Genomic DNA, 56,464 nt, shown 5'->3' with positions numbered 1-56,464 from the left:
CGGGTGACAACCCGCCTCACCACCGGGCCGGCCCCCACCCCCAAGCCACCGGCCCCCGCCCCCACTCCAACCCCCACCCCCACCCACCAGCCCTTCCCCGGCGCCGCCTGGTTCAGGACGACCCCGGCGTCACCCATCGTCACCGCGATGGGCAAGCGCCTGGTCGCCGTCGGCTGCTCCGCCTACGCCCAGGGCCCCGGCCCGCAGTGGACCGAGGCCGACCGCGCGTCCTACGCCACATGGCAGCGCAAGCTCGGCTACACCGGCGCCGACGCCGACGGCTGGCCCGGCGCCACCTCCTGGGCCGCGCTGAAAGTCCCGTACAGCTCCTGAGCCCCGTTCCCCGAGGATCTCTCGACGTTCCCCCGAGGCGCCCATGACAGACCCCGATCCGAACGACCCCCTGACCATCGCCCTCGAACTGGAACGCCTGCGCGGCACCCTGGAGGCCGGGTTCGCCCGCGTCGACGGCCAGCTCGCCCTGCTCGTGCAGCGCAGCGACCAGAGCGACAGACAGCTCGCCGACCATGAACAGCGGCTGGACGCCCTGGAGCGCGCCCGCTGGCCGGTCACCAGCATCGCCGCGCTGGCCGCCGCCACGGCCGTCGTCCTCGGCGCCTGGGAACTGGCGGCCCGCTGACCCACGGCCCGCCGAACACGCCGAAGGGCGGCCACCCGGAAAGGGTGACCGCCCTCCAACTCAGCTCAAAGGAACCGACTACTGGAACCGACTACTGGTTGTAGGGCCCGTAGTCGTAGTCCTCCAGCGGTACAGCCTGACCCGACCCCGTACCGAACGGCGAGTAGTCGATGTCGTCGTAGCCCACGGCCGAGTACATCGCGGCCTTGGCCTCCTCGGTCGGCTCCACCCGGATGTTGCGGTAGCGGGACAGACCCGTACCCGCCGGGATGAGCTTGCCGATGATGACGTTCTCCTTGAGGCCGATCAGCGAGTCGGACTTGGCGTTGATCGCCGCGTCCGTGAGCACTCGCGTCGTCTCCTGGAAGGACGCCGCCGACAGCCACGACTCGGTCGCCAGCGAGGCCTTGGTGATACCCATCAGCTGCGGACGACCGGAGGCCGGGTGACCGCCCTCCTGGACCACACGACGGTTCTCGGTCTCGAACTTCGAGCGCTCGACCAGCTCACCGGGCAGCAGCTCGGCGTCGCCGGACTCGATGATCGTCACCCGGCGCAGCATCTGCCGGATGATGATCTCGATGTGCTTGTCGTGGATCGACACACCCTGCGAGTTGTAGACCTTCTGGACCTCGCCGACCAGGTGGACCTGCACGGCCCGCTGGCCGAGGATGCGCAGCACGTCGTGCGGGTTGGTGGCACCCGCGGTGAGCTTCTGGCCCACCTCGACGTGGTCGCCCTCGCCGACCTCCAGGCGCGCGCGCTTGGAGATCGGGAACGCCGTCTCGTCCGAGCCGTCGTCCGGGGTGATGACGAGCTTCTTGGTCTTCTCGGTCTCCTCGATCCGCACCCGGCCGGCCGCCTCGGAGATCGGGGCGACACCCTTCGGCGTACGGGCCTCGAACAGCTCGACGACACGCGGCAGACCCTGCGTGATGTCGTCACCGGCCACACCACCGGTGTGGAAGGTACGCATCGTCAGCTGGGTGCCGGGCTCACCGATGGACTGGGCGGCGATGATGCCGACCGCCTCACCGATGTCGACCAGCTTGCCGGTGGCCAGCGAGCGGCCGTAGCACATGGCGCAGGTGCCGACGGCGGACTCGCAGGTCAGCACCGAGCGGGTCTTGACCTCGGCGATGCCGTGCTTGACGACCTCGTCGATCAGCACATCGCCGAGGTCGGTACCGGCCGGGGCCAGCACCTTGCCGTCCACCACGATGTCCTCGGCGAGGCAGCGCGCGTACACGGACGTCTCGACGTTCTCCGCCTTGATCAGCGAGCCGTCGGACTGACGCTCGGCGATCTCCAGACGCAGACCGCGGTCGGTACCGCAGTCCTCCTCACGGATGATCACGTCCTGCGAGACATCCACCAGACGACGGGTCAGGTAACCCGAGTCGGCGGTACGCAGGGCGGTGTCGGCCAGACCCTTACGGGCACCGTGGGTGGAGATGAAGTACTCCAGCACGGACAGGCCCTCACGGAAGGACGCCTTGATCGGACGCGGGATCGTCTCGTTCTTGGCGTTCGACACCAGGCCACGCATACCCGCGATCTGACGCATCTGCATCATGTTTCCACGGGCACCCGAGTGGACCATCATGAAGATCGGGTTGGTCCTCGGGAAGTTGGCGTTCATCGCCTCGGCGACCTCGTTGGTCGCCTTGTTCCAGATGGTGATGAGCTCCTGGGTGCGCTCGTCCTTGGTGATCAGACCGCGCTCGTACTGCTTCTGGACCTTCTCGTCCTGAAGCTCGTACCCGGCGACGATGTCCTTCTTCGCCTCGGGGACGACGACGTCCGAGATCGCGACGGTCACACCGGATCGGGTGGCCCAGAAGAAGCCGGACGCCTTCAGGTTGTCGAGCGTCGCCGCCACGATGACCTTGGGGTAGCGCTCGGCCAGGTCGTTGACGATCTGGGAGAGCTGCTTCTTGCCCACCTCGTAGTCCACGAAGGGGTAGTCCTCGGGCAGCAGCTCGTTGAAGAGCGCGCGGCCCAGCGTGGTCTTCAGGGTGAAGGTGTCACCCTGCTGCCACTCCGGCTCGCCCTCCTCGCGCACCGGCGGCTCCCAGCCCCGCGGCGGGATGGTGCCCACCGGGAAGCGGATGTCGACCGGCGCCTGGAGCGACAGCTCCCCGGCGTCGAACGCCATGATCGCCTCGGCGCTGGAGGAGAACACCCGGTCGGTGCCCTTGACCCCGCGGCCATCGCCGTCGGTGGTGAGGAAGTACAGACCGAGGACCATGTCCTGGGTCGGCATCGTCACCGGACGGCCGTCGGCGGGCTTGAGGATGTTGTTCGAGGACAGCATCAGGATGCGCGCCTCGGCCTGCGCCTCCGCGGACAGCGGAAGGTGTACGGCCATCTGGTCACCGTCGAAGTCCGCGTTGAACGCGGTGCACACGAGCGGGTGGATCTGGATGGCCTTGCCCTCGACCAGCTGCGGCTCGAAGGCCTGGATGCCCAGGCGGTGCAGGGTGGGCGCACGGTTCAGCAGCACCGGGTGCTCGGCGATGACCTCTTCGAGGACGTCGTACACCACGGTCCGGCCGCGCTCGACCATGCGCTTGGCGCTCTTGATGTTCTGCGCGTGGTTCAGGTCGACCAGGCGCTTCATGACGAACGGCTTGAACAGCTCCAGCGCCATCGCCTTGGGCAGACCGCACTGGTGCAGCTTGAGCTGCGGGCCGACGACGATCACGGAACGCGCGGAGTAGTCCACACGCTTGCCGAGCAGGTTCTGCCGGAAGCGGCCCTGCTTGCCCTTGAGCATGTCGGACAGCGACTTCAGCGGACGGTTACCCGGTCCGGTCACCGGACGACCACGACGACCGTTGTCGAAGAGGGCGTCGACGGCCTCCTGGAGCATGCGCTTCTCGTTGTTGACGATGATCTCGGGCGCGCCGAGGTCGAGAAGCCGCTTCAGGCGGTTGTTCCGGTTGATCACCCGGCGGTACAGGTCGTTCAGGTCGGAGGTCGCGAAGCGGCCACCGTCCAGCTGCACCATCGGACGCAGGTCCGGCGGGATGACCGGGACGCAGTCCAGGACCATGCCCTTGGGGCTGTTGGACGTCTGGAGGAACGCGGAGACGACCTTCAGCCGCTTCAGGGCGCGGGTCTTCTTCTGGCCCTTGCCGGTGCGGATGATCTCGCGGAGGCGCTCGGCCTCCTCGTCCAGGTCGAAGGACTCCAGACGCTTCTGGAGCGCGGCGGCGCCCATCGAACCGTCGAAGTACGTGCCGAAGCGGTCACGCAGCTCGCGGTAGAGCAGCTCGTCGCCCTCCAGGTCCTGGACCTTGAGGTTCTTGAAGCGGGACCAGACCTCGTCCAGACGGTCGATCTCGCGCTGCGCACGGTCGCGCAGCTGCTTCATCTCACGCTCGGCGCCCTCACGGACCTTGCGGCGCACATCCGCCTTGGCGCCCTCGGCCTCCAGCTCGCCGAGGTCGGTCTCCAGCTTCTTGGCGCGGCCTTCGAGGTCGGCGTCACGGCGCTGCTCGATCTGCTGGCGCTCGACGGAGACATGCGCCTCCAGCGAGGGCAGATCGCGCGTACGGCGCTCCTCGTCGACGAACGTGATCATGTACGCCGCGAAGTAGATGACCTTCTCCAGGTCCTTCGGGGCGAGGTCGAGCAGGTAGCCAAGGCGCGACGGGACGCCCTTGAAGTACCAGATGTGGGTGACGGGCGCGGCCAGTTCGATGTGGCCCATCCGCTCACGGCGCACCTTGGCGCGGGTGACTTCGACACCGCAGCGCTCACAGATGATGCCCTTGAAGCGGACACGCTTGTACTTGCCGCAGTAGCACTCCCAGTCCCGGGTGGGGCCGAAGATCTTCTCGCAGAAGAGGCCGTCCTTCTCGGGCTTGAGCGTGCGGTAGTTGATGGTCTCCGGCTTCTTGACCTCGCCGTGGCTCCACTGACGGATGTCGTCAGCGGTGGCCAGACCGATCCGGAGCTCGTCGAAGAAGTTGACGTCGAGCACTATGCGTCAATCCCTCTCAGGGTTGTAAGTCTGTGGTCTGATTCGGGGGCCTGGGGGTCGGCGGGGGCCTCAGCTGAGCTGGGCCCCTGCCGGACTCCCGTCAGACCTCTTCGACGCTGCTCGGCTCGCGCCGGGACAGGTCGATGCCGAGCTCTTCCGCCGCGCGGAAGACGTCCTCGTCGGTGTCGCGCATCTCGATGGACATGCCGTCCGAGGACAGCACCTCCACGTTGAGGCACAGGGACTGCATCTCCTTGATGAGCACCTTGAAGGACTCGGGGATGCCGGGCTCGGGAATGTTCTCGCCCTTGACGATGGCCTCGTAGACCTTCACGCGGCCGGTGACGTCATCGGACTTGATGGTCAGCAGCTCCTGGAGGGCGTAGGCGGCGCCGTACGCCTCCAGTGCCCACACCTCCATCTCGCCGAACCGCTGGCCACCGAACTGGGCCTTACCACCCAGCGGCTGCTGGGTGATCATCGAGTACGGACCGGTCGACCGGGCGTGCAGCTTGTCGTCGACCAGGTGGTGGAGCTTGAGGATGTACATGTAGCCGACCGAGACCGGCTCCGGGAACGGCTCACCGCTGCGCCCGTCGAACATGTGCGCCTTGCCGGACGGGAGGACCATGCGGTCGCCGTCGCGGTTCGGGATGGTGTGCTGGAGCAGACCGGACAGCTCGTCCTCGCGGGCGCCGTCGAACACCGGGGTGGCGACGTTGGTGCCGGGGACGACCTGATCGGCGCCGATGGTCTGGAGCCGCTGGGCCCAGTCGTCGGCGAGTCCGGAGACGTCCCAGCCGCGGCTGGCGAGCCAGCCGAGGTGGATCTCCAGCACCTGTCCCGGGTTCATCCGGGACGGGACGCCGAGCGGGTTGAGGATGATGTCGACCGGGGTGCCGTCCTCCAGGAACGGCATGTCCTCGATCGGCAGGATCTTGGAGATGACACCCTTGTTGCCGTGCCGGCCGGCGAGCTTGTCACCGTCGGTGATCTTCCGCTTCTGCGCCACGTACACGCGCACCAGCTGGTTGACACCGGGGGGCAGCTCGTCGCCCTCCTCGCGGTCGAAGACGCGGACGCCGATGACCTTGCCGGTCTCGCCGTGCGGCACCTTCAGCGAGGTGTCCCGGACCTCACGGGCCTTCTCACCGAAGATCGCGCGCAGCAGGCGCTCCTCGGGGGTCAGCTCGGTCTCGCCCTTGGGCGTCACCTTGCCGACCAGGATGTCACCGGCGATGACCTCGGCGCCGATGCGGATGATGCCGCGCTCGTCGAGGTCGGCGAGGACCTCCTCGGAGACGTTCGGGATGTCCCGGGTGATCTCCTCGGGGCCCAGCTTGGTGTCACGGGCGTCGACCTCGTGCTCCTCGATGTGGATCGAGGAGAGGACGTCGTCCTGCACGAGGCGCTGCGACAGGATGATCGCGTCCTCGTAGTTGTGGCCCTCCCACGGCATGAACGCGACCAGCAGGTTCTTGCCGAGCGCCATCTCGCCGTTCTGGGTGGCCGGACCGTCGGCGAGGACCTGGCCCTCGATGACCCGGTCGCCCTCATTGACGATGACCTTCTGGTTGACCGAGGTGCCCTGGTTGGAGCGGGCGAACTTGGCCAGGCGGTACGTGATGTACGTGCCGTCGTCGTTGGCGGTGGTGATGTAGTCGGCGGAGACCTCCTGGACCGCGCCGGCCTTCTCCGCCTTGACCACGTCACCGGCGTCGACGGCGGAGCGGTACTCCATGCCGGTGCCGACGAGCGGGGACTCGGAGCGGATCAGCGGCACGGCCTGACGCATCATGTTCGCGCCCATGAGGGCACGGTTGGCGTCGTCGTGCTCCAGGAAGGGGATCATGGCGGTCGCGACCGACACCATCTGGCGCGGCGAGACGTCCATGTAGTCCACGTCGTCGCCGGGCACGTAGTCGACCTCGCCGCCGCGGCGGCGGACCAGCACCCGGTTCTCCTCGAACCGGAAGTCGTCCGACAGCGGGGCGTTGGCCTGCGCGATGACGAAGCGGTCTTCCTCGTCGGCGGTCAGGTAGTCCACCTCGTCGGTGACCCGGCCCTCGACGACCTTGCGGTACGGCGTCTCGATGAAGCCGAACGGGTTGATCCGGCCGTACGAGGCGAGCGAGCCGATCAGACCGATGTTCGGGCCTTCCGGCGTCTCGATCGGACACATCCGGCCGTAGTGCGAGGGGTGCACGTCACGGACCTCGAAGCCGGCCCGCTCACGGGAGAGACCACCCGGGCCCAGGGCGTTCAGACGACGCTTGTGCGTCAGCCCCGACAGCGGGTTGTTCTGGTCCATGAACTGGGACAGCTGGCTGGTGCCGAAGAACTCCTTGATGGAGGCGACGACCGGCCGGATGTTGATCAGCGTCTGCGGCGTGATCGCCTCGACGTCCTGGGTGGTCATGCGCTCGCGCACGACCCGCTCCATCCGCGCCAGACCCGTACGGACCTGGTTCTGGATCAGCTCGCCGACGTTACGGATACGGCGGTTGCCGAAGTGGTCGATGTCGTCGGTCTCGACCATGATCGAGCGGCCGGAGTCGCCGACCGTCTCGGTCTCACCGGCGTGCAGCTTCACCAGGTACTTGATCGTGGCGAGGATGTCCTCGACGGTCAGCACACCGGCTTCGAGGCCGGTCTCCGTGCCCAGCTTCTTGTTGACCTTGTAGCGGCCGACCTTGGCGAGGTCGTAGCGCTTGGGGTTGAAGTACAGGTTCTCAAGCAGCGTCTGCGCGGCCTCGCGCGTGGGGGGCTCGCCCGGACGCAGCTTGCGGTAGATGTCGAGCAGCGCGTCGTCCTGGCCCTGGGTGTGGTCCTTCTCCAGGGTGGCGCGCATCGACTCGTACTGGCCGAACTCCTCGAGGATCTGCTCGGTGGTCCAGCCGAGCGCCTTGAGCAGGACGGTGACGGACTGCTTGCGCTTGCGGTCGATGCGCACACCGACCATGTCGCGCTTGTCGATCTCCATCTCCAGCCAGGCACCCCGGGACGGGATGATCTTGGCGGAGAAGATGTCCTTGTCGGAGGTCTTGTCGATGGAGGAGTCGAAGTAGACGCCCGGCGAGCGGACCAGCTGCGAGACCACGACACGCTCGGTGCCGTTGATGACGAAGGTGCCCTTGTTCGTCATGAGCGGGAAGTCGCCCATGAAGACAGTCTGGGACTTGATCTCACCGGTCTCGTTGTTGGTGAATTCGGCGGTGACGAAGAGCGGAGCGGCGTAGGTGAAGTCACGCTCCTTGCACTCGTCGATGGAGTTCTTCGGCGGCTCGAAGCGGTGGTCCCGGAAGGTCAGGGACATCGACCCGGAGAAGTCCTCGATCGGGGAGATCTCCTCGAAGATCTCCTCCAGACCGGACTTGGTGGGGACGTCCTGACCGTTCTCCAGAGCCTCCTCGACCCGACTCTGCCAGGCGGTGTTACCGAGCAGCCAGTCAAAGCTCTCGGTCTGGAGCGCAAGCAGGTTCGGAACCTCGAGAGGCTCCTTGATCTTTGCAAAAGAGATGCGCAGCGGGGCGGTGCTGGCACCGTTGTTCGTATTCGCGGTCGAGGCGTTGCGCGAGGCGGCCAAGAGGGGGTCCTTCCGAGGGCTCGGACTCACTACGCGCGTACCGGCCCCTCACCGATACACAGAGACAGGTTCCCATGATCGGGCCGAAAGGCCAGGTCAGGGACGGTCCGGTCGTCGGTGCTCAAGCGAGGGCATGCCCCTGGTGACGGGCAGGGGACAGCTAACAGGCAGCGCAAAGGGTCAGTGTAGCCACTTGGCACACTGATGTCCAGTCCGGGTTATTCCGAACCCTCTTTGCCCTCGTTGTACTCAACCCCTGCGACAAGGCGACACCCTCAACGCACGTTCATCCTGCCCTCTTCGTCGCCGATCCATGCCTCGGATGCCCGGATCCTTGTGACGACGCGTCCTGAGAATTGCGCGCTGCGTGCGGTTCGTCAAGGCCCCCCGCGCCCGACCAGGGCTCCCAGGGACACGACGAAGATCACCTTACCCCCCGCCGTCACGCGGACAAGGCAACCGCGGTGGGACCCTCCGGGAATGCCGAAGAGCGACCACCCGGATGGATGATCGCTCTTCGGTGCGCCCGCGTTACAACCCTCTCGGGCCGTGCCGCACGGGCTTGCGACTGCTTACTTGACCTCGACCGAGGCGCCGGCGCCCGCGAGGGACTCCTTGGCCTTCTCGGCGGCCTCCTTGGTGACCTTCTCCAGGACGGCCTTCGGCGCACCGTCGACCAGGTCCTTGGCCTCCTTCAGGCCCAGCGAGGTCAGCTCACGCACGACCTTGATGACCTGGATCTTCTTCTCACCGGCGCCGGTGAGGATGACGTCGAACTCGTCCTGCTCCTCGACGGCCTCGGCCGGGGCGGCCGGACCGGCCGGACCCGCGACGGCGACCGCGGCGGCGGCGGTGACGTCGAACTTCTCCTCGAACGCCTTCACGAACTCGGAAAGCTGGATGAGGGTCATCGTCTCGAACTCGGCGAGCAGTTCTTCCTGGGTGAGAGCCACGATGGCTTCCTTCCACTCATTCGGCAGGTGCCGGGATGTACATGTCTGGCGGGCGTACGTTCGGCCCGCTACGACCACCGCGTCAGGCGGCGGTCATGATGCGAGCCGAATTACTCGGCACCGCCCTGCTCGTCCTGCTTGGCGCGCAGCGCGTCCACGGTGCGGACGAGCTTCGACGGCAGCGCCTGGAAGACCGAGGCAGCCTGGGACTGCTTCGACTTGAAGGCACCGGCCAGCTTGGAGAGCAGAACCTCGCGGGACTCGAGGTCCGCAAGCTTCTTGATCTCGTCGGCGCTCAGCGCCTTGCCGTCAAGGACACCGCCCTTGATGACGAGATTCGGGTTGTCCTTGGCGAAGTCACGGAGACCCTTCGCCGACGTCACCGGGTCACCGGTGACGAAGGCGACAGCCGTCGGACCGTTGAACAGGTCGTCCAGCGTCGTGATCCCGGCCTCGTTGGCCGCAATCTTGGTCAGCGTGTTCTTCACCACGGCGTACTGGGCGTTCTCACCGAGCGACCGGCGCAGCGTCTTGAGCTGCGCCACGGTGAGACCGCGGTACTCGGTCAGCACAGCAGCGTTCGAGTTGCGGAACTGCTCCGTCAACTCGGCGACCGCGGCAGCCTTGTCGGGCCTCGCCATAGAGTCTCGGCCTCCTTCCGGGGTGTTCGACCGCGCGGACCCGAAGGAGGACTGGGGAAAACGAAACGCCCCGGCGCAGGCGCACGGGGCGGACTCGACCGGAGGTACATACGAGGTGCGTATGCGCTCCGGGAGTTCTTCCACGATCACCTGCGCGGGCCGTCCGCAATTCAGCGGATCCTTCGGCCACCGCACCCTCATTCGAGCGCACGGCAACAACCAGCGGTCTTTGGCTTCTCGTGAAGCGTACGCGACCCGATCCCCACCGAGCAAATCCGCTCGTACGGGGATCAGGGCACCCGCGCGGACCGGGCCGCGGTCAGCCCGTCTGCCTCAGGTCGTTCATCGTCTCGGCCAGGTCCCGGAACTCCCGCCCGGCCCCGCAGCATGCCTCAGGAACCGCTCCCGTACCGCTCCAGCAGTTCCTGAAAGCCCTGGGTGTCCGCGGCGGGCGGCTTCTGCACGGAGACCTCGGTGCCGTAGTCGTCGTAATACGCGGTCTGGGTCAGCTCGCCGGCGGCGGCCTCGCCCTTCTCCACCTTCTTGACCACCAGGTCCCGCTCGTCGACCCAGATGTCGACGCTCTGCGTGGACACCCCGGCCCGCTCCAGCCCCTCGCGCAGTTCGGTGTCGTCCAGGTCGGAGACCTGGGACGTGGCCGCGTAGTGCGTGGTGTCCACCCCGCGCACCCGCTCCGCGCCGATCTCGCTCACCTCGCCCGCGGCGAGCAGGAACGTCACCGACCGATCCGGCGCTGCACTGCGGAGCTGCTCACTGACGTACGCCCCGGAGGCCCCGCCCAGCTCGTCCAGCTCGCCCCAGGGATAGCGCACCCAGTGCTTGCCGCCGGCCTGCGCGGCGAACTCGTCGCCCATGCGCGCGTAGTAGGCGTCCGGCAGATAGCGGGCCTCCATGGACGTGGTGCCCAGCTCCCGCATGGTGTCGGCCAGGGTGCCGCCGGTGTAGGTGATGGTCAGGGTGCCGGTCAGCCCGTCGTCCCAGGCGAGGGCGCCCTCGGAGGTCAGCCGGATGGAGCTGCCGACGGTCGTCGCGGCCTCCACGCGCGTGGAGCGGGCCTTCGCGGTGGCGGCCGCGGCGGCCCGCAGCTCGGCGCGGTCGGCGGCGCGATGGGAGGGGTGGTGGCTCGCGTCGGGTGGCGGGTCGGGGGTGGCGCCGGACGTGCACCCGGCCAGAGCGAGCAGCGCGGCCACGGCCCCGGCGATCACCCGTTTCATCCGTGCCCCCCGAGTCGGTCCTGTCCTCGCACGTTAGCTCAGGCCACTGACGGACGGGCAGGAAAGATCCGCCCCGACGGCCATCCCTCGAACGCACGACGGACCCCGCGCCGGGAAGGCTGCGGGGCCCGTCGTGCACTGCTGACGCACGATCACCGTCGGATCAGACGGCGGCCGGGTCCTCCTCGGTGAGGAGGTTGCGGGTGCGGTTGGGGTCGACCGGGACGCCGGGGCCCATCGTGGTGGTGATGGAGGCCTTCTTGATGTAGCGGCCCTTGGCGGCGGACGGCTTCAGACGGAGGATCTCGTCCAGCGCGGCGCCGTAGTTCTCCACCAGCTTGGTGTCGTCGAAGGACGCCTTGCCGATGATGAAGTGCAGGTTCGAGTGCTTGTCGACGCGGAACTCGATCTTGCCGCCCTTGATCTCGGTGACGGCCTTGACGACGTCCGGGGTGACGGTGCCGGTCTTGGGGTTCGGCATCAGACCACGGGGGCCGAGGACACGGCCGAGGCGGCCGACCTTGCCCATGAGGTCCGGGGTGGCGACGACGGCGTCGAAGTCCAGCCGCCCCTTCGACACCTCGTCGATCAGTTCGTCGGAGCCGACGATGTCGGCGCCCGCGGCACGCGCGGCCTCGGCACGGTCGCCGGTCGCGAAGACCAGGACCCGGGCGGTCTTACCGGTGCCGTGCGGGAGGTTCACGGTGCCACGGACCATCTGGTCGGCCTTGCGCGGGTCGACACCCAGACGGAAGGCGACCTCGACGGTGCCGTCGAACTTGGTCGTGGAGGTCTCCTTGGCGAGACGGACGGCTTCGAGCGGGGCGTAGAGCTTCTCCCGGTCGATCTTGGCGTCCGCAGCGCGGAGAGACTTGCTGCGCTTGCTCACTACTGCTCCTGGGTTCTCTTAGGAGTCGTGGTCCGGGCCGAGCCGGCCCTGCCACTTCTGCTGCCTGGGATGGTGGGGGTCAGCCCTCGACCGTGATGCCCATGGAACGGGCGGTGCCGGCGATGATCTTCGCCGCGGCGTCCAGGTCGTTGGCGTTGAGGTCGGGCATCTTCGTCGTGGCGATCTCACGGACCTGGTCGCGGGTGATCTTCGCGACCTTGGTCTTGTGCGGCTCGCCGGAGCCCTTCTCCACGCCCGCGGCCTTGAGGATCATCTTGGCGGCCGGCGGGGTCTTGGTGATGAAGGTGAACGAACGGTCCTCGTAGACCGTGATCTCCACCGGGATGACCCAGCCGCGCTGCGACTCGGTCGCGGCGTTGTAGGCCTTGCAGAACTCCATGATGTTCACGCCGTGCTGGCCCAGCGCGGGGCCGACCGGCGGAGCCGGGTTCGCGGCACCGGCCTGGATCTGGAGCTTGATCAGCCCCGTGATCTTCTTCTTCTTCTTGGGAGGCATTGCTCTCTCCGGGTCCTAGTGAGAGGTTCGAGCCCCATCCGTTCGGCAGATCGTCACGATCAGCCGGATGGAGGCATACCGCCCCACGATAACGGGTAACCCGCCAGGTCCCCAAAACGAGCCCCGGGCCCCGGCCGGACCCTCGGGGCCCGCACCGACAGAACAGCCCCCGCCCGGCGGGAATCCCGCCGTACAGGGGCTGTTTCTCAGCTCTGGGTGGCCGCGTGGTGGCCGTCAGTTCTTCTGGATCTGGTCGAACGACAGCTCGACCGGCGTCTCCCGCCCGAAGATCTCCACCAGGCCCTTGACCTTCTTGGAGTCGGCGTTGATCTCGTTGATCGTGGCCTGGAGGGTGGCGAAGGGGCCGTCGGTGACGGTGACCGAGTCGCCGACCTCGAAGTCCAGCACCTGGACCTCGACCTTGCGCTGCGGCATGGGCTTGCCCTCGGCCTCGGCGGCCTCACGGGCGGCCTTCTCCTCGGCCTCCGGGGCGAGCATCTTGACGATCTCGTCCAGGGTCAGCGGGTACGGGTCGTAGGCGTTGCCCACGAAGCCGGTGACGCCGGGGGTGTTGCGGACGACACCCCAGGACTCATTGGTCAGGTCCATGCGGACCAGGACATAGCCCGGGAGCTTGTTCTGCTTGATGGTCTTGCGGTCGCCGTTCTTGATCTGGACGACCTCTTCCTGCGGCACCTCGGCCTGGAAGATGTAGTCCTCGACGTTCAGCGAGACGGCGCGCTGCTCCAGGTTGGTCTTCACGCGGTTCTCGTAACCGGCGTAGGTGTGGATCACGTACCACTCGCCGGGCAGCACCCGCAGCTCCTCGCGGAGCTTGGTGACCGGGTCCAGCTCGGGCTCCGGCTCACCGGCGGCTTCCGCGTCGGCCTCGTCCTCGGCGTCCTCGGATGCCTCGTCGGCGTCCTCGGCCCCGTCGGCGTCGTCCGCCTCGACGGTGTCCTCGTCCTCGGCGCGGACGGCGGCCTCCTCGGCCGGCTCGCCCGCCTCGGCGTCGGCAGCCTCGGCCTCGTCCAGCTCCTCGTCCGCGCCCTCAACGATGTCGAGCTCGTCCTCCACGGACTCGTCCGGTTCGCGGGACTCGTTCAGGTTGGCGTCAGACACGGTGGCTTCTTCCTGGATACATGGGGGTGGAACACGCGAAAGGGGCGCCGGTCAGGGCGCCCTTCGCTTTCAACTCAGCCGAAGACGTACTTCGCTGCGTGGTCAAGGCCATAGTCAATCAGAGTAACGAGGCCGATCATGATCACAACGAAGATGATCACCACGGTGGTGTACGTGGTCAGCTGATTACGCGTCGGCCAGACGACCTTGCGAAGCTCGGCGACGACCTGGCGGTAGAACAGCGCGAACCGCTTGAAGGGGCCCTTCTTCGCACGCTTGCCGCCCTTACGAGTCTTCTTCTTCGACTCCGGCGTCTCATCCTGGGCATCAGGCGTGTCGATGGAGCCCACGGCGTCCGTCATTCATCCTCACCTGGTCCCGGGTCGTGGCCGTGCCGCGCCCGGTCCGAGCCGCACGGCGGTGCAATGCTGTAGATACCTGCGCACACATCCTGGTGATGCGTGAAGCAGGGCCGGAGGGACTCGAACCCCCAACCGCTGGTTTTGGAGACCAGTGCTCTACCAATTGAGCTACGACCCTTTGCGTGCCCCCCAACGTACCGCATCCGCCCGGGTGCTCGGTGTGCACCGGGTGAGCGCGGCCCGCTGAAAGCCAACGAGGTGAGAGTGTACGTGTTCCGGGGCCGGGCGTCGAACAGAATGCGCCCGTGGGAGCGCTGTCCGTACGGGTTCGGGCGCAGATCACCGGAAGATCACCTGGCCATGCGGCGGTTCCGGACGGATGTTCTGGGGCCGGACCGATCCTGTTCAGTAGATGAAACCCGCGTGCCGGGCAGGTTTCGGGTCTGAAACCATGGGACCCATGAGCGCTGCAACCCCTCCCACCGAGCGCCGGGTCTCGGCCCGCGTCGGGGCGATCTCCGAGTCCGCCACCCTCGCCGTGGACGCCAAGGCGAAGGCCCTGAAGGCCGCCGGGCGTCCCGTCATCGGCTTCGGCGCGGGTGAGCCCGACTTCCCGACGCCGCACTACATCGTCGAGGCCGCCGTCGAGGCGTGCAAGAACCCCAAGTACCACCGCTACACCCCGGCCGGCGGCCTGCCCGAGCTGAAGGCCGCCCTCGCCGCGAAGACGCTGCGCGACTCCGGTTACGAGCCCGACGTGTCGGAGATCCTCGTCACCAACGGCGGCAAGCAGGCGATCTACGAGGCGTTCGCCGCGATCCTCGACCCGGGCGACGAGGTCATCGTCCCGGCGCCGTACTGGACCACCTACCCGGAGTCCATCCGGCTGGCCGGCGGTGTCCCGGTCCCGGTCGTCGCCGACGAGACGACCGGCTACCGGGTCAGCGTCGAGCAGCTGGAGGCGGCCCGCACGGACCGCACGAAGGTCGTTCTGTTCGTCTCCCCCTCCAACCCGACCGGCGCCGTCTACTCCCGCGAGGACACCGAGGCCATCGGCCACTGGGCGCTGGAGCACGGCCTGTGGGTGCTGACCGACGAGATCTACGAGCACCTGGTCTACGGCGGTGCCACGGCCCCGTCGCTGCCGGCCCTGGTGCCCGCCCTGCGCGACAAGTGCATCGTCGTCAACGGCGTGGCCAAGACCTACGCCATGACCGGCTGGCGGGTGGGCTGGATCATCGGCCCCAAGGACGTCGTCAAGGCCGCGACCAACCTCCAGTCGCACGCCACGTCCAATGTCGCCAACGTCTCCCAGGCCGCCGCGCTGGCCGCCGTCTCCGGTGACCTCACGGCCGTCGAGGAGATGCGCGAGGCGTTCGACCGGCGCCGCAGGACGATCGTGCGGATGCTCAACGAGATCGACGGCGTGCTCTGCCCCGAGCCCGAGGGCGCGTTCTACGCGTACCCGTCGGTGAAGCCGCTGATCGGCAAGGAGATCCGCGGCAAGCGCCCGCAGGACACGGTCGAGCTGGCCGCGCTCATCCTGGAGGAGGTCGAGGTCGCGGTGGTCCCGGGCGAGGCGTTCGGCACGCCGGGCTATCTGCGGCTGTCGTACGCGCTCGGTGACGAGGACCTGGTCGAGGGCGTCAGCCGGATCCAGAAGCTGCTGGCGGAGGCACGCGACTGACCCGCACATATGTATGGACGGGCCGTTTCCCCTCGGGGAGGCGGCCCGTTTTTTCGTGCGAGCAAGACCACGAACGGGGAAAGCGGTACCGACACGCGCGGGCGGTGCGGCAGGATCCTGGAATGGAACGTGTACGTGATGTCTCCGCTCTTCCGAAGGCCCATCTGCATCTGCACTTCACCGGCTCGATGCGCCCGGCGACCCTGCTGGAACTGGCCGACAAACACGGGGTGCGGCTGCCCGACGTGCTGACCGAGTCCCTGGTCAGCGGCGAACCGCCGAAGCTGCGGGCCACGGACGAACGGGGCTGGTTCCGCTTCCAGCGGCTCTACGACGCCGCGCGCTCCTGCCTGCGGGACCCGGAGGACATCCAGCGGCTGGTGCGCGAGGCCGCCGAGGAGGACCTCAAGGACGGTTCGGGCTGGCTGGAGATCCAGGTCGACCCGACGTCGTACGCGCCGCGGCTGGGTGGGCTGATCCCGGCGCTGGAGATCATCCTGGACGCGGTGGAGACAGCGGGCCGGGAGACCGGGCTCGGGATGCGGGTGCTGGTGGCGGCGAACCGGATGAAGCATCCGCTGGACGCGCGCACGCTCGCCCGCCTCGCGGTGCGGTACGCGGACCGGGGCGTGGTCGGGTTCGGGCTGTCCAACGACGAGCGCCGCGGCATGGCGCGCGACTTCGACCGGGCGTTCCACATCGCGCGCGAGGGCGGGCTGCTGTCGGCGCCGCACGGCGGCGAGCTGACCGGTCCGGCGTCGGTGCGCGACTGCCTGGACGATCTGCACGCGGACCGGCTGGGGCACGGGGTGCGCGCGGCGGAGGACGCGCAGCTGGTCAAGCGGCTCGCGGACCGGCAGATCACCTGCGAGGTGTGCCCGACGTCCAATGTGGCGCTCGGGGTGTACGAGAAGCCGGAGGACGTCCCGCTGCGCGCCCTCTTCGAGGCCGGTGTCCCGCTGGCGCTGGGCGCCGACGACCCGCTGCTCTTCGGCTCGCGGCTGGCCGCCCAGTACGACGTGGCCCGCGAGTACCACGGCTTCTCGGACGCCGAGCTGGCGGAGCTGGCCCGGCAGTCGATCCGGGCGTCGGCGGCACCGGAGACGGAGAAGAGGGAGCTGCTGACGGGGGTCGACAAGTGGCTGACGACCGGCTGACTGCGGGGCGGGCCGTGACCGGCTGAAGGCTGGTCGCCCGGTGTCTGACTGGCGGCTGGGTGGGTGGTGACCGTGGTGGTGACCGGCTTGGTGGAGACCGTGGTGGTGACCGGCTTGCCGTGACCGCGGCCGCCTACTGGCCGCCCCGGTGACCGGCCGGGCCGACGGCCGGCTGCCCGGTGACGGGCTGACGACGTGCCGGGCGGCAACCGGCTGGGTGGTGACGGCCGACGGCCGGTGCGGGAGCGGGCGGCGGGCGGGCCGTCAGGCCGCTATCGCGGCGACCAGGGTGCGGGAGATCCGCCGGGCGAAGTCGTCGACCGGGGGCCGTACGCCGTCCTGGGTCGCGTCGTAGGCGAACGCGCGCTGGGCGCAGGCGCCGAGCAGCAGGGAGGCGGCGGCGAAGGTGTCCGCGTCGGGACGCAGCCGGCCCGCCGCGCGCTCGGCGCGCAGATAGCTCTCCAGGTCCCGGATGACGAGGTGCGGCCCGAGGCCCATCTCGCGCATCGCCGTGTCGTGCCGCCGCTTGAGCTGGGTCTCGGCGTACAGGGACCCGGCGATCGGGAAGCTCTGCTCGTAGAACAGCGACGCCTGCCGGGCGATCTCGGTCAGGTTCTCCTCCAGCGAGCCCCCGCCCGGCTCGGCGGCGAGGGCGCTCAGCAGGGGCGTCAGGGGTGGCAGCCGCTCGGTGAGCACCTTGATGAACAGCTCTTCCTTGTTGGCGAAGTATTTGTACAGCGCCGCCTCGGAACACCCGGCCGCCCTGGCGATCTCCTTGGTCGTGGCGCGGGCCAGCCCCACCGAGAGCATCAGCTCATGGGCGGCGTCGAGGATGCGGGCGCGGGCCGGTCTCTGCTGCATGACACCCAAGGGTCGCACCCCCTCCGGCCGCCGCGCTCTCGGCACTCACCGGGCTCACCGGGTTCACTGGGGCTCTCCGCACTTGACGGGTGGGTGAGCGCCTACCCACTCTGGAGCGGACAAGGGGTGAGTGTTCACTCACCCGCTCAGTCGCTCCACGGGAGTACGGAGTACGTCATGAAACTCACCGTTTTCGGCGCGACCGGCGGCGTCGGCCGCGAGATCGTCCGCCAGGCACTGGCATCGGGCCACCAGGTCACCGCGGTGGTACGGGATCCCGCGCGGCTGCCGGTGACCGGTACGGGCCTGGAGGTGTTCCGCGCGGACCTCGGCGATCCCCAGGCACTGCGGGACGCGGTCGCCGGGCGCGACGCCGTGCTGTCCGGGCTCGGCGCCCGCAGCCGCAAGGACGCCGGGATCACGAGCCGTCTGACCCGTGCGGTGCTGCGCGCGATGGAGACGGAGGGGGTCCGGCGGCTGGTGGTGGTCAGCGCCGCGCCGGTCGGTCCGAAGGCGGAGGGGGAGGGGCCGCTGGACCGGGCGGTGCTCGGCATCGTCTCCGCCGTCCTGAAGGACGTGTACGCCGACCTGCGGGAGACGGAGGCGGAGCTGGCCCGCAGCGCCACGGACTGGACGGTCGTACGACCGCCCCGCCTCCAGGACAAGCCGCTGACCGGCGTCTACCGCACGGTCGTCGGCGGTTTCCCGCGCAAGGGCCGCTTCCTGGGCCGCGCCGACGTGGCACACGCGATGCTGGCGGCGTTGACGGACGCGCGGACGGTGAAGCAAGGGGTGGGGGTGGCGTACTGACCTGCTCCTCTGCCGGGCCACCGCGCCCCCTACAGGCTGACGCCGACCGTCACCGGCTCATTGACCAGCGTGATCCCGAAGGCGTCCCGCACTCCGGCGACGACCTCGCGGGCGAGGGCGAGGAGGTCCTCGGTGGTGGCCTCGCCCCGGTTGGTGAGGGCGAGGGTGTGCTTGGTGGAGATCCGGGCCGGGCCGCTGCCGTAGCCCTTGGTGAAGCCGGCCTTGTCGATCAGCCAGGCCGCGGAGGTCTTGGTACGGCCCTCCCCCGCCGCATAGGCGGGCGGTGCCGCGCCGTCGCCGAGCCGCTCCCGCACGCGCGCGTGGAACACCGCGAAGTCGGCGTCGGTGAGGATCGGGTTGGTGAAGAACGAACCGGCCGACCAGGTGTCATGGTCCTCGGCGTCCAGGACCATGCCTTTCCCGGCCCGCTGCTTCAGCACGGTCTCGCGCGCGTCGGCGAGCGGCACGCGCTCCCCCGCCTCGACGCCCAGCGCGCGGGCGGTCTCGGCGTACTTCAGCGGCGCGGACAGCCCGCCCGCGTCCTCCAGCGCGAAGCGGACACGCAGGACGACATAGCGCTCGGGGTCGTCCTTGAAGCGGCTGTGCCGGTAGGAGAAGGCGCACTCGGCGTTGGTGAGCGTGACCGTCTCGCCCGCGCGGCGGTCGTAGGCGAGCACCTCGGTGATGGTGGTGGAGACCTCCTGGCCGTACGCCCCCACGTTCTGGATCGGGGTCGCGCCCGCCGAGCCCGGGATGCCGGCCAGGCACTCGATCCCGGCGAGCCCGGCGTCCACCGCGCGGGCGACGGCGTCGGTCCACACCTCACCGGCGGCCACTTCCAGCCGCGTGCCCGACAGGTCGAACCCGCGGGTGGCGATGCGCAGGGCGGTGCCGTCGAAGCCCTTGTCCGAGACGACCAGGTTGGATCCGCCGCCGATCAGCAGCAGCGGCGTACCGCAGGCGTCGGCCGCGCGGACCGTGTCGATCACCTCGGCGTCCGTCGTCGCGGTGACCAGCCGGGTCGCGGGGCCGCCCAGCCGGAAGGTGGTCAGCGGGGCGAGCGGGGCGTCGTGGAGTTCCTGCACGCGCCCAAGACTACGAGACGGCACTGACAACGCCGTGCCAGGACAGCGGCGTACGGGAAATGCGGTCCTTCACGCGCGCGTGGAGGACCGCGCGAAGCTGTCGTACGGCCCTCCACTTCGGCGTGTCGCCTACGACGATGACGATGACCCTGGTGACGAGGACGCCTGGGATGCGGACGCCTGGGCCGACGACAGCTGCCGTCGGGCCTCCTCCCAGGTCACCGGCAGCCGGTCGGCCGGGGTCGTCCAGGTGGCGAACGCGGCGTCACGCATCCGGGGCGCGAGGCCCCGGGCGGTCGGCGCGTGCGGGCCGGAACGGGCGAACTCCTTGAGGGCCTGGGGCGACTCCCACGCGGACAGCGTCCAGAAGGTCCGCCGGACAATCTGCGCCTTGAGGGTGGCCCCGTAGGCGCCGGGCGCATGGCTCACCTGCCGCCACACCTGAGGCGTACGGGCGAAGAAGCACAGGGCGCCCCACAGGGTGCGGGTCTCGAAACGGGACGCGAAGACGTACACGTCGGACGCGGGAGGCGGGGGGTTGGGAACGGTCCAGGGAAGGGTGGGCATGACGGGCTCCTCTCGGGTGAAGCCGGTGGGTGGGGTGCGGTGGAGGGGCGATGCGGGTGGGTCGGACCGGTCACCCGGATCCGGCGGGTCGGACAGGTCACCCGGATCCGGCGGATCCGGCGGGTCAGACGGGTCAGCGGGCCGGAGGGTCAGCGGGAGACGGTGTCGGCGAGCCGGTCGGCCGGTACGCGCGCGGGAGCCGTGTCGGCACCACCCGGGCGCGCGGCGGCGGCCCGCCGGGAGGGGATCGCCAGGGCGGCGGCGCCCGCGAGTGCGACCAGCGCCGCGCCGACGACAAGGGCGGGCCGGAGCCCGTCGACAAAGCTCTGGGCACTCTCGTAGCCGCCCTGGGCCGCGAAGATCGACGACATGATGGCGATGCCGAGCGCGCCACCGACCTCGCGCAGCGCGTTGTTGGCGCCGGAGGCGATGCCCTGCTCCTTGGTGACGACGCTCGCCATGACGAGGGCGGAGGCCGGCGCGAAGAAGAGGGCCATGCCGATGCCGCTGAGGATCAGTCCGGGCAACTGGCCGGCATAGGAGGCGTCGGCGGTCACCACGGTCGCGAGGTAGCCGAGCCCGGCCGCCTGGAAGAAGAGCCCCGCGGCGACGACGGGCCGCCCGCCGATCCGGTCGGACAGGATGCCGGCGAGGGGCGCGAGAAGCATCGGCATGGCGGTCCAGGGCAGCATCCTGAGGCCCGCCTCGGTGGGCGAGTAGCCGAGCACGCCCTGCATGTACTGGCTGAGCAGGAAGATCGACCCGAACATGCCCAGGAACATCAGCATGCTCGCCGCGTTGATCCCGGCGAACGCGCGCGACCGGAACAGCCGCATGGGCAGCATCGGCGCGGCGGCGCGGCTGCCGTGCAGCACGAACCCGGCGAGCAGCGCACCGCCGCCGAACAGCCCGAGCAGCACGGGGGTGCCGGTCCAGCCTTCGGCGGGCCCGCGCACCAGCCCGAACACGATTCCGAAGAGCCCGCCGCTGGCGAGCAGGGTGCCGCGGATGTCGAGCGGGGCACCGGTGCCGTACGACTCGGCGAGCCGCAGCCGGGCCAGCGGCAGCAGGGCGATGCCCAGCGGAACGTTCAGCCAGAAGATCCACTGCCAGGACACGTGTTCGGTGAGCGTGCCGCCGATGAGCGGCCCGGAGGCGACGGCGAGCCCGTTCACGGCTCCCCATATGCCGTACGCCATTCCCCGCTTCTCGGCCGGAACGGCCGCCGTGAGCAGGGTCAGCGTCAGCGGCATCATGACGGCCGCGCCCACGCCCTGCACCGCGCGGGCGGCGATCAGGGCGTCGATGCCGGGCGCGAGCGCCGCGGCGGCGGACGCGACGGTGAACAGGGCGAGCCCGCCCATGAACATCCGCCGCCGCCCGAACCGGTCCCCCAGCGCCGCGCCGAACATCAGCAGGACAGCGAACGTGAGCGTGTAGGCGCTCACCGTCCATTCCAGATCGTGCAGCGCGCCCCCGAGGTCCTCGCGGATCGAGGGCAGCGCGGTGGTGACGACGAGGTTGTCCAGGGCCGCCATGAACCCCGCGACACCGGTGATGGCCAGCGCCCAGCCCATGCCCCCACGACGTACGCCCGGCGCGGCGCGCCCTTGTGTCTGATAGCCCTTGGCGTTGTGCTGTGACATCGCTCCCCCAGTGAGAGGACGGATCTCTTGCTGATTGATTAGTGATCAATAACTAAATTCAGAGGTCAGGAGGGTGGGAAATGGAGAAAGCCGACCCCGCCGAAGGCGGCTAGTCAATTAATTATCGCTAACTACCTTCATCGATCATGGAACGACCGACGGCAGAGCAAGGCCCTCATGCCTCATGTTCCCGCCCGCGCGGGCGGGACCCTCAGATCTCCAGGCGGCCGGCATCCCGCGCGGACGGATACAACCCCGCCCAGACCCGGTGCTCGGGCGGGAACCCCATCGCGACCAGCGAGTTGATGAGCATGCCGTGCGCCATGAAATTCGTCGTCTCGTGGACGTCCGCGCCGAGCGGAAGATGCACGGTGTCCCACAGCCGCATCCAGCCGGCCCGCACCGCGTCACCCAGCTCATGGTCACCGGCCTGTTCGGCGGCGGCGACCGTGACGTACATCTGCATCTGCATCAGCAGCCGGTCGGGGTCCTCCTGGACGAGGCGGGCATAGGCGTTCGCCATGGCGGTCATGGCCTCCGCGCCCTCCAGTCCGTCGGACACCTCCTCGAAGGTCCGGGTGATGTCGTCCATACATCGCTGGACGGCCGCCAGAAAGATCGCTTTCTTGCCCGGGAAGAGCCGGAAGAGATACGGCTGTGAGACACCGACCTTCTTGGCGATGGTCTCGGTGGAGGTGCCGTAATAGCCACCGCGGGCGAATTCCTGCGCCGCCGCGCGGATGACACTCTCCCGCCGCTCCGCTGCGCTCATCCTGACCATGCAGCCAAGTTAGTACTCAATCACTAACTTGGTCAAGGGGAGAGGGAAAGAGGCAGAGGCTGCCGGTCTGGGGGCGAGTAAGGGGGACGAGTAAGGGGCACTCGCCATGGCGAGTGCCCCTTACTACCGACCTCTGCGTACGACTCAACCCAGCCGGACGACCGCCCGAGACATCCCCAGCACCTTCTGCCCGCCGCTGGTCGCCGTCAGATCCACGCGCACGGTGTTGTCGTCGAGCTTGACCGCGACCTTGCCGGAGACCTCGATCAGGGCGCCCTCGTCGTCGTTGGGGACGACGACCGGCTTGGTGAAGCGGACGCCGTACTCCACGATCGACCCCGGATCACCGGTCCAGTCGGTCACCACACGGATCGCCTCGGCCATGGTGAACATGCCGTGGGCGATGACGTCCGGCAGCCCGACCTCCGTGGCGAACTTCTCGTTCCAGTGGATCGGGTTGAAGTCCCCGGAGGCCCCCGCGTACCGGACGAGGGTGGCGCGCGTCACGGGGAAGCTCTGCGCGGGCAGTTCGGTGCCGACCTCTACGTCGGCATAGGCGATCTTGGCGGTCATCGTGCTCACGCCTCCCCGGCCGCGCGGGCCACGAGCTTGGTCCAGGCGGTCACGACGTGCTCGCCGGCCTCGTCGCGCACCTCACCGCGGATGTCCAGGATGTCGTTACCGGCCATGGACTTGATCGCCTCGATGGTCGAGGTCACGGTCAGCCGGTCACCCGCGCGGACGGGACGGACGTAGGAGAATTTCTGGTCGCCGTGCACCACACGGCTGTAGTCCAGGCCCAATTGCGGATCCGCGATGACCTCTCCCGCGGCCTTGAAGCTGATCGCGAACACAAAGGTCGGCGGCGCGATCACATCCGGGTGACCGAGCGCCTTGGCCGCCTCCGGATCCGTATAGGCCGGATGGGCGTCCCCCACCGCCTCCGCGAATTCACGGATCTTCTCCCGGCCCACCTCGTAGGGCTCGGTGGGCGGGTAGCTCCGGCCCACGAAGGACTGGTCGAGCGCCATGGCTCCGGACCTCCTGATGTCTGCTGTCACGGCCGCCGGGCCACGGCCTGTGCGCCGGCCCGTCGGACACCGGCCTGTCAAACGACACGAGGCCGCCCCCTGGATACGGGGGCGGCCTCGTGTACGAGCCTGATTCAGCGCGTCTCGCGGTGCGCAGTGTGCGCGTTGCAACGCGGGCAGTGCTTCTTCATCTCCAGTCGGTCCGGGTTGTTACGCCGGTTCTTCTTGGTGATGTAGTTCCGCTCCTTGCACTCCACGCAGGCCAGCGTGATCTTCGGGCGGACGTCGGTGGCAGCCACGTGAGTGCTCCTTGACGGGATAGGAAGGTTGAACGCATAAAAGAGTAGCCGATCGAAGGACCGACCCCGCAATCGGCTACTGTCAGTAGCGGTGACCGGACTTGAACCGGTGACACAGCGATTATGAGCCGCTTGCTCTACCGACTGAGCTACACCGCTGTGATGCGGTCGGGCCCCGCCTTACGACGGGAACCTCACACACCAGAGCCCCAAAACGGAATCGAACCGTTGACCTTCTCCTTACCATGGAGACGCTCTGCCGACTGAGCTATTGGGGCGAGCGATGAAGACATTACACGCTCGGCAGCCGTTCACCCAAATCCGTTTCGCCGGACCCGTCCACCCCGATCGCGGCCTTCGTCCCCGCCTCGTACCGGCCCCGACCCGGCCCCGATTCGCCGCTGTCCCGGGCGCCTCAAAAGCCTCTCCCGCCTGTACAACCACACCGGTACGACTATTGCGCTCCTCCCCGTGACGCGCGGATCGCCACCCTAGGCTCGACTCACTCTGTGTGATCTTGCGCGGCGGCACACGGCCAGAGCCGCACAGCGGGAACCACACGCCCCGGCCCACAGAAACGAGCCACTGGAGCGCGATGCCCGACAGCCAGCCGCAGCCGCCCCACTCGCCCGATTCGCCACCGGCTTCGCCCCCCGACGCCACGTCCGCCTCCGGCTCGGTGTCCGGCTCTGCATCCGAAGCGGTCTCCCCGTCGCCCTCTCCATCGCCCTCCTCCTCGCCCTCCCGATCGGCATCAGGATCGGCATCCGAAGGGGCGCCTGAAGCGGCATCCGAAGGGCCGGCGGAGGGCCCGACCGTAGGTCCGGCCGGAGGGGCATCCGAATCCATCGCCGAATCGATCGCCGATTCCGTCTCCGGTACGCAGCCGTCGTCACCAGGCCCTTCCCCCAGCTCACCGGGGTGTTCGCCGGGAGCCTGGGCTGCCAACGACACCGCGTCGCTGCTCCTGTGCGGCGCCCGGCTCACGGACGGCCGGACCGTGGACGTACGGCTGGGCGGCGGCCGGATCGAGGCGGTCGGTACGGCGGGCAGCCTGGGCGGTGGCCGCGGCTGCGGCACGCGTGTGGACCTCACCGGCTATCTGCTGCTGCCCGCCCCCGCCGAACCCCACGCCCACGCCGACACCGCCCTCACCGCCGACGAGGACGGCCCGGTCTCGTACCACCCCGGGGACGTCCAGCGCCGCGCCACGGAGGCGGCCCTGCTGCAACTCGGGCACGGCGCCACCGTCTTGCGCGCGCATGTGCGCGTGGGCGACGTCCAGGGGCTGGGCGCGCTGGAGGCGGTGTTGCAGGCCCGGCGCTCGCTGCGGGGGCTCGCCGAACTGACCACGGTGGCGGTGCCGCGCGTGCTGACCGGCCTGGCGGGCGCGGACGGACTGGCGATGCTGCGGGACGCCGTGAAGATGGGCGCCTCGGTGGTGGGCGGCTGCCCCGACCTGGACCCTGACCCGACGGGCTACGTGGAGGCGGTCCTGGACGTGGCCTCCGAGCACGGCTGCCCGGTCGACCTGCACACCGACGCCGCCGACCCGGCCCGGCTGTCCCGGCTCGCCGCGATGGCCGGCGGACTGCGGCCGGGGGTGACGCTGGGCCCGTGCGGGGGCCTCGGCGAACTCCCGTCCGAGCTGGCCTCCCGTGGCGCCGACCAGTTGGCCGCCGCCGGGGTGACGGTGGTCTGCCTGCCCCAGGGCGGCTGCGGCGGCCTCGACCGCCGGGGCACGGGCACGGCTCCGGTACGGCTGCTGCGGGCCGCCGGTGTCCGGGTCGCCGCGGGCGGCGGCGCCCTGCGCGATGTGTCCAACCCGGTCGGCCGCGGCGACCCCCTGGAGGCCGCGTACCTCCTGGCCTCGCGTGAGGGTCTGCGCCCCGAGGACGCCTACGACTGCGTCAGCTCCGCCGCCCGCGCGGCACTCGGCCTCCCCGAGGTCCGCGTGGAGGCCGGTTTCCCCGCCGAACTGCTGGCCGTGCGGGGCGACCGCCTCTCCGGCGCGCTCTCCCTGGCCTACAGCCGCATCGTGGTGCACAAGGGACGTGTGGTGGCCCGCACCAGCGCGGTCCGCGAGTACTGCAACTCCGCGGCGGCTGCGGAGTTGGGGCTGCCCCGGCAGGGGCGGGGGGAGTTGTCGTGACGGAGCGGCGCGGGGAGTGCGGGAGGTATGGGGGGCGCGCAACGTGAGGCGTGGGGCGCTGCCGTGAGTCGCGTGCCCCGTGTGCCGTGCGAAAGGCATGCGGCAAACGCCGCGGTGCGGGCGTACGGTCGAAGGCATGCGCATGGTGATTGCTGGTGGTCATGGTCAGATCGCGCTGCGGCTGGAGCGCTTGCTCTCCGCGCGCGGGTACGAGGTCGCGGGCATCGTCCGCCGGGTGGAACAGGGCGACGACCTGCGGGCGGTGGGCGCCGAACCGGTTCTGGTGGATCTGGAGTCGGCGTCGGTCGAGGAGGTCGCGGCGCATCTCCAGGGAGCGGACGCTGCGGTGTTCGCGGCGGGCGCCGGTCCGGGCAGCGGCGCGGCCCGCAAGGACACGGTGGACAAGGGTGCCGCGGTGCTGTTCGCCGACGCGGCGGTCCGCGCGGGCGTGCGGCGCTTCATCGTCGTGTCGTCCTACGGCGCCGATCCCGGGCACCCGGGCGACGAGATCTTCGACCGCTATCTGCGCGCCAAGGGCGCGGCCGACGCCTATGTGCGGGGCCTGGACGCCCTGGACTGGACGATCCTGCGCCCCGGTTCTCTCACCAACGACGCCAGCAAGGGCCTGGTCCGGCTGGAGGCGCACACCGGCCGTGGCTCGGTCTCCCGCGACGACGTGGCCGCCGTACTGGCGGAACTCCTGGAGACCCCCGCGACCGCCGGTCTGACCCTCGAACTGATCAGCGGCTCGACGCCGGTCCCGGTGGCGGTCAAGTCGGTGGCGGGAAACTGACGCCGCCGGTCCCCCGCTCCCGCTAGAAAAGCGGCAGTTGCCCGGAGAACTCCGGCAGGACATATCCGTCCAAGCCCGGCTGCACGGCCCCGAGTTGTGCCGGTCTGCGTGAGCCCGGACACGAGACGAGCCGCCCGCTCTCCCGTGTTCCGGGCGGGTCGTGCCGCGCGAACCGCCCCGCGACGACAGCGATCTCGCGAAGGCACTCGGCACACTTCCTGCGACGCGACGACATACCCCCAGTCTGCCCGCCCCCACTGACATCGCCCCCTACACCCGGCCGGCAGCGGGGCGCGGACACGGCAAAGGGTCCGTGGCCTGTGATGATCACAGGCCACGGACCCTTTGTTCCGTGTGGCGGCGCCAGGATTCGAACCTGGGAAGGCTGAGCCGGCAGATTTACAGTCTGCTCCCTTTGGCCGCTCGGGCACACCGCCGGGGGACGCTGCCTTTCGAACCACTTTTCGGCGGTCCTCGCTGGCAACGACGTAAACAATACCCGATGCCAAGGGGTGCTCCGCCACTCGATTGATCGGCGCTCCGGGCCAGGTGGGTGGCTAGGCTTGTGCGGATGCGGACCCGGTTCTGCACCGGGCTCGGCGCCCGTTCGCGGTCCGTCGTGACGCATCCGTTTCGCCCCCTGATACAAGGAGCCACAGGACATGGCCGACTCCAGTTTCGACATCGTCTCGAAGGTCGAGCGGCAGGAGGTCGACAACGCCCTCAACCAGGCCGCCAAGGAGATCTCGCAGCGCTACGACTTCAAGGGCGTCGGCGCCTCCATCGCCTGGTCCGGGGAGAAGATCCTCATGGAGGCCAACTCCGAGGACCGGGTCAAGGCTGTTCTCGACGTCTTCCAGTCCAAGCTGATCAAGCGCGGAATCTCCCTGAAGGCGCTCGACGCGGGCGAGCCCCAGCTCTCGGGCAAGGAGTACAAGATCTTCGCCTCGATCGAGGAGGGCATCTCCCAGGAGAACGCCAAGAAGGTCGCGAAGATCATCCGTGACGAGGGCCCCAAGGGTGTGAAGGCCCAGGTCCAGGGCGACGAACTGCGCGTCACCTCCAAGAGCCGTGACGACCTCCAGGCCATCATCGCCCTGCTCAAAGGACAGGATTTCGACTTCGCGCTTCAGTTCGTGAACTACCGGTGACCGTCCTGCGGCCCGCCGTCGGCCCGGTCCTACCGGCGCCCGGCGGCGCTCACGTCCGGTGACCCCGCAGCCGGCCGAAAGGGCGGGCGCCCGCACGGCGCCCGCCCTTTCCGCTGCCCGGCCCGCGGTCGGTCAGCTGCGCGAGTTGCCGAACAGCAGGCGGTAGATGATCAGCAGGACCAGCGAGCCGCCTATCGCCGAGGCCCAGGTGGCGCCGTCGTAGAAGTCCTCGGTGATCGGGTGATCCAGCCAGCGGGCGGAGATCCAGCCGCCGAGGAACGCGCCCGCGATGCCGATGAGGGTCGTCCCGATGAAGCCACCGGGGTCACGACCCGGCAGCAGGAACTTGGCGATGGCTCCGGCCAACAGTCCCAGAATGATCCAGCTGATGATGCCCATGCCGTGAACCTGCCCTTCCGCACTGTGCCCGTGCCGTTCACACCTTGTGATCTTCGTCCCGCCGAGCGGCACTCCGGCCGCGCGTGGCGCCGTCGTACGTCATGCGGTTGCCGCCCGGTCGTGCCCCTCGCGCGCGTCGGTCAGCTGTTCGCGTCGCGTTGGTGAAGAGGACGTCGTCCCGGTACGTGGCGGTTGCAGCGATCAGTAGGGTGCGGCGCATGACACAGTCCTCCGGGCCGGAACTGCGGCGCACGCTCGGCGTCGGTGACGCCGTGGTCATCGGGCTCGGCTCGATGATCGGCGCCGGGGTCTTCGCCGCGCTGGCCCCCGCCGCGCGCACGGCGGGGACGGGTCTGCTGCTCGGGCTCGCGGTCGCCGCCGCGGTCGCGTACTGCAACGCCGCCTCGTCGGCGCGGCTGGCCGCCCGGTATCCGCAGTCGGGCGGCACCTATGTGTACGGTCGCGAACGGCTCGGTCCCTTCTGGGGCTATCTGGCCGGCTGGGCGTTCGTGGTGGGCAAGACGGCCTCCTGTGCCGCGATGGCGCTCACCGTGGGCGCGTATGTGTGGCCGGGGCAGGCACATGCCGTGGCAGTGGCGGCCGTGGTGGCGCTGACCGCGGTGAACTACGGCGGCGTCCAGAAGTCGGCCTGGCTGACCCGGGCGATCGTGGCGGTCGTGCTGGCGGTCCTCGCTCTCGTGGTGGTCGTGTGTCTGGGGTCGGGCGAGTCCGAGGCGGGGCGGCTGGACATCGGGGCGTCCGGTGGCGTCGGCGGGGTGCTTCAGGCGGCCGGGCTGCTGTTCTTCGCGTTCGCCGGGTACGCGCGCATCGCGACCCTCGGCGAGGAGGTGCGCGACCCCGCGCGGACCATCCCCCGCGCGATTCCGCTGGCCCTCGGCATCACGCTGGCGGTGTATGTGTGCGTCGCGGTCGCCGTCCTCTCCGTCCTTGGCCCGGACGGTCTCGCGCGGGCGAGCGCGCCCCTCGCCGACGCCGTACGGGCGGCCGGGATGCCGGAGCTGGCACCGGTGGTGCGGGTCGGCGCCGCCGTGGCCGCGCTGGGCTCCCTGCTCGCCCTGATCCTGGGCGTCTCCCGGACCACGCTGGCCATGGCCCGCGACCGCCATCTTCCCGGCGCCCTGGCCGTCGTACATCCTCGCTTCCAGGTTCCGCACCGGGCGGAGCTGGCCGTCGGCGCGGTGGTCGCGGTCCTCGCGGCGACGGTCGACGTGCGTGGTGCCATCGGTTTCTCCTCCTTCGGTGTGCTGGCGTACTACGCGATCGCCAACGCGTCGGCCTGGACCCTCGATCCGGCACCGAGGCATCGCCTGGTGCCGGCGCTGGGCCTCCTCGGGTGCGCGGTGCTGGCCTTCGCCCTGCCGGTGGGGTCCGTGGTGGCGGGAGTGGGGGTGCTGATGGTGGGCGTGGTGGCGTACGGGGTGCGTGGGCGGTGGGGGGCCGCGCGGTAGGGCGGCACGGGCAGGCGGAAACCGGGATTGCAGGACCAGAGGGCAGGGAGGCAGGGGGAGCTGGGGGGGGCGGGGAGGGCCCTAGCTCGTGGGTCTTCGCGGTGTCCGTGTGTGGGAGGACTCCCAGGGTGTCAGGTCCATGCCTTCGTTCGTCTCCTCGTACCAGCCTGTGCCGTCCATCCAGGTGCGCAGCCAGGCGTCGAGGCTCGGGGCGTCCAGGTACCAGGCGTGCTCCGCGTCGTCCGCGTTCGGTTCGAAGAGCAGGACGGGAGCCTGTGGGGCGAGGCAGTCCACGCAGGCGAACATCCCGCAGCCCCAGTGGGATATCGGCAGGACGGCTTCGGGCCAGAGCCAGTCGGCGTCGTCCCCCTTCCAGCCGCGCCGGGTGAGGTATTCGGCGACCGAGGACGACTCCTCGGAGGGAGAGCTGTCGAGCAGCGGCAGCAGACCGTACTCCGGGCCGAATCCGCCGTCGCCTATCCGTACGTACAGCTCCGTGAGCAGTGGGGGCAGCCGGAATCCCAGGGTGGCTTCGGCGCGGGCCACCGTGGCCGGGTCCACCGGGGCGGGGAGGGAGGTCCGGCCCCACGAGTGGTCGTTGTGGGCCTTGTCCCGCACCAGCCTCAGCAACTGCTCGTTCTCGGTCATGACTTCATGGTGCCGTGCGGCACTGACAATCGGGGAGACCTGTGGACAACCCCGAGAATGTGGATAACCTCGCTGTGGACAACTCCGGGCGACGGCGGCCCGGTGCCAGACGAGGGTGAAGCCCGGGGCCGTTGACCGCCTCGCCGAGGGCGCAGAAGAATCCGGGGTGGGCGGTGATGTGGCGGCCGTTGAGGTGGTAGGTGGTGTCGGCGGGGCTGTCCCGGCGGCCGTGCGGGTGGTTGTCCAGCGCCGTCCTCGGCCAGAACTCGCGGCCCGCCGTGTCGCAGCGGGCCCAGCTCCCTGGCTCGGGCGGGCGGCCCTCGCTCCACAGCCGCCAGACCTGCTCGGCCGCGAGCGGGGGCCGCTCCGACCAGGGCGCGAGGGTGAGGTCGACGCGCCGGGGCCGTGCGCCGACGGTGTCCAGGACAGCAGCCGTCCTTCTGCCGCCGGCTGCACCGGGCGGCCCGGACGTGTCGACGCGGAGCAGCTTGGCCCCGCCCGGCGGCCGCTCTCCCGCGTCCAGCGCGGCGCGCGGCCCAGCATGCCTACGGGTGGTGGTTGGGGTGGCTGGGGTGATTCCCGTCGTATGTGGGCCAGGTCCCAGCAGGTTCCGTACGGCTCGCCCGATGCGGACAGGGTCCGGTAGCCCCGGGGACAGGGGTGGGCACTGCGGGTGGTCGCCTGGGGTGTCCTCGGAGGACGGGCCTTCGACCGTGAGGTCGAGCAGGGACAGGTTCCGGGCGCAGGGGCGGGCGCCCAGGACGCGGTTCTCCTCCAGGTACCACTCGCCTACGGCGGTTGCGTGGCGGTCGAGGATCTCCAGGGTCAGGGGCCCGAGCGGTGCCGAACCCTCGGTACGCGCGCGTGCCACCGTCGTGCGCAGAGCGCGCCGAGGCGCGCAGCCCAGCAGTTCGTGGGTCTCCAGTGCCGGGGACGGTTCGCCGGCCAGGAGACCGGTGACGTCCGCCCGCCAGCCCCAGGTCGGCGCGATGTCCCGCAGGTCGTCCGTACGGGGTCGGTCACGCCGTGCGGTATCGCGTCCCGTGGGTCGACGTGGAGCCGCGCGGAGTCGCTGCGTTTTCCCTTGTCCGCGCGCACGCTGGATACTGGCAGGTGGGACCGGGCCCGAGCGGAATCCGCAAAGGGGCAGTGACTGTGAAAATCATCAATCTGATCCTCAACATCCTCTGGCTGATCTTCAGCGGGATCTGGCTGGCGCTGGCCTACACGCTGGCGGCGATCATCTGTTTCATCCTGATCATCACCATTCCGTTCGGCGTCGCCTCGCTGCGGATCGCCGGGTATGTGCTCTGGCCGTTCGGCAGGACGACCCAGGTCAAACCCGGGGCCGGGGTGGGCTCGCTGATCGGGAATGTCATCTGGATCGTCTTCGCGGGCTGGTGGCTCGCCATCGGGCACATCATCACGAGCATCCCGCTCTTCCTGTCGATCATCGGGATCCCCTTCGGCTGGGCCAACCTCAAGATGATCCCGCTCTCCCTGATGCCGCTGGGGCAGGAGGTCGTCTCGACGGACCGGCGCTTCGCCGGCTGGTGAGGCGCCCCGCGCGGGTCACGGCCGGCGGCCCGCCATCTGCTCCAGACGGGCGATGCGCTCCGCCATCGGCGGGTGTGTGGAGAACATCTTGGACAGGCCCTGGCCGGGGCGGAACGGGTTCGCGATCATCATGTGGCTCGCGGTCTCGATCCGGGGCTCGGGGGGCAGCGGAAGCTGCTTGGTGCCCGCCTCCAGCTTGCGCAGGGCGCTGGCGAGGGCGAGCGGGTCGCCGGTGAGCTGGGCGCCGGAGGCGTCGGCCTCGTACTCGCGGGAGCGGCTGATGGCCAGCTGGATGACCGTGGCCGCGAGCGGGCCGAGGATCATGATCAGCAGCATGCCGAGCAGGCCGGGGCCGTCGTCGTCGTCGGAGCGGCCGATGGGGATGAGCCAGGCGAAGTTGACCAGGAACATGATCACGGAGGCGAGGGCGCCGGCCACCGACGAGATCAGGATGTCCCGGTTGTAGACATGGCTCAGCTCATGGCCGATCACACCGCGCAGCTCGCGCTCGTCCAGCAGGCGCAGGATGCCTTCCGTGCAGCACACCGCCGCGTTGCGCGGGTTGCGGCCGGTCGCGAAGGCGTTCGGTGCCTCCGTCGGGGAGATGTACAGGCGCGGCATGGGCTGGCGGGCCTGCGTGGACAGCTCACGCACCATCCGGTACAGCGCAGGCGCCTCGAACTCGCTCACCGGGCGGGCCCGCATCGCGCGCAGCGCCAGCTTGTCGCTGTTCCAGTACGCGTACGCGTTGGTCCCCAGCGCGATCAGGACCGCGATGATCAGGCCCGTGCGGCCGAAGAGGCCGCCGATGACGATGATGAGTGCGGACAGTCCCCCGAGGAGTACTGCGGTCCTGAGCCCGTTGTGCCGGCGGTGCACGGTACGCCCTCCAAGTGGTGCGGCAGGGGAACCCTTTGCTGTCTGATGTCCGATGGTCACCGGTGTGCCGTGGTGTCACGTCCAGTGGACCCTCCCGTTCTGGTCAACGCCAGGCGAGGGCCGCTAGTTCCCTTTTGTTCGCGCGCGCCGGGGTGGGCCGTCCGGGTCACGGGAGGGGTGAGGGGGGACGGGACGGAGACGGGACCATAAGGGGCGCGCCGCGAGGACGCGCCCTGCCCCGGGTCAGAAGAGGGTCGTGTCCGCGAAGCGCAGGACGAGCTGAGGGGCGCCGGACAGGGCGATGCCGATGACGGCCGTCAGGGCGATGGCGGCGGTGACGGGCGCGGGGGCGCGGTGGGCGGCGGGCTTGCCCTCGGGGGCGCGGAAGAGCAGGGCCGTCCACTGGAGGTAGTAGTACAGGGCGATCACGACGTTGGCGGCCATGACGACGGCGAGCCAGCCGAGGCCCGCGTCCACGGCGGCGGAGAACACCGTGACCTTGGCGAACAGGCCGATGATGCCTGGGGGCAGTCCGGCCAGGCAGAGCAGGAAGAACGCCAGGAGGAGGGCCGTGAGGGGGTTCGTGGCGTACAGGCCCCGGTAGTCGGTGAGGCGGTTGCGGGGCTTCGTACGGGCCACCAGTGCGGCCACGGCGAAGGCGCCCAGGTTCACGGCGGCGTACATGAGGGCGTAGGCGAGGGTGGAGCCGACGGAGCGTTCGGGGTCGCCGGAGTACGCGGCGGCGGCGATCGGGACGAGGAGGTAGCCGGCCTGGCCGACGGAGGACCAGGCGAGCAGGCGTACCGCGCTGTACGCGCGCGTGCCGCGCTGCCGGAGGGCGCCGACGTTGCCGACGGTCATGGTGAGGGCGGCGAGCGCGGCCAGGGCGGGGCCCCAGACGTCGGCGTACGACGGCAGGGCGACGACCGTGACCAGGATCAGGCCGGAGAAGCCGACCGCCTTGCCGACGACCGACAGATAGGCGGCGATCGGCAGCGGGGCGCCTACGTACGTGTCGGGCACCCAGAAGTGGAAGGGCACGGCGGCGGTCTTGAAGGCGAAGCCGACGAGGGTCAGGACCAGGCCTGTCTGGACGAGGGTGCCCAGTTGCCCGTCCACGTCCTGGATCCGCGCGGCGATCTCCGTGAGGTAGAGGGTGCCGGTGGAGGCGTACAGGAAGCTGACGCCCAGGAGGGTGACGGCGGTGGCGGTGACCGAGGAGAGGAAGAACTTCAGGGCGGCTTCCGAGGACCTGCGGTCGCCGTACTTGAGGCCCACCAGCGCGAAGGCGGGCAGGGAGGCGACCTCCAGGGCGACGATCAGGGTGGCCAGGTCGCGGGAGGCGGGCAGCAGGGCGGCGCCGGCGGCGGAGCACAGCAGCAGGAACCAGTACTCGCCGTCGGGGAGGCCCTCGCGCGGGTCCTTGAGGGCGGTGACCGACAGCAGGGCGGTCAGCAGGGCGCCGCCGAGGACCAGGAACTGGATGACGAGGGTGAAGCGGTCCGCGGTGTAGCTGCACACGTCCGGGTCGCCGGTGAGGCAGAACGTGGAGCGGTCGCCGTCCAGGAGCGGCAGCAGCATCAGGGCCGCGGCGGCGAGGCCCGCGACGGACACCCAGCCGAGCAGCGCCTTCCTGCGCTCGCCCACGAAGAGGTCGGCGACGAGGACGGCGAGGCCGACCACAGCGGCGATGGTGGGCGGGGCGATGGCGAGCCAGTCGACGGACTGGACCAGGGACGCGGCCCCGGGCTGGGCGAGGACGCTCATCGGGTGCCTCCTGAGAGGAGCTGCTGCACGGCCGGGTCGGTCAGGCCCAGGAGGGTCTTCGGCCAGAGTCCGGCGACGACGGTGAGGACGACGAGCGGGGCCCAGGCCGCGTACTCGTACGTCTGTACGTCGGCGAGCCGGGGGGCGTCCTGCGGGACGGTGCCCATGCAGACGCGGCGGACCACGATCAGCATGTATGCGGCGGTGAGCAGGGTGCCGAACGCGGCGATGGACATGAAGGTCAGGAAGGCGGGGCGGCTGAGTCCGGCCCCCGGATCGAACGCGCCGAACAGGGTGAGCATCTCGCCCCAGAACCCGGCGAGACCGGGCAGGCCGAGCGAGGCGACCGCGGCGAACGCGAGCAGTCCGCCGAAGCGCGGGGCCCTGCCGTACAGCGCGGCGCCGGTCTGTTGGGCGAGCGCGTCGAGGTCGGTGCTGCCGGTACGGTCCTTGAGCGCGCCGACCAGGAAGAACAGCAGGCCGGTGATCAGGCCGTGGGCGATGTTGGCGAACAGGGCGCCGTTCACGCCGGTCGGGGTCATCGACGCGATGCCGAGCAGGACGAAGCCCATGTGGCCGACGGAGGAGTAGGCGATGAGCCGCTTCAGATCGCCCTTCGCGCCCTGTTTGGCGAGGGCGAGACAGGCCAGGGACCCGTAGATGATCCCGACGACGGCGAAGGCGGCGAGGTAGGGCGCGAAGGTCCGCATGCCGTCGGGTGCCACGGGCAGCAGAATTCGGACGAACCCATACGTACCCATCTTCAGCAGGACGCCGGCCAGCAGGACCGAGCCGACGGTCGGGGCGGCGGTGTGGGCGTCCGGCAGCCAGCTGTGCAGCGGCCACATCGGGGTCTTCACCGCGAGCCCGAGACCGATCGCCAATACGGCGATGACCTGCACGGATGTGGTCAGCGACCGGCCGTTGTCAGTGGCGAGTGCCATCATGTCGAAGGTGCCCGCGTTGAGACCGATCAGCAGCAGGCCGAGCAACATGACCACGGAGCCGAGCAGCGTGTAGAGGATGAACCTCATCGAGGCACGGGCCCGGCCCTCACCGCCCCAGCGGGCGATGAGGAAGTACATCGGGATCAGGACCATCTCGAAGGCGAGGAAGAACAGCAGCAGATCGAGGACGGCGAAGGTGGCGAGGGTGCCGGACTCCAGGACGAGCAGCAGGGCGACGAACGCCTTCGGGGTCGGGCCCGAAGGCATCTTGAAGTAGGAGTAGAGCGCGCAGAGGAAGGTCAGCAGCGCGGTCATCACCAGAAGGGGGAGGGAAATGCCGTCGATGCCGAGGTGGATGCGCACATCGAGCGCGGGGATCCAGCTGATGTCCGTGCTGGCCTGCATCTTCGACGGCTGGTCGTGGTCGAAGCCGAGGACCAGGACGATCGCGGCGGCGAGGACCGCGCCGGTCACGGTCACACCGTGGCGCAGCACGGCCTGTCCGGGTGACTTCCCCTTCAGTCCGGGCGGGGCCGGCAGCAGAGCCGCGGCGGCGCCGAGAAGCGGCCCGACGACGATGAACGCCAGAAGGAACTGCATCACGGACTCGTTGATATCGATCACGCCTGCTCACGCTCCCGTGGCGACGAGGACGGCGGCGACCGCGAGAACGACGGTGCCGGCGAGCAGCGCGCTCACATAGGTCTGCACATTGCCGGTCTGGGCGCGGCGTACGGCGGCCCCCAGCCAGCGCGGTAGCGCCCCGGCTCCCTGGACGTAGGTGTCGACGACCTCGCGGTCGAGGAACCGGACGAGACTCGCCGCGGCCTGCACCGGGCGGACGAACAGCGCCGCGTACAAGGCGTCGACGTGGAAGCCGGCGGCGGCGGGGCGGTGCAGCGGGCCCAGCAGCAGCCGTCCGGGGTCCGCCGGGTCGGGCGCGTCGGCGATGTCCCCGTAGGCGGGCGTGTGGGTGGCGATGGCCTCGGCCTCCACCGCTCCGGCGTCGGCCTCGGGGTGGGCGGCGACGGCGCCCAGGGGGGCGAGGGCGGCGCGGGTGTGGCGCCAGGCGGCGTAGGTGGCGATGCCGCCGGCGAGGGCGGCGCCGGTGCCCAGGACCGAGGTCAGCAGGGTCGGGGCGAGGTCGCCGCCGTCGAACCAGCCCTGGAGCCCGCGGTAGGCGAACCCGCCGAAAGCGAGGGAGGGGGCCGTGAGGACCCAGAGCACGAGGGTCATGGTGAGCGGCTGGCGGCCGTGGTCGGGGGCTTCCTCGCCGTGGCCGCGGAAGGCGAGCAGCCACAGGCGCATCGCGTAGGCGGCGGTGAGCACGGCGGTGACGAGTCCGGCGACCAGGACGATCCAGCCCGCGGCGGCGGGGGCGGGGGCGCCGTGGCCGACGGTGACCTGCTCGGCGGCGCCGAGCACGGACTCCTTGGAGAAGAAGCCGCTGAACGGCGGGATCGCGGCCAGCGCGAGCAGGGCCACGGTCATCGTCCAGTAGGCGTCGGGGACGCGTTCGCGCAGGTCGCGCATGCGGGACATGGCGGCGAGCGAGTTGGTGCCGGCGGCGTGGATGATCACGCCGGCGGCGAGGAACAGCAGGGCCTTGAAGGCGCCGTGGGACAGGAGGTGGAAGACGGCGGCACCGCGGTCGCCGACGGCGAGGGCGCCGGTCATGTAGCCGAGCTGGCCGATGGTCGAGTAGGCGAGGACGCGTTTGATGTCGTCCTGGGCGAGGGCGGCGAGGCCCGAGCCGGCCATGGTGACGGCGGCCATCACGGCGAGGACGACCATCGCGGCGGCGGACGCCTGGAAGACGGGGAGGAGCCGGGCGACGAAGTAGACACCGGCGGCGACCATCGTCGCGGCGTGGATCAGCGCGGAGACGGGCGTGGGGCCCGCCATCGCGTCCGGGAGCCAGGTGTGCAGCGGGAACTGGGCCGACTTGCCCGCGACCCCGGCGAGCAGCAGGAGGGCGATCAGGGTCGGGTGGTCCAGGCCGCCGTCGGCGACGGTGCGCAGGATCTCGGTGATCCGGAAGGAGCCCGCGTCGGTGGCGAGGGCGAACAGACCGATGAGGAAGGGGACGTCGCCGAGCTTGGTGACCAGGAATGCCTTGAGGGAGGCGGCGCGGGCCTCGGGGGTCTCCCAGTAGTGGCCGACCAGGAAGTAGGAGCAGATGCCCATGACTTCCCAGCCGACGAGCAGCACCATCAGATCGCCGGAGTAGACGACCAGGAGCATCGCGGAGGTGAACAGCGAGACGAGGGCGGCGTAGGAGGGGTAGCGCGGGTCGTCGCGCAGATAGCCCATCGAGTAGATCTGCACGCAGCACGCGATGAAGGCGACCAGCACGGCGACGAGCGCGGCGAAGCCGTCGATGTGCAGGGCGAGGTAGACCGGCACGGAGCCGGTGGGCGTCAGCTCGGTGGCCGCGTCGATCGGGGCGTCGCCGCCCTGGCGCACGGCGACCAGGACGGTGAGGACGAGGGAGGCGAGGACGGGCAGGACCGCCAGCGGGCGGACGAAGCCGGGGCTGGTGCGGCCGACGGAGAGGCCGGCGGCGGCTCCCAGGAAGGGCAGGAGGGGGACGAGAACGGCGAGGGTGGTGGTCGTCACGCGGTGGCCTCAGCCTTCTCGGCGGCCCGGTCGGCCGGGGGGAGGTCGCCGTCGGGGCCGGCGTCATCGTCGGGGGCGTCGTCGTCGGGGCCCTCGGCGGTGTCGCGGAGCTTGTCGATGTCGGAGGTGCCGCGGTTGCGGTGGACGGCGAGGACGATCGCGAGGCCGATGCCGATCTCGGCGGCGGCGATGGCGATGGTGAACAGGGTCAGGGCCTGGCCGGAGTGCAGGGTTTCCTCGGCGGCCTTGCTGAGCCAGACGTCGAAGGCGACGAGGTTGAGGTTGACGGCGTTGAGCATCAGCTCGACGGACATCAGCACCAGGATCGCGTTGCGGCGGGCGAGGACGCCGTACAGGCCGGTGCAGAAGAGGAGGGCCGACAGCACGACGGGATAGGCGAGATGCATCAGCGGGCGCCTTCCTGGTCCGCGGGCGCCTGCGGGGCGGGGGTGGGGGTGGGGGTGGGGGTGGTGCCGGGCTTGATGCCGGGGGCGGTGCCGATGCCGGGGGCGGTGCGGGTGCTGGGGGCGCGGCCGGTGCCAAGGTCGGTGCCGGGAGCGGTGCCGGTGCTGAGGTCGGGTCCGGCGCCGGGAGCGGGTCCGGTGCCGGGGGCGGGCTCAGTGACGAGAGCGGTGCCCGGGCCGGGAGCGGGCTCAGTGACGGGAGCGGTGCCGGGGCCGAGGTCAGGTTCGGGGCCGGGGCCGGTACTCGGGGCGGGTCCGGTGCCGGGGCCGGTGCCGGGGTCGGTGCCGGGGTCGGGCCCAGTACCAGGGTCGGGCCCGGTGCCCGGGGGAGGCGCGGTGGTGCCCGTGGGTGTGGTGCCGTGTGCCGTCGCCGGGGACGGGTTCGGCTTCGCCTTGCGGGAGAGCACGATCGCGCCGACCAGGGCGGACAGGAGGAGGACGGAGAGGGCCTCGAAGGGGAGGACCCAGTTCTGGAAGAGGCTCTCGCCGGTGACGCGGGTGGAGCCGGCGGCGGCGCCTTCGAGGTCGATCCAGGTGGCCCGGAAGGCGTCCACGACCACCCAGATCAGCAGGGCCGCGGCGACGGCGGCCACACCGAGGGCGACCCAGCGGTTGCCGGAGTCGGCGTCGGGGCTGCGGCCGATGGGGGCCTTGGTGAGCATCAGGCCGAACAGCAGGAGGACGACGACGGAACCGACGTAGATCAGGACCTGGACCCAGGCGATGAACTCGGCCGTGAGGAGGAGGTATTCGACGGCGAGGCCGCCGAGGGCGACGACGAGCCAGAGGGCGGCGTGGACCAGTTGCCGGGTGGTGACGGTGACGATCGCGGCGCCGAAGGTGACGAGGCCGACGAGGAGGAAGGCGATCTCGACGCCGGTCGGGGAGAGGAAGCCGCGGGTGTCGGCGGTCGCGCCGGAAGCGGCGGCGGTGGCGGAAGCGGCTGCCGTGGTCAGCGTGGTGTGCGCTGCCGTCGCGGCGGCTGCGGCGGTGGCGGCGAGGGTCATGAGCCGTCTCCCTCGGCGTCGCCGGGCGTCCGCTCGGTCCCGGGGTCCGGCTGCGGGGCCTGGGTTGCCCGGGTGTCACCTGGTGCCTGGGTGACCTGCGGGGTCTGTGGGGCCTGCGGGGCCTGGGTGGCCTGCGTGGCCTGTGGGGCCTGGGTGGCCTGCGTGGCCTGCGTGGCCGCGAGTTTCTCGGCGGTTTTGTGGGCGGCGGCGATCTCCTTCGGTTCCTCCGCGCCCGCGTCGAGGGCCGGTGGGGCCGGGACCGTCCACATCCACTCGCGGAGTCTGTCGCGCTCGTGGGTGAGGTCGAGGATGTCGGTCTCGGCGTACTCGAACTCCGGTGACCAGAACAGGGCGTCGAAAGGACAGACCTCGATGCAGATACCGCAGTACATGCACAGGGAGAAGTCGATGGCGAAGCGGTCGAGGACGTTGCGGCTGCGCTCGCGGCCACCGGGGGCCGCCGCCGGGATCGTCTCCTTGTGGGAGTCGATGTAGATGCACCAGTCCGGGCACTCGCGGGCGCAGAGCATGCAGACCGTGCAGTTCTCCTCGAACAGACCGATGACACCCCGGCTGCGGGGCGGGAGATCGGGCTGGACGTCGGGGTACTGCTGGGTGACGGACCTGCGGGTCATCGTGCGCAGGGTGACGGCCAGGCCCTTGGCGAGGCCGCTGCCGGGGAAGCGGGACCGGGGGGACGGGGTGGACTCTGGGGTGGACTCGGCCATGGCTACTGGATCACCACCTTGACGACGCCGGTGAGGGCGATCTGGGCGAGGGAGAGGGGGACGAGGAGGGTCCAGGAGAACTTCTGGAGCTGGTCCTCGCGCAGCCGGGGGTAGGTGACACGCAGCCAGATCACGAGGAACGCGAGGACGGCCGCCTTCAGCAGGGTCCAGACCCAGCCGAGGCCGTCGGCGCCCCAGGGGCCGTGCCAGCCGCCCAGGAAGAGGACGGTGGTCAGGCCGCACAGGACGACGATCCCGGCGTACTCGGCGAGGAGGAACAGGGCGAAACGCAGGCCGGTGTACTCGGTGTACGCGCCGAAGATGATCTCGGAGTCGGCGACCGGCATGTCGAACGGCGGGCGCTGCAACTCGGCGAGGCCCGCCACGAAGAAGACGATCGCGCCGACGATCTGCCAGGGCAGCCACCACCACTCGAAGGCGTCGACGATGCCGACGAGGGAGACCGTGCCGGCCGCCATCGCGACGGAGGCGGCGGTGAGCAGCATGGGGAGTTCGTAGGCGAGGAGCTGGGCGGCGGTGCGCAGGCCGCCGAGGAGGGAGAACTTGTTGGCGGAGGCCCATCCGGCCATCAGCGAGCCGAGTACGCCGACGCCCATGACGGCGAGCACGAAGAACACGCCCGCGTCGATCACCTCACCGACCGCGCCCTCGCCGGGGCCGATCGGGATGGCGAGCAGGACGAGGAGGTATGGGAGGAGGGCCACGGCCGGGGCGAGCTGGAAGATACGGCGGTCCGCGCCGCTGGGGACGATGTCCTCCTTCTGCGCGAACTTCACGCCGTCGGCCACGAGCTGGGCCCAGCCGTGGAAGCCGCCGGCGTACATCGGGCCGAGCCGGCCCTGCATATGGGCCATGACCTTGTGCTCGGCCTGGCCGACGAGCAGGGGGAAGGTGAGGAACACGACGAAGACGATCAGGAGTCGCAGGGCGACGTCCAGGGCGTCGTTCACTGCCGGCCTCCTTCCGGGTCTTCGGGGGCGGGGGGAGTAGCGGGGTCGGTGGGAGCGGTGGGAGTGGTGGGGGGTTGCGGAGTGTCGGCGGGCGCGTCCGTGGACGTATCCGTATCGGTCTCCGCATCCGTGTCCGCCGGTGCCTGCCCGGCCGCTTCCTCGAAGGCCGGGCGGGCGTGGTGCCAGGGCGCGTCCGGGCTGCGCGGGGAGGTGGCGGGGCGGCCGGTGGCGGAGTCCGGCGAGGCCGCCGGGGACGGCGTACCGGTGGACGGCTCGTTCGAGGGCTCGTCCGGCGTCCCAGCCGCTTCCGTGGCCCCCGTCCTTTGGGGCGACTGGTCCGGCGCGTTCGGCGCGTTCGAGGTGCCCGGGGTATCCGGCGTGCCCGCGGTGCCGGGAGGCGGCGTCTGGCTGGCGGGGCCCTCCGATGCCGTACGGGAGCGTCGTACGGGACGCTCACCGGAACCCGGCGCGGGCGCACCCGCCGCCCGCTCCCCGGCGCCCGCGGCCCGCGCACCCGCCCCCGCCGCGCGTCCCGCGCCTCGGGTCGGGCGGGTCGGGCGGGTCGGGGCAGGGGGGAGCTGGCCCTTCTGGGGGCCCCATTCGTTGGGGTCGGGGACGCCCGGGGGGAGCATCTGGCGGCGTTTGGGGCCGCCGTGTTCCGACTCGCCGGGTTCCTTGGCGCCGGGCCATGCCTTGGCGACGCGGGCGGCGAGGACGAAGTCCTTGCGCAGCGGGTGGCCCTCGAAGGTGTCGGGGAGGAGGAGGTGGTCGAGGGCGGGGTGGCCGGTGAAGTCGACGCCGAACATCTCGTGGGTCTCGCGCTCGTGCCAGGCGGCGCCCGCGTAGACGCCGACGGCGGAGGCGAGGGCCGGGGCGTCGTGCGGGACGGTGGTGCGCAGGAGCAGCCGCCGGACCGGCGCCAGCGCCACGACATGGGCGGCGACGCGGAAGCCGGTGCCGGGTTCGTCGACGGCGCTGAGCCAGTCGAAGTAGGTGCAGCCGAGCGTGTCGCGGGCGGTGCGCAGGGCGTCGGTCCAGATGGCGGGGGGTACGTCGACGGTGAGGAGGGAGTAGGACTCCTCGGCCGTGGCCTCCGCGCCGAAGAGTTCCTCGGCGGTGGCCGGCAGCCAGCCGACGGCGGTCATCGGGTGTCCCCCTCGGCGGCCGGTGGCCGGACCAGACCGCTCTGGAGGGCGGCGGCGGACGGACCGGAGCCGGTGGTGCCGTAGCGCTCGCCCAGTGACTCGCGGGCGATCTTCTCCTGGAGTTTGAGGATGCCCTGGAGGAGGGCCTCGGGGCGCGGCGGGCAGCCCGGGACATAGACGTCGACGGGGATGATCTGGTCGACGCCCTTGGTGACGGAGTAGGAGTCCCAGTAGGGGCCGCCGCAGTTGGAGCAGGCGCCGAAGGAGATGACGTACTTCGGCTCGGGCATCTGCTCGTACAGGCGTTTGATGGCGGGGGCCATCTTGTCGGTGACCGTGCCGGAGACGACCATCAGGTCGGCCTGGCGGGGGCCCGGCGCGAAGGGGATGACGCCGAGGCGGATGAAGTCGTGGCGGGCCATGGACGCGGCGATGAACTCGATGGCGCAGCAGGCCAGGCCGAAGTTGAAGACCCAGAGCGAGTAGCGGCGGCCCCAGTTCAGGACGACCTTCATGGGCTCGGGGGCGAGACGGGCGAGGGCGCCGAGGCGGCTGGGCTCCGGCAGCGACACCGGCGGCGACACCGACACCGACGGCGACATCGAGACCGGCATCGAAACCGGCACCGAGACCGGCACCGGTTCGCGCCGCTCCGCGTCCGGCGGGGTCACGTCCATTCCAGCACCCCCTTCTTGTAGGCGTAGAGCAGTCCTACGGCGAGGAAGCCGAGGAAGATGAACATCTCGACCAGCGTGGTCGCGCCGTAGCCGGGGTCGGCGAAGACGGTCGCCCAGGGGAAGAGGAAGATCGAGTCGACGGCGAAGATGACGTAGAGGAAGGCGTAGACGTAGTAGCGGACCTGGGTGTGGGCCCAGCCCTCGCCCACGGGGTCGACGCCGCACTCGTACGTCAGCAGCTTCTCGGGCGTCGGGACGACGGGGCGCAGCAGCCGCCCGGCGCCGAAGGCCACGGCGACGAAGAGCACGCCGATCACGGCCAGCACTCCGACGACCGAGTACGACTGGAAGTAGTCCGCCGCGACGGCCTCGGTCGCGATGACCTCCACCGGTTCGACGGTCGGTTGCCTCACGTCCGTCCCTCGCTCCCTGGCCTCGACCTGTAGTCCCGACAGTCCAGATGGTCCTGACAGTCCAGATAGTCCCGGCACTGGGACGACGTCGGTCCCGATACCGGGACGACCGTCCCGGCCCCGATCACGACGCCGTGTACGCCACTGTTCGACGATCTGTACGCACGGGAGTCTAGGCCCTGCTAAAGGCACGGTAAGCAGCCCGTCAGGGGTCGGGGCGCGGGGGTGGGGTTTTCCTCAGTCGAACCGGGCGGTCCACCTCATGGCGCGGGCGACCGCGGCCGGGCACGCTGGCTGTCATGACCGAACGAATCCCGTCCGCGGGCACTGGCCGGGCCGCGCAGGGTGCCCGGCCGGGCGACAGCGGCAAGGCCGCCGCCCGTGACCGCCTGCCGCCGCCCCGCCTGGGCTACGACAAGCACACCTGGAAGGAGATCGCGCATCTCCTGGCCAATCTGCCGATGGCGCTGATCGGCTTCGTCTACGCGACGACGGTGGTGGTCACCGGCGCCTTTCTGACCGTGACCGTGATCGGCTTCCCGCTGCTCGCGGCGGGGCTGATGGGCGCGCGGCAGCTGGGCCGGCTGGAGCGCGCGCGGGCGCGGGCGCTGCTCGGGGTGAAGGTGGACGAGCCGAGCCCGCTGCCGTGGCGCAGCAATCGGGAGGGGGGGTTCTTCGCGCAGATATGGATGATGCTCAAGGACCCGGTGGGCTGGCGGACGCTCCTCTACGACTTCGTACGCCTGCCCTGGGGCATCCTCACCTTCGCGATCACCCTGGTGTCGCTCTTCGTGCTGTGGCCGGTGCTGCCGTTCATGGCGCGAGCCATGACCAATGTCGACCGGGCGATGGTGCGCGGGCTGCTGTCGCCGTCGGACGAGTTGGAGCGGCGGATCGCGGAGCTGGAGTCGGACCGCGGGGTCGTGGTCGACACGGCGGCCTCCGATCTGCGGCGCATCGAGCGGGATCTGCACGACGGGGCGCAGGCCCGGCTGGTCAATCTGGCCATGGGCCTGGGCCTGGCCAAGGAGAAGCTGCTGGAGGACCCGGACACGGCCGCGGTGATGGTCGAGGAGGCGCACGGCGAGGTGAAACTGGCCCTCCAGGAGCTGCGGGATCTGGCCCGCGGCATCCACCCGGCGGTGCTCACCGACCGGGGCCTCGACGCGGCGCTCTCCTCGGTGGCCTCGCGGTGCACGGTGCCGGTGAAGGTGACCGTCGACCTGGTGGAGCGGCCGGCCGAGGCCATCGAGGGCATCGCGTACTTCACCGTCTCCGAGCTGCTCCAGAACGTGAGCAAGCACAGCCGGGCGAGGTCGGCGGCGGTGGATGTGTGGCGGACGGAGGAGCGGTTGCTGATCCAGGTCGCGGACGACGGCCGCGGCGGCGCGAGCCTGGACGACGGCTCGGGCATGCGGGGCCTGTCGGACCGGCTGGGCGCGGTGGACGGCCTGTTCGTCGTCGACTCCCCCGAGGGCGGGCCCACGACGATCACCGCCGAGTTGCCGTGGCGGCAGCGGAAGGTGTGACGTGGGGGACGTACGGGCCACGGGGGACGCGGGGGACACGGGGGACGCGGGTGCTGCCGGTGACTCACGTGCTGCGGGTGACGTGAGTGACGTACGTGACGCGCCCGACTCACCCGACTCACCCGACTCACCCGAGTCACCCGAGTCACCCGGCTCACCCGAGTCACCCGAGTCACCCGACGGACCCAACTCACCCGACGCGCCGGACAGACCCAACGCGCCCGACGGACCGCACCCGCGCCTCGACGAACCCCCGCTCCAACCCCCCGCTTCCACCGGAGGTAGGGAAAACCCCCCTCCCAAGACGCCGACGTCCTGCATGGTCCGCAGCCCGCGGCGAAGGGACGCTGGGAGCGCAAGGACGGATGCGAGAGCACACCCAGGATCGGTAGCGAAGGAACGGGACGGGACGACGCCGATGACCACGACGGAGTACGGGCACGAGTACGGGGCCGGGCACGGAAACCGGGGCGGTTGGCTGCCGGTCGGGCTGCGGGCGCCGTTCGAGGGGCGGGCCTGGCGGGAGTTCCTCTATGTGCTGCTGAGCCTGCCGCTCAGCATCGCGCTGTTCACCTACGCGGTCACCATGTTCTCGCTGGGGGCGGGCCTGCTGGTGACCTTCCTCGGCATTCCGGTGCTGGCGGCGGCGCTGGCCGGCTGCCGGGGCCTGGGCGCGGTGGAGCGGGCACGGGCACGCGGGCTGCTGCGGCTGGAGGTGTCCGCGCCGGAGCCGCTGCGGGTACGCAAGGGCGGCGCGATGGGCTGGATGTGGGCGGTGCTCAAGAGCGGCGCGTCCTGGCGGGCGCTGCTGTACTCGGTGCTGCATCTGCCGTGGGCGGTCTTCTCGTTCAGCGTGGCGGTGACGGTCTGGGTCACGGGGTGGACGCTGATGACGTACCCGCTGTGGTTCTGGGTGCTGCCGGTGTACGGCGGGCAGGGCGGGATCCAGCTGTACGGCGACGAAACGCACCGGATGTATCTCGACAACCCCTTCGAGATCGGGGTGACCGCGGCGGTCGGGCTGCTGTTCGTGCTGTCGGCGCCGTGGATCGTGCGGGCGCTGACCACGGTGGACCGGCTGATGGTGTACGGGCTGCTCGGGGCGTCGCAGCTGGCCACGCGGGTGGTGGAGCTGGAGTCGGACCGGGGGGTCGTCGTCGACACGGCCGCGGCGGACCTGCGGCGCATCGAACGGGATCTGCACGACGGGGCGCAGGCCCGGCTGGTCAATCTGGCGATGGATCTGGGGCTGGCGAAGGAGAAGCTGTCCGAGGACCCGCGGGCGGCGGCGCGGATGGTGGACGAGGCGCACGGTGAGGTGAAGACGGCGTTGCAGGAGCTGCGGGATCTGGCCCGTGGCATCCACCCGGCGGTGCTCACCGACCGGGGCCTCGACGCGGCGCTGTCGTCGGTGGCCTCGCGGTGCGCGGTGCCGGTACGAGTGGATGTGGACCTGGTGGAGCGGCCGGCTCCGGCGATCGAGGGGATCGCGTACTTCACGGTCTCCGAGCTGCTCCAGAACATCAGCAAGCACTCGCGGGCCCGGTCGGCGTGGGTGGATGTGTGGCGGGTGGAGAACCGGCTGATGCTCCAGGTCACGGACGACGGGGTGGGCGGCGCGAACGCGGAGGCCGGTTCGGGCCTCGCCGGCCTCGCGGGCCGCCTCGACGCGGTGGACGGCATCCTGGTCGTCGACTCCCCGCCGGGCGGACCCACGCGGGTGACCGCGGAGCTGCCCTGGCGGAGGTGAGCCCGTCGGTGACGTGAGGTGAGGCCCGCGGGGGGTGAGGTCCCCCACCCCGACTCCCGCACCCCCACTCCCCCGCTCCCCCACCACCCACACGCACGCACGCACGCAGGTCCGAACCCTGGAATGCTGGACCCGTTCGCGCTGTGGGACGGAGCCGTTCGCCGGGGACGGTGGGCGGGGTGGGGGGACTGGATCGTGGAGGACAGGGTGCGGGTGGTCATCGCCGAGGATTCGGTGCTGCTGCGGGAGGGACTGACGCGGCTGCTCACCGACCGGGGGCACGACGTGGTCGCCGGGGTCGGCGACGCGGAGGCGCTGATCAAGACCGTGACCGAGCTGGACGCGGAGGGCGGGCTGCCCGACGTCGTGGTGGCGGACGTGCGGATGCCGCCGACGCACACGGACGAAGGGGTCCGGGCGGCCGTACGGCTGCGGAAGTCGTATCCGGGGCTCGGGGTGCTGGTGCTGTCGCAGTACGTCGAGGAGCGGTACGCGACGGAACTGCTCGCCGGGTCGAGCCGGGGGGTCGGGTATCTGCTGAAGGACCGGGTGGCCGAGGTCCGCGAGTTCGTGGACGCGGTGGTGCGGGTCGCGCGGGGCGGTACGGCGCTGGACCCGGAGGTGGTCGCGCAGCTGCTCGGGCGGTCCCGGAAGCAGGACGTGCTCGCGGGCCTGACCCCGCGGGAGCGGGAGGTGCTGGGGCTGATGGCCGAGGGGCGTACGAATTCGGCCATCGCCAAACAGCTGGTGGTGAGTGACGGGGCCGTCGAGAAGCACGTCAGCAACATCTTCCTGAAGCTGGGCCTGTCGCCGAGCGAGGGGGACCACCGGCGGGTGCTGGCGGTGCTCACGTATCTGAATTCCTGAATGACTCCCGGATGACTGCCGGCTGACTCCTGGGGTTCCTGGGGTTCCTGGGGCTCCTGTGACTCCCGAAGGCCCTTTCCGCTAGCCAGAACCCCGGAGGGACCCGCTCCGACAAGACACCGGCGTACGCCCCGGAGGTTCTGGATGACCCGAAAGGCCCCGTGCGGCACCCCTGCCCGGTGAACCCCGGAGAACCCCCGCCACCCCCACGGCGTCTTCCCGAACAGACGCGGTGGGTCGGCGGAGCGGCGCTCGTCCGGGTGGTGGGCCGTCTCAAAGGGGTGTTCATCATGCGAATGGCCCCGAAGGGGCGACCTCGGCGGACGTAGGGTTGATCCTGGGTGCGCCCGCGGGAGGGCCGTGCCCCGACAGCAGCCTCGAAGGAGGTCCAGTTCAGTGACCAGCCAGGTCAGTAGCGAGAAGGAACAGGCCGACGGAGCCGTCATAGGAGAGCAGCGCAAACCGGTGGGAGCGAAGGACGTCCGCCGGCTGGACCGGGTGATCATCAGGTTCGCGGGGGACTCGGGTGACGGCATGCAGCTCACCGGTGACCGGTTCACCTCGGAGACGGCGTCCTTCGGCAACGACCTGTCGACCCTGCCGAACTTCCCCGCCGAGATCCGGGCGCCCGCCGGGACCCTGCCGGGGGTGTCGTCGTTCCAGCTCCACTTCGCCGACCATGACATCCTCACCCCCGGTGACGCGCCGAACGTCCTGGTGGCGATGAACCCGGCGGCGCTGAAGGCGAACATCGGCGATGTGCCGCGCGGCGCGGAGATCATCGTCAACACGGACGAGTTCACCAAGCGGGCCATGCAGAAGGTCGGCTACGACAGCAATCCGCTGGAGGACGGGTCCCTCGACGGGTATCACCTGCATCCGGTGCCGCTGACCACGCTCACCGTGGAGGCGCTGAAGGACTTCGATCTGTCCCGCAAGGAGGCCGAGCGCAGCAAGAACATGTTCGCGCTGGGCCTGCTGTCGTGGATGTACCACCGGCCCACGGAGGGCACCGAGCAGTTCCTGACGACGAAGTTCGCGCGCAAGCCGGAGATCGCCGCCGCGAACATCGCCGCGTTCCGCGCGGGCTGGAACTTCGGCGAGACGACCGAGGACTTCGCGGTCTCCTACGAGGTCGCCCCCGCCACCACCGCCTTCCCGGTGGGGACGTACCGGAACATCTCCGGCAATCTGGCTCTCGCGTACGGTCTGATCGCGGCCTCGCGGCAGGCGGATCTGCCGCTGTTCCTGGGCTCGTACCCGATCACCCCGGCCTCCGACGTGCTGCACGAACTGAGCCGGCACAAGAACTTCGGGGTGCGCAGCTTCCAGGCCGAGGACGAGATCTCCGGTATCGGCGCCGCTCTCGGTGCCGCGTTCGGCGGCTCGCTCGCCGTCACCACCACCAGCGGTCCCGGCCTCGCCCTGAAGTCGGAGACCATCGGGCTCGCGGTGTCGATGGAGCTGCCGCTGCTCGTCATCGACATCCAGCGCGGCGGCCCCTCCACCGGCCTGCCCACCAAGACCGAGCAGGCCGATCTGCTCCAGGCGATGTACGGGCGCAACGGCGAGGCGCCGGTGCCGATCGTCGCCCCGCGTACTCCGGCCGACTGCTTCGACGCCGCCGTCGAGGCGGCCCGGATCGCCCTGGCCTACCGCACCCCGGTGCTGCTGCTGAGCGACGGCTATCTGGCCAACGGCTCCGAGCCGTGGCGGATCCCGGAGCTGGAGGAGCTGCCCGATCTGGCGGTGCAGTTCGCCCAGGGCACCAACCACACCCTCGACGACGGCACCGAGGTCTTCTGGCCGTACAAGCGCGACCCGCACACCCTCGCCCGTCCCTGGGCGGTCCCCGGCACGCCGGGTCTCGAACACCGCATCGGCGGCATCGAGAAGCAGGACGGCACCGGGAACATCTCGTACGACCCCGCCAACCACGACTTCATGGTCCGCACCCGGCAGGCGAAGATCGACGGCATCGACGTGCCCGACATCGACGTCGACGACCCCGACCAGGCCCGCACCCTGGTGCTCGGCTGGGGCTCCACCTACGGCCCCATCACCGCCGCCGTCCGCCGGCTGCGCACCGCCGGGCTGCCGATCGCGCAGGCCCATCTACGCCATCTGAACCCCTTCCCGCGGAATCTGGGCACGGTCCTCCAGGGCTACGACAAGGTCGTGATCCCCGAGATGAACCTCGGCCAGCTCGCCACCCTGATCCGGGCGAAGTACCTGGTCGACGCGCACAGCTACAACCAGGTGAACGGCATGCCGTTCAAGGCCGAACAGCTCGCCACGGCGCTCAAGGAGGCCATCGATGGCTGAGACGTCCACGGAAGGCACGGGCACGATCGAGGCACTTTCACTCGTCCCCAAGGCCGAGGCCCGCCAGTCCATGAAGGACTTCAAGTCCGATCAGGAAGTGCGCTGGTGCCCCGGCTGCGGTGACTACGCGATCCTCGCCGCCGTGCAGGGCTTCATGCCCGAACTGGGCCTCGCCCGGGAGAACGTCGTCTTCGTCTCCGGCATCGGCTGCTCCTCCCGCTTCCCGTACTACATGAACACGTACGGGATGCACTCCATCCACGGCCGCGCCCCCGCCATCGCCACCGGGCTCGCCACCTCCCGCCGTGATCTGTCCGTCTGGGTCGTCACCGGCGACGGCGACGCCCTGTCCATCGGCGGCAACCACCTCATCCACGCCCTGCGCCGCAACGTCAACCTCAAGATCCTCCTCTTCAACAACCGGATCTACGGGCTGACCAAGGGCCAGTACTCGCCCACCTCCGAGGTCGGCAAGATCACCAAGTCGACGCCGATGGGGTCGCTCGACGCGCCCTTCAACCCGGTCTCCCTCGCCCTCGGCGCCGAAGCCTCCTTCGTGGCCCGCACCATCGACTCCGACCGCAAGCACCTCACCCAGGTCCTGCGCGAGGCCGCCGCCCACCCCGGCACGGCCCTGGTCGAGATCTACCAGAACTGCAACATCTTCAACGACGGCGCCTTCGACGCCTTCAAGGACAGACAGCGCGCCGAGGAAGCCGTCATCCGGCTGGAGCACGGCAAGCCGATCCGGTTCGGTGCCGACGGCGCGCGGGGGGTCGTACGGGATCCACGGACCGGTGACCTCCAGGTCATCGACGTCACCCCGGAGAACGAGGCGCGGGTGCTGGTGCACGACGCCCACGCCGCGTCGCCCACCACGGCGTTCGCGCTGTCCCGCCTCGCCGACCCGGACACCCTCCACCACACCCCCATCGGCGTCCTGCGCTCCGTCGACCGGCCCGTCTACGACGACCAGATGACCGAGCAGCTCGACACCGCGATCGAGCAGAACGGCAAGGGGGATCTCGCCGCGCTGCTCGCCGGCGGGGACACCTGGACGGTGGTCGGCTGACGTCAGCCGACGCCGGCGGGCGGGCGGAAGGCCGACGCCGGCGCTGGCGCTGGCGCTGGCGCTGGCGCTGGCGCTGGCGCTGGCGAACGAGCGTGCGAAGGGCCCGGGTGGCGGAAGCGCCCGGGCCCTTCCCATGCCCCCATGCCCCCATGCCCCCGTGCTCCCCTTGCCGGTACTGGCCGCTAGCCCAGCGAAGCGCCCCGCGCCGCGTCGTACCGCTCGCGTGCCTCCGTCACCGCCCCCATCCGCCGTTCCGTCCACAGGGCCAGCGTGCGGACCTGTTCGGCGGCCTCGCGGCCCAGGGGGGTGAGGGAGTAGTCGACGCGGGGCGGGATCACGGGCTTGGCGTCCCGGTGGACCAGGCCGTCGCGCTCCAGGGTCTGGAGGGTCTGGGTCAGCATCTTCTCGCTGACCCGCCGGACCCCGTCGATCGCCCGGCGCAGCTCGCTGAAGCGGTGCGGGCGGTCGAGGAGCGCGATCAGGACGAGGACGCCCCAGCGGCTGGTGACATGTTCCAGAACCAGGCGGTACGGGCATATCGCCTCGTCACCGTTCACGTTCACGTTCGCGTTCACACTCTCACTCTCGCTCTCGCTTACCGACATGCCGGTACCTTACTTCAAAGTGGGTACTTTCCTTTGGCTAGTGCCCTCCCTAGGGTGAGTGACATAGCTCGTACCTCGATCACACCACCCCCACCCACCCCCACCCCCGTCCCCACAGGGGCACAGGAACCACAGGGAGAGTCCCCCATGAGCATCGTCGTCACCGGAGCCACCGGACACCTCGGCCGCCATGTCGTCGCCCAGCTGCTGGAGCGGGTGCCGGCCGGGCAGCTCACCGCCGTCGTGCGCGACGAGGCCAAGGCCGCCGACCTCGCCGCCCGGGGCGTACGGATCGCCGTCGCCGACTACAACGCGCCCCGGACCTTCGACACCCTCTTCGCCCCCGGCGACAAGGTGCTGCTGATCTCCAGCAGTGAGTTCGACAAGGACCGCGTCGCCCAGCACAAGGTCGTCGTGGACGCCGCGCGGGCGGCCGGGGTCGCGCTGCTCGCGTACACCAGCGCCCCCGCGAGCCTGACCGCCGCCCTCGCCGACGACCACCGCGCCACCGAGCGGCTGATCGTGGACTCGGGCGTGCCGTACGTCTTCCTGCGCAACGGCTGGTACCACGAGAACTACACCGAGAACCTGGCCCCGGTACTGGCGCACAACACCGTGGTCGCGGCCACCGGGGACGGCCGGATCGCCTCCGCCGCGCGCGCCGACTACGCCGCCGCCGCGGTCGCCGTACTGACCGGCGAGGGGCACGAGAACGCGGCGTACGAGCTGTTCGGCGACAGCGCGTGGAGCATGGCCGAGTACGCGGCCGAGCTGAGCCGGCGGACCGGGCGGGAGATCGGCTTCACCCATGTCTCCGCCGAGGCCCTCACCGGCATCCTGACCGGCGCCGGGCTGCCCGCGCCGCTCGCCGCCATCCTCGCCGGGGTGGACGTGTCCATCGAGAAGGGCGAGCTGGCAGGCGGCGTCGACGACCTCTCCCGGCTGGCGGGCCGCCCGACCACACCGCTGTCCGACGCCATCGCCGCCGCCACCGGCCCCGACTCCTGAAGCCCCGCCCCCGGATACGCCCCTGCCCCGGGCCCCTGTCATGACCGTATGGCGATACGGCCATGACAGCACCCCTCCCCCGGCGCTACCTTCTTTCAGGCGAGGCCGGTGAGGCCGAGCGCGGCCCGGCGCGGCCGAGGCGTGAAGGAGGCGGCCCGTGGCCGGGAGCGATATATCCGGGAGCGATGTATCCGGGGGCGGCATATCCGGCGGCGACGTGACCGGGAGGGACCTGACCGGGAGCGGCGTGACCGGGAGTGGTGACCCCCGGAGTGGTGACCCCCGGAGCGACGGGTCCCGAAGTGATGGGTCCCGAAGTGATGGGCCCGGCAAGGCGAAGAGCGAGCGCCGCACCGGCCTGCTGAACGGCTTCGCGGCCTACGGGATGTGGGGCCTGGTCCCCCTCTTCTGGCCGCTGCTCGAACCCTCCGGCGCGGTGGAGATCCTGGCCCACCGGATGGTGTGGTCGCTGGCCGCCGTCGGCGTGGTCCTGCTGTTCGTACGGCGCTGGGCCTGGGCCGGTGAGCTGCTGCGCCGGCCGCGTCAGCTGGCGTTGATCACGGTCGCCGCGGCCACGATCAGCATCAACTGGGGCGTGTACATCTGGTCCGTCAACAACGATCAGGTGGTGGAGGCGTCCCTCGGCTACTTCATCAACCCGCTGGTCACCATCGCGATGGGCGTCCTGCTGCTCAAGGAGCGGCTGCGCCCGGTGCAGTGGGCGGCGGTCGGCGTGAGCTTCGCGGCGATCCTGGTCCTGGCCATCGGCTACGGCCGGCCGCCGTGGATCTCGCTCACCCTGGCGTTCTCCTTCGCGACCTACGGCCTGGTGAAGAAGAAGGTCGGCCTCGGCGGCCTGGAGTCGCTGGCCGCCGAGACCGCCGTGCAGTTCCTGCCCGCGCTGGCCTTCCTGATCTGGCTGGGCAGCCGGGGCGAGTCGACCTTCGCCGCCGAGGGCGCGGGGCACGCGGCACTGCTCGCCGCGACCGGCGTGGTCACCGCGCTGCCGCTGGTCTGCTTCGGCGCGGCGGCCATCCGCGTGCCCCTGTCGACGCTGGGCCTGCTCCAGTACCTGGCCCCGGTCTTCCAGTTCCTGCTCGGCGTGCTCTACTTCCGCGAGGCCATGCCGCCCGAGCGCTGGGCCGGGTTCGCGCTGGTCTGGCTGGCGCTGACCATGCTGACGTGGGACGCGCTGCGCGCCGCGCGCCGCAACGCCCGTACGCTCAGCGCCGAGACCAGCGTGCCGAGCGCCGCCATCACCACCGGCACCACCAGCGCCACGCGGAACGCCGACAGCGTCTCCTCCGGGCCCGAGCCCGCCCCCGCCGACGCCAAGCCGTAGACCGCGGTGACCGCGGAGATGCCGACCGCGGAGCCGAACTGGGTCGCCGTCGTCAGCAGCCCGCCCGCGAGGCCCTGCTCGTGCTCGGCGACCCCGTCCGTCGCCGCGATGGTCAGCGGCCCGTACCCCAGCGCGAACGCGACCCCGGCGAGGATCAGGGCCGGGAACATGGCGGCGTACGTCCAGTCCATGCCGAGCGGCAGGAACGCCGTGTACGCCACGGTCGCCAGCACGAAGCCGCCGAGGATGACCTTGGCGTTGCCGAAGCGGGTGACCAGTCTCGGGGTGAGGGTGGGCGCGAGCACCGCGTCGAAGCCCAGGGCGATCATCGCGAGCGCGGTCTGCATCGAGGACCAGCCGCGCAGTTCCTGCATGTACAGGGTCACCACGAACTGGAAGCCGAAGAAGGCGCCGAGGAACAGCAGCGCCCCGAGGTCGGCCCGCACGGTCGCCGCGTTGCGCAGGATCCCGAGCCGGACCAGCGGCGCCGGGGCCCGCCGCTCCACGGTGACGAACACCGCCCCCAGCGCCAGCGCCGTCAGCCCGGCCGCCAGGGTCAGCGGCCAGCCGTGCAGTCCGTGTTCCAGCCGTACGACGGTGTAGGCGGCCAGCAGCATGGCCCCGGCGGCGGTCACCGCCCCGAGGACGTCGAAGCCACCCCGGCGACGGGCGGCGGCGGCCTCGTCACCGGCGCGCGGCACCAGCCGCACCGCCGCCACCAGGATCACCGCCGTCAGCAGCACGGGCGCGAAGAACACCCACCGCCAGCCGAGCTGGGTGAGCAGCCCGCCGATCACCAGGCCCAGCGAGAAGCCGCCGGCCGCGACGCCCGCGAAGATCAGCAGCGCCTTGTTGCGCTGGGGGCCCTCCTCGTAGGAGGTGGTGATCAGGGAGAGGGCGGCGGGGGTCATGAACGCGGCGGCGACACCGGTCACGAACCGGGACACGATCAGCATCCAGCCCTCGGTGCCCACCCCGCCGAGCCCGGAGAAGACCAGGAACACCACGAGCCCCGCCAGAAACATCCGGCGCCGCCCGAGCAGGTCCGCGGCCCGTCCGCCGAGCAGCGTGAAACCGGCGTAACCGAGCACGTAGGCGCTCATCACCCAGGCGGCCGCGCCGGTGGAGAGACCCAGATCGGCCCGGATCGCGGGGATCGCGATGGCCAGCATCGCGACATCGATGCCCTCCAGAAAGACCGTTCCGCTCAGCACGAGCAGCAGGGCCCAGGCACGGGTGCCCATGGGGACTCCTTGGGACAGGGGCGCGTACGGGACGAACGCGAGTCGGTTACGGGAGTGAGGGTCGGTTCCCTCTTGTAACCATGGCCAGCGTGCGGCACCATCGGAAGATAGGGAAGAAGGCACTTCGAAGTCACCGAGTTACTGCGAGGGCACCATGGAGTACGGCGACGCCGATCCGTTCCAGTGGGACACCCGTGAGGACTGCGAGGTACGCCAGATCCTGGACCGGATCGCGGACAAGTGGTCGCTGCTGGTGATCGCCCTGCTGGACACCCGCCGACTGCGCTTCACCGAGCTGCGCCGGGAGATCGACGGGGTCAGCCAGCGGATGCTGACCGTCACCCTGCGCCAGCTGGAGCGGGACGGCCTGGTCGAGCGGACCGTGCACCCGGTGGTGCCGCCGCGCGTCGACTACGAGCTGACCTCGCTCGGCAAGACCCTGCACGCCACGATCCAGTCCCTGGTGACCTGGACGGAGGAACACCAGCTGGAGATCGCGGGGGCGCGGGCGGCGTATGACGCGCGGGAGGCGGCGGGGACGGCGGGGGCGGAGGCGGTAAGGGCAGAGGGGGCGGCGAAGCCGCCGGTCGGGGTCGCTAATCCTCGGTGAAGGTGGTTTCCCGGGCCCGCGCCCGGTGCGCCCGCACCTTCGCCAGATTCCCGCAATGCTCCATCGAGCACCAGCGGCGCCGCCCCGGGCGTGAGGTGTCCACGAACAGCAGCGCGCAGTTGCGGGAGCCGCATTCGCGGATGCGGTCGGCGTACGGCCCGCTGAACAGGTCGATCGCGTCCCGGGCGACGGTGGACAGCAGCCGCGTACCGGTCGCGGCACCCGGCGGCCAGGCCCGGTCGCCGTCGGCGGTCAGCCGGGGGACGAGGGGCGGCTCGGCCGCCGCCGCGTTGAGGGCGCCGAGGTGCCCGGGGTCGAACGGACGGCCGTGCGCACGGTCGGCGGTGAGCAGATAGAGGGCGTCACGGACGTCTCGTACGGTCGCCAACTCGGCCTCGGTGACGATGAGTTCCAGCCCTTCCGGGAGCCGGCTGCGGGCCGTCCAGGCCACGAGATCGGCGGGCTC

The 56,464-nt window shown here is 70.5% G+C and carries 50 protein-coding genes, 4 tRNA genes and 3 pseudogenes (2 of these 57 cut by a window edge); 18 read left to right on the top strand and 39 right to left on the bottom strand.

The genetic code is table 11. From position 1 onward, the window contains the following. Both ACFRFC_RS25620 and ACFRFC_RS25615 read left to right on the top strand, forming a co-directional pair. On the top strand, positions 1–333 hold the end of the coding sequence (locus ACFRFC_RS25620; protein ID WP_382680343.1) for a peptidoglycan-binding protein. 567 nt of this gene lie to the left of the window's left edge; the window shows 333 of its 900 coding nt (coding positions 568–900); its start codon lies off the left edge, out of view; the stop codon is at positions 331–333. Positions 334–376: 43 nt separating this feature from the next. Next, entirely contained in the window at positions 377–640 is a 264-nt protein-coding gene (locus ACFRFC_RS25615; protein ID WP_382680342.1) for a hypothetical protein, read from the top strand. A gap of 91 nt (positions 641–731) precedes the next feature. Here the strand turns inward: ACFRFC_RS25615 and ACFRFC_RS25610 are convergent, their stop codons facing one another. The 10 genes from ACFRFC_RS25610 to ACFRFC_RS25565 all read right to left on the bottom strand — a co-directional run bounded on the left by ACFRFC_RS25610 (position 732) and on the right by ACFRFC_RS25565 (position 14,114). Continuing rightward, positions 732–4,631: a DNA-directed RNA polymerase subunit beta' gene (locus tag ACFRFC_RS25610; RefSeq protein WP_382680341.1), complete on the bottom strand. Its 3,900-nt coding sequence runs from the start codon at positions 4,629–4,631 to the stop codon at positions 732–734. A gap of 100 nt (positions 4,632–4,731) precedes the next feature. Continuing rightward, positions 4,732–8,217 carry a DNA-directed RNA polymerase subunit beta gene (gene rpoB, locus ACFRFC_RS25605; RefSeq protein ID WP_382680340.1) on the bottom strand — a complete coding sequence of 1,162 codons (3,486 nt, stop codon included), beginning with the start codon at positions 8,215–8,217 and terminating at the stop codon, positions 4,732–4,734. 572 nt (positions 8,218–8,789) lie between these two features. After that, a complete protein-coding gene (gene rplL, locus ACFRFC_RS25600; RefSeq protein ID WP_382680611.1) occupies positions 8,790–9,173 on the bottom strand; it encodes a 50S ribosomal protein L7/L12 in 384 nt (127 codons plus the stop codon). A gap of 107 nt (positions 9,174–9,280) precedes the next feature. After that, positions 9,281–9,811, bottom strand: a complete 531-nt coding sequence (gene rplJ / locus ACFRFC_RS25595) for a 50S ribosomal protein L10 (RefSeq protein ID WP_382680339.1) — start codon at positions 9,809–9,811, stop codon at positions 9,281–9,283. A gap of 392 nt (positions 9,812–10,203) precedes the next feature. Then, on the bottom strand, positions 10,204–11,046 hold the full coding sequence (locus tag ACFRFC_RS25590) for a hypothetical protein (protein WP_382680338.1): 843 nt from the start codon (positions 11,044–11,046) through the stop codon (positions 10,204–10,206). 163 nt (positions 11,047–11,209) lie between these two features. Continuing rightward, a complete protein-coding gene (rplA, locus tag ACFRFC_RS25585; protein WP_382680337.1) occupies positions 11,210–11,935 on the bottom strand; it encodes a 50S ribosomal protein L1 in 726 nt (241 codons plus the stop codon). A gap of 79 nt (positions 11,936–12,014) precedes the next feature. After that, the gene (rplK, locus tag ACFRFC_RS25580; protein ID WP_382680336.1) at positions 12,015–12,452 is read right to left on the bottom strand and encodes a 50S ribosomal protein L11; all 438 of its coding nucleotides are present in this window, start codon (positions 12,450–12,452) and stop codon (positions 12,015–12,017) included. Between the two features lie 234 nt (positions 12,453–12,686). Next, positions 12,687–13,574 (bottom strand): transcription termination/antitermination protein NusG, encoded by an 888-nt coding sequence (gene nusG / locus ACFRFC_RS25575; protein WP_382680335.1) that lies wholly within the window; start codon positions 13,572–13,574, stop codon positions 12,687–12,689. 74 nt (positions 13,575–13,648) lie between these two features. Next, positions 13,649–13,936 carry a preprotein translocase subunit SecE gene (gene secE, locus ACFRFC_RS25570; RefSeq protein WP_382680334.1) on the bottom strand — a complete coding sequence of 96 codons (288 nt, stop codon included), beginning with the start codon at positions 13,934–13,936 and terminating at the stop codon, positions 13,649–13,651. 105 nt (positions 13,937–14,041) lie between these two features. Then, positions 14,042–14,114 (bottom strand) — tRNA-Trp (locus ACFRFC_RS25565). 282 nt (positions 14,115–14,396) lie between these two features. Between ACFRFC_RS25565 and ACFRFC_RS25560 the strand changes: the two genes are divergently transcribed. Continuing rightward, positions 14,397–15,623, top strand: a complete 1,227-nt coding sequence (locus ACFRFC_RS25560) for a pyridoxal phosphate-dependent aminotransferase (RefSeq protein WP_382680333.1) — start codon at positions 14,397–14,399, stop codon at positions 15,621–15,623. Between the two features lie 122 nt (positions 15,624–15,745). Continuing rightward, positions 15,746–16,780: an adenosine deaminase gene (locus ACFRFC_RS25555; RefSeq protein ID WP_382680332.1), complete on the top strand. Its 1,035-nt coding sequence runs from the start codon at positions 15,746–15,748 to the stop codon at positions 16,778–16,780. Between the two features lie 264 nt (positions 16,781–17,044). Here the strand turns inward: ACFRFC_RS25555 and ACFRFC_RS25550 are convergent, their stop codons facing one another. Beyond that, positions 17,045–17,641: a TetR/AcrR family transcriptional regulator gene (locus ACFRFC_RS25550; protein ID WP_382680331.1), complete on the bottom strand. Its 597-nt coding sequence runs from the start codon at positions 17,639–17,641 to the stop codon at positions 17,045–17,047. A gap of 177 nt (positions 17,642–17,818) precedes the next feature. On the opposite strand from ACFRFC_RS25550, the gene ACFRFC_RS25545 reads away from it, so the two are divergent. Then, entirely contained in the window at positions 17,819–18,451 is a 633-nt protein-coding gene (locus tag ACFRFC_RS25545; RefSeq protein ID WP_382680330.1) for an NAD(P)-dependent oxidoreductase, read from the top strand. Between the two features lie 29 nt (positions 18,452–18,480). Here ACFRFC_RS25545 and ACFRFC_RS25540 read toward each other — a convergent pair whose 3' ends face one another. From ACFRFC_RS25540 to ACFRFC_RS25500, 9 genes and pseudogenes are all read right to left on the bottom strand, one after another. Further along, positions 18,481–19,536, bottom strand: coding sequence for a UDP-N-acetylmuramate dehydrogenase (locus ACFRFC_RS25540; RefSeq protein WP_382680329.1), 1,056 nt, complete (start codon positions 19,534–19,536; stop codon positions 18,481–18,483). Positions 19,537–19,725: 189 nt separating this feature from the next. Next, a pseudogene (locus ACFRFC_RS25535) lies at positions 19,726–20,103 on the bottom strand (hypothetical protein); the annotation flags it as partial. A gap of 149 nt (positions 20,104–20,252) precedes the next feature. After that, entirely contained in the window at positions 20,253–21,749 is a 1,497-nt protein-coding gene (locus tag ACFRFC_RS25530) for an MFS transporter (RefSeq protein WP_382680328.1), read from the bottom strand. Between the two features lie 211 nt (positions 21,750–21,960). Then, on the bottom strand, positions 21,961–22,530 hold the full coding sequence (locus ACFRFC_RS25525; protein WP_382680327.1) for a TetR/AcrR family transcriptional regulator: 570 nt from the start codon (positions 22,528–22,530) through the stop codon (positions 21,961–21,963). Positions 22,531–22,674: 144 nt separating this feature from the next. Then, positions 22,675–23,103 carry a MaoC family dehydratase gene (locus tag ACFRFC_RS25520; RefSeq protein WP_382680610.1) on the bottom strand — a complete coding sequence of 143 codons (429 nt, stop codon included), beginning with the start codon at positions 23,101–23,103 and terminating at the stop codon, positions 22,675–22,677. A 5-nt stretch (positions 23,104–23,108) separates the two neighbouring features. Continuing rightward, positions 23,109–23,561 carry a MaoC family dehydratase N-terminal domain-containing protein gene (locus tag ACFRFC_RS25515; RefSeq protein WP_382680326.1) on the bottom strand — a complete coding sequence of 151 codons (453 nt, stop codon included), beginning with the start codon at positions 23,559–23,561 and terminating at the stop codon, positions 23,109–23,111. A 134-nt stretch (positions 23,562–23,695) separates the two neighbouring features. Beyond that, positions 23,696–23,860 (bottom strand): 50S ribosomal protein L33, encoded by a 165-nt coding sequence (gene rpmG / locus ACFRFC_RS25510; protein ID WP_003948671.1) that lies wholly within the window; start codon positions 23,858–23,860, stop codon positions 23,696–23,698. Positions 23,861–23,946: 86 nt separating this feature from the next. After that, a tRNA-Met gene (locus ACFRFC_RS25505) sits at positions 23,947–24,019 on the bottom strand. Positions 24,020–24,065: 46 nt separating this feature from the next. Beyond that, positions 24,066–24,138: transfer RNA gene (locus ACFRFC_RS25500), tRNA-Thr, on the bottom strand. A gap of 581 nt (positions 24,139–24,719) precedes the next feature. On the opposite strand from ACFRFC_RS25500, the gene ACFRFC_RS25495 reads away from it, so the two are divergent. Next, positions 24,720–26,012, top strand: coding sequence for an amidohydrolase family protein (locus tag ACFRFC_RS25495; RefSeq protein WP_382680609.1), 1,293 nt, complete (start codon positions 24,720–24,722; stop codon positions 26,010–26,012). A 136-nt stretch (positions 26,013–26,148) separates the two neighbouring features. After that, positions 26,149–26,805: an NAD(P)H-binding protein gene (locus ACFRFC_RS25490; protein ID WP_382680325.1), complete on the top strand. Its 657-nt coding sequence runs from the start codon at positions 26,149–26,151 to the stop codon at positions 26,803–26,805. A gap of 22 nt (positions 26,806–26,827) precedes the next feature. Here the strand turns inward: ACFRFC_RS25490 and ACFRFC_RS25485 are convergent, their stop codons facing one another. Beyond that, positions 26,828–27,040, bottom strand: coding sequence for a hypothetical protein (locus ACFRFC_RS25485; protein ID WP_382680324.1), 213 nt, complete (start codon positions 27,038–27,040; stop codon positions 26,828–26,830). Between the two features lie 120 nt (positions 27,041–27,160). Continuing rightward, positions 27,161–27,242, bottom strand: a tRNA-Tyr gene (locus tag ACFRFC_RS25480). A gap of 225 nt (positions 27,243–27,467) precedes the next feature. On the opposite strand from ACFRFC_RS25480, the gene ACFRFC_RS25475 reads away from it, so the two are divergent. Beyond that, entirely contained in the window at positions 27,468–27,956 is a 489-nt protein-coding gene (locus ACFRFC_RS25475) for a YajQ family cyclic di-GMP-binding protein (protein ID WP_382680323.1), read from the top strand. 132 nt (positions 27,957–28,088) lie between these two features. Here ACFRFC_RS25475 and ACFRFC_RS25470 read toward each other — a convergent pair whose 3' ends face one another. Beyond that, the gene (locus tag ACFRFC_RS25470) at positions 28,089–28,355 is read right to left on the bottom strand and encodes a GlsB/YeaQ/YmgE family stress response membrane protein (RefSeq protein ID WP_382680322.1); all 267 of its coding nucleotides are present in this window, start codon (positions 28,353–28,355) and stop codon (positions 28,089–28,091) included. Between the two features lie 218 nt (positions 28,356–28,573). Here ACFRFC_RS25470 and ACFRFC_RS25465 point away from each other — a divergent pair, with 218 nt between their 5' ends. Further along, positions 28,574–29,824 carry an APC family permease gene (locus ACFRFC_RS25465; RefSeq protein WP_382680321.1) on the top strand — a complete coding sequence of 417 codons (1,251 nt, stop codon included), beginning with the start codon at positions 28,574–28,576 and terminating at the stop codon, positions 29,822–29,824. A gap of 81 nt (positions 29,825–29,905) precedes the next feature. Here ACFRFC_RS25465 and ACFRFC_RS25460 read toward each other — a convergent pair whose 3' ends face one another. Continuing rightward, entirely contained in the window at positions 29,906–30,472 is a 567-nt protein-coding gene (locus ACFRFC_RS25460; protein ID WP_382680320.1) for an SMI1/KNR4 family protein, read from the bottom strand. Positions 30,473–30,476: 4 nt separating this feature from the next. Further along, a complete protein-coding gene (locus ACFRFC_RS25455) occupies positions 30,477–31,343 on the bottom strand; it encodes a hypothetical protein (protein WP_382680319.1) in 867 nt (288 codons plus the stop codon). Positions 31,344–31,627: 284 nt separating this feature from the next. Between ACFRFC_RS25455 and ACFRFC_RS25450 the strand changes: the two genes are divergently transcribed. Further along, on the top strand, positions 31,628–32,029 hold the full coding sequence (locus ACFRFC_RS25450; RefSeq protein ID WP_382680318.1) for a YccF domain-containing protein: 402 nt from the start codon (positions 31,628–31,630) through the stop codon (positions 32,027–32,029). A gap of 15 nt (positions 32,030–32,044) precedes the next feature. Here the strand turns inward: ACFRFC_RS25450 and htpX are convergent, their stop codons facing one another. The 11 genes and pseudogenes from htpX to ACFRFC_RS25395 form a co-directional block, all read right to left on the bottom strand. Further along, on the bottom strand, positions 32,045–32,908 hold the full coding sequence (gene htpX, locus ACFRFC_RS25445; protein WP_382680317.1) for a zinc metalloprotease HtpX: 864 nt from the start codon (positions 32,906–32,908) through the stop codon (positions 32,045–32,047). Positions 32,909–33,151: 243 nt separating this feature from the next. Continuing rightward, entirely contained in the window at positions 33,152–34,675 is a 1,524-nt protein-coding gene (locus ACFRFC_RS25440) for an NADH-quinone oxidoreductase subunit N (RefSeq protein ID WP_382680316.1), read from the bottom strand. Continuing rightward, positions 34,672–36,246, bottom strand: a complete 1,575-nt coding sequence (locus ACFRFC_RS25435; RefSeq protein WP_382680315.1) for a NuoM family protein — start codon at positions 36,244–36,246, stop codon at positions 34,672–34,674. The genes ACFRFC_RS25440 and ACFRFC_RS25435 overlap by 4 nt, the downstream gene beginning before the upstream one ends. Positions 36,247–36,252: 6 nt before the next feature. Further along, the gene (locus ACFRFC_RS25430; protein WP_382680314.1) at positions 36,253–38,241 is read right to left on the bottom strand and encodes an NADH-quinone oxidoreductase subunit L; all 1,989 of its coding nucleotides are present in this window, start codon (positions 38,239–38,241) and stop codon (positions 36,253–36,255) included. After that, a complete protein-coding gene (gene nuoK, locus ACFRFC_RS25425; RefSeq protein WP_382680313.1) occupies positions 38,238–38,648 on the bottom strand; it encodes an NADH-quinone oxidoreductase subunit NuoK in 411 nt (136 codons plus the stop codon). Before nuoK ends, ACFRFC_RS25430 begins: the two co-directional genes overlap by 4 nt. Before the next feature lie 439 nt (positions 38,649–39,087). Further along, positions 39,088–39,712: pseudogene (locus ACFRFC_RS25420) on the bottom strand (NADH-quinone oxidoreductase subunit J); the annotation flags it as partial. Further along, positions 39,709–40,440: a NuoI/complex I 23 kDa subunit family protein gene (locus tag ACFRFC_RS25415; protein ID WP_382680312.1), complete on the bottom strand. Its 732-nt coding sequence runs from the start codon at positions 40,438–40,440 to the stop codon at positions 39,709–39,711. The gene ACFRFC_RS25415 and the pseudogene ACFRFC_RS25420, both read right to left, overlap by 4 nt. A gap of 2 nt (positions 40,441–40,442) precedes the next feature. After that, on the bottom strand, positions 40,443–41,411 hold the full coding sequence (locus tag ACFRFC_RS25410; RefSeq protein ID WP_382680311.1) for an NADH-quinone oxidoreductase subunit H: 969 nt from the start codon (positions 41,409–41,411) through the stop codon (positions 40,443–40,445). Then, the gene (locus tag ACFRFC_RS25405; RefSeq protein WP_382680310.1) at positions 41,408–42,556 is read right to left on the bottom strand and encodes an NADH-quinone oxidoreductase subunit C; all 1,149 of its coding nucleotides are present in this window, start codon (positions 42,554–42,556) and stop codon (positions 41,408–41,410) included. Before ACFRFC_RS25405 ends, ACFRFC_RS25410 begins: the two co-directional genes overlap by 4 nt. After that, the gene (locus ACFRFC_RS25400; RefSeq protein WP_382680309.1) at positions 42,553–43,233 is read right to left on the bottom strand and encodes an NADH-quinone oxidoreductase subunit B; all 681 of its coding nucleotides are present in this window, start codon (positions 43,231–43,233) and stop codon (positions 42,553–42,555) included. Before ACFRFC_RS25400 ends, ACFRFC_RS25405 begins: the two co-directional genes overlap by 4 nt. Continuing rightward, a complete protein-coding gene (locus tag ACFRFC_RS25395) occupies positions 43,224–43,646 on the bottom strand; it encodes an NADH-quinone oxidoreductase subunit A (protein WP_382680308.1) in 423 nt (140 codons plus the stop codon). The genes ACFRFC_RS25400 and ACFRFC_RS25395 overlap by 10 nt, the downstream gene beginning before the upstream one ends. A gap of 299 nt (positions 43,647–43,945) precedes the next feature. Here ACFRFC_RS25395 and ACFRFC_RS25390 point away from each other — a divergent pair, with 299 nt between their 5' ends. From ACFRFC_RS25390 to ACFRFC_RS25370, 5 genes are all read left to right on the top strand, one after another. Then, positions 43,946–45,175, top strand: coding sequence for a sensor histidine kinase (locus ACFRFC_RS25390; RefSeq protein ID WP_382680307.1), 1,230 nt, complete (start codon positions 43,946–43,948; stop codon positions 45,173–45,175). A gap of 418 nt (positions 45,176–45,593) precedes the next feature. Beyond that, positions 45,594–46,925, top strand: a complete 1,332-nt coding sequence (locus ACFRFC_RS25385) for a sensor histidine kinase (protein WP_382680306.1) — start codon at positions 45,594–45,596, stop codon at positions 46,923–46,925. A 207-nt stretch (positions 46,926–47,132) separates the two neighbouring features. Beyond that, the gene (locus ACFRFC_RS25380) at positions 47,133–47,792 is read left to right on the top strand and encodes a LuxR C-terminal-related transcriptional regulator (protein ID WP_382680608.1); all 660 of its coding nucleotides are present in this window, start codon (positions 47,133–47,135) and stop codon (positions 47,790–47,792) included. Positions 47,793–48,188: 396 nt separating this feature from the next. After that, on the top strand, positions 48,189–50,117 hold the full coding sequence (locus tag ACFRFC_RS25375; RefSeq protein WP_382680305.1) for a 2-oxoacid:acceptor oxidoreductase subunit alpha: 1,929 nt from the start codon (positions 48,189–48,191) through the stop codon (positions 50,115–50,117). Next, on the top strand, positions 50,110–51,189 hold the full coding sequence (locus ACFRFC_RS25370) for a 2-oxoacid:ferredoxin oxidoreductase subunit beta (RefSeq protein ID WP_382680304.1): 1,080 nt from the start codon (positions 50,110–50,112) through the stop codon (positions 51,187–51,189). The genes ACFRFC_RS25375 and ACFRFC_RS25370 overlap by 8 nt, the downstream gene beginning before the upstream one ends. A 182-nt stretch (positions 51,190–51,371) precedes the next feature. Here the strand turns inward: ACFRFC_RS25370 and ACFRFC_RS25365 are convergent, their stop codons facing one another. Then, entirely contained in the window at positions 51,372–51,794 is a 423-nt protein-coding gene (locus ACFRFC_RS25365) for a winged helix-turn-helix transcriptional regulator (RefSeq protein WP_382680303.1), read from the bottom strand. A gap of 147 nt (positions 51,795–51,941) precedes the next feature. Here ACFRFC_RS25365 and ACFRFC_RS25360 point away from each other — a divergent pair, with 147 nt between their 5' ends. Together ACFRFC_RS25360 and rarD are read left to right on the top strand one after the other, a co-directional pair. Next, on the top strand, positions 51,942–52,802 hold the full coding sequence (locus tag ACFRFC_RS25360) for an SDR family oxidoreductase (RefSeq protein ID WP_382680302.1): 861 nt from the start codon (positions 51,942–51,944) through the stop codon (positions 52,800–52,802). 385 nt (positions 52,803–53,187) lie between these two features. Then, entirely contained in the window at positions 53,188–54,144 is a 957-nt protein-coding gene (rarD, locus tag ACFRFC_RS25355; protein WP_382680607.1) for an EamA family transporter RarD, read from the top strand. An 80-nt stretch (positions 54,145–54,224) separates the two neighbouring features. Here rarD and ACFRFC_RS25350 read toward each other — a convergent pair. Continuing rightward, a pseudogene (locus ACFRFC_RS25350) lies at positions 54,225–55,316 on the bottom strand (MFS transporter); the annotation flags it as partial. Between the two features lie 226 nt (positions 55,317–55,542). Here ACFRFC_RS25350 and ACFRFC_RS25345 point away from each other — a divergent pair. Beyond that, positions 55,543–55,998 carry a winged helix-turn-helix transcriptional regulator gene (locus ACFRFC_RS25345; protein WP_382680301.1) on the top strand — a complete coding sequence of 152 codons (456 nt, stop codon included), beginning with the start codon at positions 55,543–55,545 and terminating at the stop codon, positions 55,996–55,998. Here ACFRFC_RS25345 and ACFRFC_RS25340 read toward each other — a convergent pair. After that, on the bottom strand, positions 55,985–56,464 hold the 3' portion of the coding sequence (locus tag ACFRFC_RS25340; protein WP_382680300.1) for a CGNR zinc finger domain-containing protein. The gene runs 108 nt beyond the window's last position; only the last 480 of its 588 coding nucleotides appear in the window; its start codon lies off the right edge, out of view; it ends in the stop codon at positions 55,985–55,987. The genes ACFRFC_RS25345 and ACFRFC_RS25340 overlap by 14 nt on opposite strands.

Source organism: Streptomyces sp. NPDC056734 (assembly GCF_042790455.1).
Taxonomy (GTDB): Bacteria; Actinomycetota; Actinomycetes; order Streptomycetales; family Streptomycetaceae; genus Streptomyces.
Note: the sequence above shows the minus strand (reverse complement) of the source record. Positions and strands in the feature narration are given on the sequence as shown.

Coding starts and splice junctions, on each gene's coding strand:
- ACFRFC_RS25615 (WP_382680342.1), top strand. CDS start 377: ATGACAGACCCCGATCCGAACGACCCCCTGACCATCGCCCTCGAACTG.
- rplJ (WP_382680339.1), bottom strand. CDS start 9,811: ATGGCGAGGCCCGACAAGGCTGCCGCGGTCGCCGAGTTGACGGAGCAG.
- ACFRFC_RS25590 (WP_382680338.1), bottom strand. CDS start 11,046: ATGAAACGGGTGATCGCCGGGGCCGTGGCCGCGCTGCTCGCTCTGGCC.
- rplK (WP_382680336.1), bottom strand. CDS start 12,452: ATGCCTCCCAAGAAGAAGAAGAAGATCACGGGGCTGATCAAGCTCCAG.
- secE (WP_382680334.1), bottom strand. CDS start 13,936: ATGACGGACGCCGTGGGCTCCATCGACACGCCTGATGCCCAGGATGAG.
- ACFRFC_RS25560 (WP_382680333.1), top strand. CDS start 14,397: ATGAGCGCTGCAACCCCTCCCACCGAGCGCCGGGTCTCGGCCCGCGTC.
- ACFRFC_RS25555 (WP_382680332.1), top strand. CDS start 15,746: ATGGAACGTGTACGTGATGTCTCCGCTCTTCCGAAGGCCCATCTGCAT.
- ACFRFC_RS25550 (WP_382680331.1), bottom strand. CDS start 17,641: ATGCAGCAGAGACCGGCCCGCGCCCGCATCCTCGACGCCGCCCATGAG.
- ACFRFC_RS25545 (WP_382680330.1), top strand. CDS start 17,819: ATGAAACTCACCGTTTTCGGCGCGACCGGCGGCGTCGGCCGCGAGATC.
- ACFRFC_RS25530 (WP_382680328.1), bottom strand. CDS start 21,749: ATGTCACAGCACAACGCCAAGGGCTATCAGACACAAGGGCGCGCCGCG.
- ACFRFC_RS25525 (WP_382680327.1), bottom strand. CDS start 22,530: ATGGTCAGGATGAGCGCAGCGGAGCGGCGGGAGAGTGTCATCCGCGCG.
- ACFRFC_RS25520 (WP_382680610.1), bottom strand. CDS start 23,103: ATGACCGCCAAGATCGCCTATGCCGACGTAGAGGTCGGCACCGAACTG.
- ACFRFC_RS25515 (WP_382680326.1), bottom strand. CDS start 23,561: ATGGCGCTCGACCAGTCCTTCGTGGGCCGGAGCTACCCGCCCACCGAG.
- ACFRFC_RS25490 (WP_382680325.1), top strand. CDS start 26,149: ATGCGCATGGTGATTGCTGGTGGTCATGGTCAGATCGCGCTGCGGCTG.
- ACFRFC_RS25485 (WP_382680324.1), bottom strand. CDS start 27,040: ATGTCGTCGCGTCGCAGGAAGTGTGCCGAGTGCCTTCGCGAGATCGCT.
- ACFRFC_RS25475 (WP_382680323.1), top strand. CDS start 27,468: ATGGCCGACTCCAGTTTCGACATCGTCTCGAAGGTCGAGCGGCAGGAG.
- ACFRFC_RS25470 (WP_382680322.1), bottom strand. CDS start 28,355: ATGGGCATCATCAGCTGGATCATTCTGGGACTGTTGGCCGGAGCCATC.
- ACFRFC_RS25465 (WP_382680321.1), top strand. CDS start 28,574: ATGACACAGTCCTCCGGGCCGGAACTGCGGCGCACGCTCGGCGTCGGT.
- ACFRFC_RS25460 (WP_382680320.1), bottom strand. CDS start 30,472: ATGACCGAGAACGAGCAGTTGCTGAGGCTGGTGCGGGACAAGGCCCAC.
- ACFRFC_RS25440 (WP_382680316.1), bottom strand. CDS start 34,675: ATGAGCGTCCTCGCCCAGCCCGGGGCCGCGTCCCTGGTCCAGTCCGTC.
- nuoK (WP_382680313.1), bottom strand. CDS start 38,648: ATGCATCTCGCCTATCCCGTCGTGCTGTCGGCCCTCCTCTTCTGCACC.
- ACFRFC_RS25415 (WP_382680312.1), bottom strand. CDS start 40,440: ATGGCCGAGTCCACCCCAGAGTCCACCCCGTCCCCCCGGTCCCGCTTC.
- ACFRFC_RS25405 (WP_382680310.1), bottom strand. CDS start 42,556: ATGACCGCCGTCGGCTGGCTGCCGGCCACCGCCGAGGAACTCTTCGGC.
- ACFRFC_RS25400 (WP_382680309.1), bottom strand. CDS start 43,233: ATGGACGTGACCCCGCCGGACGCGGAGCGGCGCGAACCGGTGCCGGTC.
- ACFRFC_RS25390 (WP_382680307.1), top strand. CDS start 43,946: ATGACCGAACGAATCCCGTCCGCGGGCACTGGCCGGGCCGCGCAGGGT.
- ACFRFC_RS25385 (WP_382680306.1), top strand. CDS start 45,594: ATGACCACGACGGAGTACGGGCACGAGTACGGGGCCGGGCACGGAAAC.
- ACFRFC_RS25370 (WP_382680304.1), top strand. CDS start 50,110: ATGGCTGAGACGTCCACGGAAGGCACGGGCACGATCGAGGCACTTTCA.
- ACFRFC_RS25365 (WP_382680303.1), bottom strand. CDS start 51,794: ATGTCGGTAAGCGAGAGCGAGAGTGAGAGTGTGAACGCGAACGTGAAC.
- ACFRFC_RS25360 (WP_382680302.1), top strand. CDS start 51,942: ATGAGCATCGTCGTCACCGGAGCCACCGGACACCTCGGCCGCCATGTC.
- rarD (WP_382680607.1), top strand. CDS start 53,188: ATGTGGGGCCTGGTCCCCCTCTTCTGGCCGCTGCTCGAACCCTCCGGC.
- ACFRFC_RS25345 (WP_382680301.1), top strand. CDS start 55,543: ATGGAGTACGGCGACGCCGATCCGTTCCAGTGGGACACCCGTGAGGAC.